The following is a 52,339-nucleotide window of genomic DNA, read 5'->3' on the forward strand; positions in this document are numbered from 1 at the left end:
AGCGCGTCAGTCGGCTGAGCGAACTCGCTCGGCAAAAGCATCTCCCAGTAATCGCCCTGCTCCACCATTGCATCCAACTCGGCCCATGCATCCGGGGCGAGGAAAGACGGAATATGCGCCGGGGGCATGACTTCGACGACCGATTCCGCGACGATCACAAGTTGCGGGTGCTGGCCGGGAATATCGAAGTGATGCACGTGGTTGGCAAGGTGATCGCGATAGCTGAAGACGCGGCAGCGCGGGCTGACCGAGAGATGAAAGGTGAGGCAGCGCTGCGTCTGGTCGCTGCGCGGATGCATCCGCGTCTCCATCATGCTCTCGCTTACCGGATCGCTGTAGAGGAACTTCGTGAGATGTCGAATCGAGTAGTACATTCCGAAAGTCCCTTCTAGCCCGCCAGTGCAGTCTGAACCGAGTAGTCGACGTAAAGCTCGTAGATCATGCGATGAATCTCGCGGCACTGCGCCTGAATATTGCGGAGCGCGGCGACGACGTCCTGGCGCAGGATGTCGTCGATGCTGCTGAAGCTGAGCTGGGCGCTCAGGCGTCCAGAGAGGCGATGCAACGGCTCGGCGCGGCTTTTTCCACTCTCACGCTGGATCGCCTCCAGCGCGCATTGCATGCTGTCGATCGCGAATCGCAGGGAGTGAGGAAACTGCTCGTCCAGCAGCAGGAACTCGAGGATCTGGTTTGGCGTAAGGTCCGCGGTGTAGACCTTGCAGTAGGCCTCGAAGGCGGTGGCAGAGCGCAGCAGTCCCATCCATTCCAGGTACTCGCTGCCCTCCGGAAGCCGTTCGGGGTGAACCCAGAGATCGTCGTGATAGGCCTCTATCAGCATGGCAGTGGCCGTGGCGCGCTCGATGAACCGTCCCACCTGAATAAACTGCCATCCTTCGCCGTGGCTCATCGTGGAATCGGTGATGCCCTGGAACTGATGAATGGAATCCATCACCATCTGCAGGAACTCGGTGGATTCCATCTCAGCTGCGATCTCCGGCTTCGTGACCTGGAGATAGAGCGAGTTGAGCCTGTGCCACTGCTCGGTGGAGATCTGCTCGCGGACGTGCCGCGAATTCTCGCGGGCGGCGACGATGCAACGCACGATCGACGCATGAACGTTCGTATCGAAGGAGAGCATCCGCGTAAGGGTGTCAGGGTCGTCGGTCCATTCCACGTCGCGCGGATTGCCAAGCGCTCGCAGAACCCGCAGCCAGCGATGCTCCGAACTGGTGGAGCTCTCGTCGAGCATCAGGTTCAGGTTCACATCCAGCAGACGAGCCGTGTGCTCGGCGCGCTCGAGGTAACGGCTCATCCAGTACAGGCTATCGGCGACGCGGGACAGCATCGGCATCTCCCTCACTGGCTCAGCACCCATGTGTCTTTGCTTCCGCCTCCCTGCGACGAGTTGACGACCAGCGATCCTCGCTCGAGCGCGACGCGGGTCAGGCCGCCGGGAACGACGGTGACGCGGTCGCCGTAGAGAACGTAGGGGCGAAGGTCGACGTGTCGCGGCTCCAGCGAGTCCTCGATCAGGCAGGGAGCGCGGGAGAACGAGATCGTCGGCTGGGCGATGTAGTTGCGCGGATCGGCTTCGATCCTCGCGGCGAACTCCTCGCGCTGCGCAGCGGTGGACTGCGGCCCGATCAGCATGCCGTAACCGCCGCTCTCACCAACGGCTTTGACGACCAGTTTGTCGAGGTTTGCGATCGTATGCTGCCGCTCACTTGGGCGTGTCATCAGATAGGTCTCGACGTTCTTGAGCACAGGCTCTTCGGCGAGGTAGTAGCGGATGATGTCGGGCACGTAAGCGTAGAGAGCCTTGTCGTCGGCGACTCCAGTTCCGAAGGCGTTGGCAAGCGTGACGTTGCCGGCGCGATAAGCGTTGAAGAGTCCCGCGACGCCGAGCATCGAATCCGGGCGGAAGGCGAGCGGATCGATGAAGTCGTCGTCGACGCGGCGGTAGATGACGTCGACGCGGCGAAGACCGCTGGTCGTCCGCATGTAGACGATGTTGTCGTGAACGACGAGGTCGCGGCCTTCCACCAGCTCGATTCCCATCTGACGGGCGAGATAGGCGTGCTCGAAGTAGGCGGAGTTGAAGACTCCGGGCGAGAGCAGAACGATGTTCGGCTCGGGACGTCCTTCGGGGGCAAGAGAGCGCAGTGTTCCCAGCAGCAGCTGCGTGTACTGCTCGATGGGCCGGACGTTGTAGCTGCGGAAGAGCTGAGGAAAGATGCGCTTCATCACGCGGCGGTTGGTCAGCATGTAGCTGACTCCGCTGGGGACGCGAAGGTTGTCCTCGAGGACGACGAACTCGCCGTTTTCGAAGCGGATAAGGTCGGTTCCGCAGATGGCGATGTAGATGTTGCGCGGCACCTGCAAGCCGATCATCTGGCGGCGATACTGGCGGCAGCTGAAGACGATCTCGCGCGGGACGACGCCGTCGCGCAGGATGCGGCCTTCGTTGTAGATGTCTTTGAGGAAGAGGTTCAGCGCGGTGATACGCTGCGTGAGTCCGGACTCAACCTTCTCCCACTCCGCGGCGGTGATGATGCGCGGTAGAAGATCGTAGGGGAAGATCTTCTCGGTTCCTTCTTGGCGACCGTAGACGGTAAACGTGATGCCCTGGTTGAGGAAGCTGAGGTCTGCGGCCTGCTTTCTGCGTTGCAGCTCGTCGGCTGGAAGCGAGGAGATGTGTCCGAAGAGCAGCTCGTAGTGACGGTGAAGCTCGCCTTCCGCGATGAACATCTCGTCGTAGGCATAGTCCAGCAGATAGCTTTTGAGTGACGTCTGCGCGAACTGCATGGACTGGTTTTGGGCCATGGAAGAACCTTGAGTATAGCGACAGCCCTGCGGCGGGCCAAAACATATTCTGCTGCGGACGGGGCAGCAAATTACTTTTCCAGCCTGTGGCCTTCTTTGCTGAAGTAGCTCAGCTGACGTCGATAGCAGCGCTGGTGCTCGAGGTCGAAGGCAATGCAGGAGTCGAAGGGCTTGGAGTAGACGTGCAGGCTAATGCAGCCGGTCGTTCCAGCGTTTTCGATCTGATGTATGGTTTGGAGCTTGTCGACTGTAACCATGCCGCTTCCTTCGACGCAGCTGAGGGTGCGGACCTTGTCGATCTGAAGCTCGGTGGCTCCGCCGAGGCAGTCAATGTTGACGACGTTCTGGTTTTCAGGAGCGTTGCAGCGGGTGTGATGGTACTCGTGGGTGAGGACTTCTCCCTGCGAGATGGTCATCCAGCCGAGCTGGCCGTTGTGGGTGTGGATGGCAGTCTTCTGGCCGGGCGACCAGCAGATGGTCATCACCTCGAAGAGTTCGTCGCGGTAGATCAGATTGCGGGTGTAGAAGCTGTCGCGCCACCAGACGTAGTCGTGAAGGGCTTCGCGGCGCAACGTGGTTGCAGCCATGTATGCGGCGATCCGTTCCTTGGTGATGAGATCCCGCTCCAGGTCTTTTAGTCCCGCTACGAAGTCCGCTACTCCGGTCCGTAGCGGGTGAGTACAATCGGCAACGCCTGTGGTCGTCATGGTCAAACTCCCTGCGCGAATAGATCTCGACGCGCAGTCTCTATTATCCACCTCCCCGGACGACGAAACTCAAGGAAAATAGTCGCGCCGCCAAGGGGAGGCTCTTAGAGGTACTACATCCGAAATCCGCCTGCCGCGACCACAATCTGTCCTGTGATCCATCCTGAATCGTCGGAGGCGAAGAAGACAGCAGCCTTCGCGATGTCGTCGGGATGGGCGATCCTTCCCAGAGGTGTTCCTGCCTCGACGTACTTGCGTTCCGCGCTCTCGGCGAGCCCGGCAGCGCGGTAGCCTTCGGTATCCACCATGCCCGGATTCAACGAGTTGACTCGGATCTTTTTGGGTCCAAGCTCCTTGGATAGCGAGACAGTGATTGCGTCCACGGCCGCTTTGGTTGCGCTGTAGACGGAGCCCATTGGCGCAGGCATTGGGCCCACAATGGAGCCGATGTTCAGGATGGTTCCTCCTTCAGGCGGGAAGTGCTTCACGGCTTCCTGAGTCGTCAGAAGGAGTCCGAGCACATTCAGGTCGAACTGTTTGTGAAAGTGCTCCGGTGTGATCGCGTCCAGTGGTCCGAACTCGTAGATGCCGGCGTTATTGATCAGGATATCGACCTTGCCGTAAGCGGCCACGGTCTCCTGAAAGAGCCTTTTGATATCTTCCGGCTTTGCGACGTTTCCCTGTACTGCAGTGGCTTTACCGCCGTTGCCTTTGATGTTGTCCACGACGGCGTCGGCGCCTGCTTTGCTGCTGCTGTAGTTGACGACTACGGAAGCGCCATCCGCGGCCAGATGTTCGGCGATTGACGCTCCGATGCCCTTGGAAGCGCCGGTGACGACTGCCACTTTCCCGTTCAGATTGCTCATTGTCTTACCTCCGCGATGTCTGATTGTGATCAACGGGGTACAGCGACGAGATGACGAGAACGAAAAATCAGCAAGAAATGCCAGTGAAATATCTGCTGCGGTTCGCTTTGCCGTGCCGGGAAACCGCTCACTACGTTAGACTAATAGTGACGCCCAAATCCCTATTTTATCCACTCTTAGGCGTGCAGACAGGACATTCAACGCAGTGAGCCAGCAGCCAATCCGCAATATCGCCATCATCGCCCACGTCGACCATGGAAAGACCACGCTTGTCGATGCCATGCTTCGCCAGTCCGGAACGTTCCGCGCCAATGAGGCGGTTGCTGACCGCGTCATGGACTCCAACGACCTTGAAAAGGAGCGCGGCATCACGATTCTGGCCAAGAACACGGCCATCCATTACATGGATTCGAAGATCAACATCGTCGACACGCCTGGTCACGCTGACTTCGGCGGCGAGGTGGAGCGCGCGCTGAAGATGGTCGATGGCGTGGTTCTGCTGGTCGACGCTTCGGAGGGTCCGCTGCCGCAGACGCGCTATGTGCTGTCGAAGGCGCTGGAGGCGAAGCTGACTCCGATCCTTGTGATCAACAAGATCGATCGGCCGGACGCTCGTCCGCAGGAGGTGGTGAACGAGGTGTATGACCTGTTCATCGACCTCGACGCCGATGAGAGCGTGCTCGAATTTCCGATCATCTACACCAATGGCAAGGCCGGAACAGCGACGATGGACCTGGCGACTCCAGGAACCGATCTGAAGCCGCTTTTTGAGCTGATCACCAACACGATTCCGGTCGCGAAAGGCGATCCGAATGGCGCGCTGCAGATCCTGGTGACGAACCTCGATTACTCCGACTATCTGGGCCGTCTTGCCATCGCTCGCGTCTTCAATGGGACGCTGACGACGGGTCAGGAAGTTGCGGTCTCGAAGACCGATGGGTCGCTGCAGAACGTGAAGATCACGAAGCTGTTCAGCTTCGACGGGCTGAAGCGCACGGACATCACGGAGACGACGCTGGGCGACATCGTTGCGATCGCCGGCGTTGCGGGCATCACGATCGGCGAGTCGATTACGAACATCGAGAATCCTGCTCCGCTGCCGCTGATCAAGATCGATGAGCCGACGATTGCGATCCAGTTTTCGGTAAACAACTCGCCGTTTGCGGGTCGCGAAGGTCAGTATGTGACGAGTCGCAACCTGAAGGAACGGCTGGAGAGGGAACTGCTGACGAACGTCTCGATTCGCGTCGAGGATACTGGTTCGCCTGAGACGTTCAAGGTGCTAGGGCGCGGCGAGTTGCAGCTCTCGGTGCTGATCGAGATGATGCGTCGCGAGGGCTTCGAGCTGATGGTCTCGCGTCCGGAGATCGTGACGCGGCGCATCGAGGACAAGTTGATGGAGCCGAACGAGCACCTGACGGTGGACGTTCCGGAGAGCTTTGTGGGAACGGTGATCGAGCGGCTTGGGCCTCGCAAGGGCGAGATGACCAAGATGACGAATCACGGCTCGGGGCGCGTGCGGATGGAGTTCATGATTCCTTCGCGCGGGCTGATCGGCCTGCGCTCGGAGATGCTAACTGAGACGAGGGGCACGATCATCATGAATTCCATTGCTGATGGTTATGTTCCTTACCAGGGCGAGATTCCGCAGCGTCCGACGGGCGCGCTGATCTCGGACCGCAACGGCACGACGACGACGTATGCGCTGAATGGGCTGCAGGACCGCGGCGTGCTGTTTGTCGGCGACGGAACCGAGGTGTATGAGGGCATGGTCGTGGGCGAGCACTCGCGCGATAACGACCTGGACGTGAACGCAGTTCGCGAGAAGAAGCTGACGAATATGCGCGCTTCAGGCTCGGACGACGCGCTGCGTCTGGTTCCTTACAAGCAGCAGACGCTGGAACAGGCGATCGAGTTCATCGCGGACGATGAGCTGGTGGAGGTGACTCCGAAGTCGCTGCGGCTGCGGAAGAAGGTGCTGCAGGCGAATCGGAGGCCGCGGAAGGGGCAGCTGGAGTAGTAGCCCCTCCCCCCTGTTTTTGGCAAAATCTTGGATCTAAAAGGTTTAGCCAAGGGGTTGAGGAGTAAATATTGAAGCTGTTGGACTTAAGTGTCAAAATATTGAAAATAAATGAGTTGATGAAGTGAGGCCCGGAGTGATCCCGGGCCTTTTCTTTTTCCTGACTACTTTTAGTTTAGCGGGTGGAGGGTAAATAATCGGCACTTTTTGGGGCTATTTTTTGGAGATAAGTCTTTTATTTTTATTGGTTTATAGGATTTATGGCGTATTCGGGGGGCTTGACAGCCATTTTCCGGGGAAAGTCTAGGGGGACGGTGCGAAATGGTGGGCGCAAAGGCGAACTACTACGATTCTTCCCCTTCGGCTTCGCTCAGGGCCAGAATGACGGGCCCTAACGAAATGGTGGGTGTTTCTGGTGAACTGCTGGGATTCTTCCCCCTTCGGCTTCGCTCAGGGTCAGAATGACGGCTTTGACGACATGGTGGGTGGTTCGGCGAACTACTGCGATTCTTCCCCTTCGGCTTCGCTCAGGGCAGAATGAGGTCTCTACCTTGAGGCGACAGGCGCTGTAATCCGTTAGTATTCGTGCGTTGGGAGACTGGTCGGGCCGGAGGGTTACGGATGAGGTTGCGGGTGGGGCTGTGGATGGCGGTGGGGTTGATGGGAATTCATGGTGGGTTTGCGCAGGGGCCGCGGCCGGAGGCTCCGGCTAGTCTGCCGCGTGAGGTGGCGGGGATTCCGGTGAACTATGACGAGGGGAAGGTGGGGACGTATACGCTTCCTGATCCTCTGGTGCTGAATGATGGCAAGCCGGTGAAGGATGCGAAGACCTGGACGATGCGGCGGCGGCCGGAGATTGTGCGGATTCTCGAGGCGCAGCAGTTTGGAGTGGAACCCGGACGACCGAAGGGAGAGCGCTTCGAGGTGGTGGAGAAGGGGACCGAGGCGCTGCGTGGGAAGGCGGTGCGGAGGAGGGTGGAGATTCATCTGCTGGCCAATAAGACGGCTCCGGTGATTCACCTGGTGGAGTATCTGCCGGCTGCGGTGAAGAGGCCGGTGCCGATGCTGCTGACGATCAGCTTTACGGCGCCTTCGAGCATGGTCGATGATCCGGGGCTTCCGGAAGGAGAGATTTGGGACGCGAAGACGAAGGCGAAGGTTCCGGCGAAGACGGGGCGGGAGTTTGGAAAGATCGATGTGGCGGCGTTTCTGGACGCGGGGATTGGGGTGGCTACGTTTTATTACGGCGATGTGGAGCCGGACTATGCGGAGGGGTTCTCGCAGGGCGTTCGCAGGTTTTATCTGAAGAAGAGGACGCGTGGGCCAGAGGAGTGGGGCTCGATTGCGGCGTGGGCGTGGGGAATGAGCCGGGTGGAGGACTACTTCGAGACGGACAAGAGCGTGGATGCCAAGCGGGTGGCGATCCATGGGGTCTCGCGGCTGGGCAAGACGGTGATGTGGGCGGGGGCGCAAGACGAGCGGTTTGCGGCGGTGATCGCGAGTTGCTCGGGCGAGGGCGGGGCGGCGCTGAGCCATCGGGATTACGGCGAGACGATTGCGCACCTGACGGCGCCTTCGCGATATCCGTACCAGTTCGCGGAAAATTTCGGCAAGTGGGCGGGGTTTCCGGACAAGGCTCCGATGGATGCGCACATGCTGGTGGCGCTGATTGCGCCTCGGCCGGTGCTGCTGCAGACGGGGACGACGGACTTCTGGTCGGACCCGAAGGGGGAGTTTTTAGCGGCGGTGGCGGCGGAGCCGGTTTATAGGCTGCTGGGCAAGGAAGGGCTGGGTCTTGGGCCGGATGGCTGGCCGGAGGCGAAGACTCCAGTGTTTCATGATATCGGGTATTACATGCATGATGGGGGGCATGGGATGGTTCCGGGGGATTGGCAGGTGTATGTGGAGTTTCTGACGGCGCATCTGCATCCGGAGCGGTGAGGAGCCGGGATGATATTTTTGTAAGCACTTCACTTACAGCGAGATCAGATGGCAATTCGCAATTGGGTTCTTTTGATTTGTACGTTGGCGATTCGCTTTGGGCCTGCGGAACGAATGAAACGATTGCGGTGTCGAGCGACGGTGGGCAAACGTGGGCAGTCCGACATCAGACGCGGGACGGCGACGTTCTTCTAGATATTGCTTTCGTGGATGCGATGACCGGCCACGCCGCAGGCACCGGCGGATTGTTGCTATCCACCACGGACGGCGGCACGACGTGGATTGCGCACAACTCAGGAGGCACAATTCAGCAATTCTCGTTCTCCGATGCCCGAAATGGGATTGCGCAGATCGGCGGAGTAGTGAAGCTACTGGGGATGGCGGAGACCACTGGCAAGAGATTGATGCGATGAAGAACGACGAGCGGGTTCGACCTTTCTCCGAGGTCGAGTCTGTAGCTGCATTGAACTCTTCTCATCTAGCGGTTGCTCTTCACCAGCCCGAAGGCGAGAATATTTTTCTTTCGACTGCGGATGGAGGGAAATCATGGACTCCAACGCATGTGAGCAACACCTTTGCCGGCACCCTGCTTGTGCGCAATGGGGAGTATTGGGCGTTTGGAATCGAGTATCTCGGACGGGAGCACAATCCGGGAGGAGGTTATAGTGCTCCGGTGGCGTTGCATTCGCCTGACGCGAGGAACTGGACGCATGGTGTGCGAGCGACCACCGAATTTCAAGCTTGTACGACGCAGGGGTGCATACTTCCATACGGTGTGATCGAGGTTTTGTACGGCGAGTCGGAGCGAATCTTCTCGCTCCCTCAAAATCTGCCGACAACGTCGAAATGGGCCATGGTGGGTACGAAAGTGTGCATTGTGGATGACGGGCTGGAGTGCGGAAGCGCGATTGCTTCGAATTCGCCGCAGCCAGCACCGGAGGATGCAACGTCGGCGATGTTTCAGGTGGCATACAACGAGCGATATCTGGACGGCTGTCTTGAGTGCCACCTGGGGGTGATGACGCCTGATCCGGCTTTTGCTGGACGTACGTTCTCTTTGCCGGGTGTCGTTGCGGCATTCACACAGAGAAGGGACGGGACTGTCGAAGATGTATCGGTCAACGGTCTTCCTAGCAAGCACCTGGCGGACGAGATATCTGGACAAATCTCAGGGTGGTTGCTGGAGCCCGCACACGATGGGACTGCTACGACCCCAATGCGGCGCGAGGTGAAGTTGCATGTCTCGTGTTTCGCAGGTTTTCCGGGGCATGCTGAGACGGCCAATTGTTCGGTTCGGCCAGCCGAGGGCGGGTCGAATGTTGGGCCTTCCGTCATGGTGATGAAGTGAGCACGTAATAGGAAGGGGCCGCCTGATGGCAGCCCCTTTTGCTTGTGCTGTATGAGGTTTACTTGTAGGATTTCGCGATTTCGAAGCGATTGTTGATCTCTTCCCAGTTGACGGTGTTCCACCAGGCGGCCAGGTAGTCGGGGCGGCGGTTCTGGTACTTGAGGTAGTAGGCGTGCTCCCAGACGTCGTTGCCGAGGATGGGGTAGGAGCCCTGGGAGATGGGGTTGTCCTGGTTGGCGCTGGTGACGATCTGGAGCTTTCCGCCCTTGAAGATGAGCCAGCCCCAGCCGGAGCCGAACTGCTTGGCGGTGGTCTCGTTGAAGAGCTTCTTGAAGGAGTCGAAGTCGCCGAAGTCGGCCTTGATCTGCTGGGCGATGGCACCGATGGGCTCGCCGCCGCCCTTGGGCTTCATGATCTGCCAGAACATGGTGTGGTTGACGTGGCCGCCGCCGTTGTTCTGAACGACCTTGCGGACGTCTTCGGGGATGGCGTTGAGGTCCTTGAGGAGGTCTTCGGGTGACTTGCTGCCGAGGTCGGGGTGCTTGTCGACGGCGCCGTTGAGGTTGGTGACGTAGGCCTGGTGGTGCTTGTCGTGGTGAAGCTTCATGGTCGCTTCGTCGATGTGGGGCTCAAGCGCGGCGTAGTCGTAGGGCAAGGGGGGAAGTTCGTAAGCCACTGTCGTCTCCTGTGTGTGTTCGTGGCCGGCCTGTCCTCAAGGTGCTTTGGGGGCCGGGCGGTTCGATTGTTTGGGCGTTCCGATTGTTTGAGATGCCAGCGACGCGCGGTGCGATGCAATTCGGAGCGCGCTCTGTTTTTTGTTGTGACCCCGGTCATGATAACGCAATCTAAGGATCGACATGCTTTTGCGGACGACATCGACGTCGAACATTTCCTGAGCAGTTCAGCTTACGAGAAATCGAGAACTCGCGAAATTTCACGACTCGCTTTGCTGCTGATCGTTTGGTTACAACGCGATGTGAATGGCATAGATATTGCACTCCCCTCGTCCGGGGAAACGGCAGGGAGGGATTTGCGCTTTAATGACAATCATGAGTGATCTTTCGACGAGTTATCGCTGGTTGGATGATGATGGTGCGGCCTTTGGGGCCCCGGGGCTGGAGCCGCGATGGACGTCGAGCCGGAAGGACGCGGTGGGGACAGCGTACTCGGCCTCGAGCTGCGTGTGGTACACGCTGTCGCATGGGACGCTGAACGAGATTTACTACCCGACGATCGACCGTCCGCAGACGCGGGACATGGAGCTGCTGTTCACCGACGGTGAGACGTTTGTGCATGAAGAGAAGCGGGATCTCGAATGCGCGTTCGAATATGTGGACGGCGATGCGCTGGCGGTGCGGCTGGTGTCTCGAGACCGGGGCGGACGCTACAAGGTGACGAAGGTGATCCTTTCGAACCCGCACTTTCCGACAGTGCTGATGCATGTGAAGGTGGAGGGCGATGAGGAGCTGCTGTCGCGGATGAAGTGTTATGCGCTGCTGGCGCCGCATCTGGATGGCGGTGGGGCAGGGAACTCGGCGCGGAGCGTGGATGTCGCGGGGAAGCGAAGCCTGATGGCGTGGAAGAACCGCACCTATCTGGCGATGGGTGCGGACTGCGGGTTTACGCGGTCGTCGTGTGGGTATGTGGGGGCAAGCGACGGGTACCAGGACCTCTTCGACGACATGCGGATGACATGGCAGTTCGGGAGCGCGCTGGATGGCAATGTCGCGGTGATGGGAGAGATCGACATCAGCCGGAAGCGGGAGTTCACGCTGGCGATCGCGTTTGGCGACGGGCCGCATGCGGCGCTGGCGGGGATGATGCAAAGCCTGGCGACTCCGTTTGTCGATCACCTGAAGCGGTTTCTGCTGCAGTGGAGCAGGGCGGCTTCGCCGGAGCGGCTGGCGGCGGCGGCGACCGATGGCGGGACGCTGATGCGGATCAGCCACAACGTTCTGCTGACGCATGAGGACAAGACGTTCTCGGGAGCGTTTATCGCTTCGGCGTCGATCCCGTGGGGCGCGTCGAAGGGAGACTCGGATTTAGGCGGGTATCACCTGGTGTGGACGCGGGACATGGTGCAGACGGCGTCGGCGCTGCTGGCGTGCGGGAGGACGGATACGGCGCTGCGGGCGTTGGTGTACCTGGCGTGTACGCAGAGGCCGGACGGGAGCTTCGCGCAAAACTTCTGGATTGATGGAACGCCGTACTGGCAGGGGATTCAGCTGGACGAGGTGGCGTTTCCGATCATCCTGGCGTGGCGGCTGTGGAAGCTGAATGGGCTGGGAAGCTTCAATGTGTTTCCGTTTGTGGAGCGGGCGGCGGCGTTTCTGGTGAAGTATGCGCCGATTACGCAGCAGGAGCGGTGGGAGGAGACGGCGGGGTACTCGCCGTCGACGCTGGCGGCGGTGATCGCGGGGCTGATCTGCGCGGCAGATATTGCGCGGGCGCATGGGGCGACGGAGCTGGGCGGGTTTCTGGAGTCGTATGCGGACTGGATCGAGGCGCATCTGGATGACTGGACGACGACGAACGACGGGATTCTGCTGAGTGACGTGAAGCGGCATTATGTGCGGGTGTGGCCGCCGTGCGCGGGAGAGCCGTTTCACGATCCGTCGGTGCCGGAGGCGTCGTTCCGGATTGCGAACCGGGAGCCGGGGGAGAAGTATGAGTTTCAGGCGTGCGAGGTGGTGGATGCGGGGTTTCTGGAGCTGGTGCGGTATGGGATCCGGCGGGCGGACGATCCGCTGATTGTGGACTCGCTGAAGGTGGTGGATCACAGCCTGAAGGTCGAGACGCCGTATGGGCCGTGCTGGCGGCGCTACAACCACGACGGCTACGGACAGAAGAAGGACGGCGGGGCGTATGAAGGATGGGGGCAGGGGCGGGCGTGGCCTCTGCTGGCGGGCGAACGGGCGCACTACGAGCTGGCGGCGGGAGGGGACTACAAATTGCTGATTACGGCGATGGAGCGGTTCAGCTCAAAGGGCGGGATGTTGCCGGAGCAGATATGGGATGCGCCAGATATTCCTTCGGAGAGCCTGCACCTGGGGCGGTCGGCGGGAGCGGCGCAGCCGCTGGTGTGGGCGCACTCGGAGTATCTGAAGCTGTTGCGCTCGGCGTCTGATGGGCGAGTCTTCGACCGGATAGCGATTGTGGAAGAGAGATACGCGGTTCAGAAGGGGGAGCGGCGGTTCAAGAATCATCACGAGATCTATTCGGAGGCCCGTCCGATCACGCGGATCCGGGCGGGATATACGTTGCGCATCGTGGATGCGGGGCATTTTCGCGTGGTGTATTCGACGGACAACTGGGCGACGGTGAACCAGACGATCGCGAACATGGTGGGTCCGGCGGGTTCGTATGTAGATATCGCGACGAGCGCGAAGCAGGCTGGAGTGATTGTGTTTACGCTGGCGTGGCCGGGCGAGGGCGGACCGGACCGCTGGCTGGGAAGAAATGTAGAGGTCACGGTTGTGCCATCCACATGAAAGGACTGGGAATGCAGTAATGCAGCCGGTCCCTGTACACTGAAGCGGATGTCTTGAAACGAGAAAACACCAAGATTGAGCGCGCACTTTTTGCGCGCTCTGAGGAAAAGGAAAAGTAATGAGCACACAGCAGATTGAGATCGACCAGCAGAATGCGATAGACCAGCTTTCTATCAACGCTCTCCGTTTTCTCGCCGTGGATGCGGTGGAAAAGGCCAAGTCGGGGCATCCCGGCGCTCCGCTGGGCTGCGCGCCGATTGCCTACCTGCTGTATCACAAGCTGATGAACCATGATCCTTCGGACCCGAAGTGGATCAACCGCGACAGGTTTGTGCTGTCGAACGGTCATGCTTCGGCGCTGCTGTACAGCGTGCTTCATCTGTCGGGGTATGAGCTGCCGATGTCGCAGCTGGAGCAGTTCCGCCAGTATGGATCGCACACGCCGGGGCATCCGGAGTATGGCGAGGCTGCGGGCGTGGAGGTGACGACCGGCCCGTTGGGACAGGGATTTGCGATGGCGGTGGGTATCGCCACGGCGGAGAAGCACATGGGCGCCGTGTATAACCGCGACGGGCACGCGATCATCGACCACTTCACGTATGTGCTTTGCGGCGACGGCGACCTGATGGAGGGCATCTCGCACGAGTCGGCATCGCTGGCGGGGACGCTGGGGTTGGGCAAGCTGATTGTGCTGTACGACGACAACCTGATCTCGCTGGATGGGCCGACGGAGTTGAGCTTTACCGAGAACGTGAGCGAGCGCTTCCGGGGCTACCACTGGCATGTGCAGATGGTGGACGACGGCAACGACCTGGAGGCCATCGAGGCGGCGATCAAGGCGGCGCAGGCGGAGACGACGAGGCCCTCGCTGATCCGGGTTCGCACGGTGATCGGATACGGCAGCCCGAAGGCGGGGACGAGCAAGGTACACGGCGAGGCGCTGGGCGCAGACGCGGTGAAGGCGACGAAGAAGAATCTCGGCTGGCCTGAGGACAAGACGTTCTACGTGCCCGAGGAGGCCGCGAAACACTGGGCTGAGGCGAAGGCGAAGGGCAAGAAGGTGAAGGCCGAGTGGGAGGCTGGATTCGTCGAGTACAAGATGGCGTATCCGGAGCCGGCGGCGGAGTTTGAGCGCGTGATCAAGGCCGAGCTGCTTCCTGGCTGGGAGAAGAAGATTCCTTCGTTCCCCGCGGACAAGCCGGTGGCGACGCGCAACGCGGGCCAGGTGGTGATGAACGCGATTGCGGGCGTGGTGCCGGAGTTGTTTGGCGGCGCGGCGGATTTGACGGCTTCGACGAAGACGATCTTCAAGGACTCAGGAAACTTCCATGTGGACCCGAAGGGGCGCAATGTGTACTTCGGGGTGCGTGAGTTTGGTATGTGCGCGATGGTGAACGGCATGGCGGCGCATGGCGGGCTGATTCCGTTTGGCTCGACGTTCTTTGTGTTTTCAGACTATGCGCGATCGGCGATCCGGATGTCGGCGCTGATGAACGCCCACTCGCTGTTTGTGTTCACGCATGATTCGGTGGGCCTGGGCGAGGACGGACCGACGCATCAGCCGATCGAACACCTGATGAGCCTGCGGCTGATTCCGCACCTCACGGATTTTCGTCCGGCGGATGCGAACGAGACGGCGGCGTGCTGGCAGCTGGCGCTCGAGCGCAAGAGCCCGAGCTTCATGGCGCTGTCGCGGCAGGACCTTCCGGTGCTGGACGCGGCGAAGTACAAGGTGAACGAGGGTGTGAGGAAGGGCGCGTATGCGCTGGATAACTCGGGCAAGGACATCATCCTGATCGCGACAGGCTCGGAGGTCTCGCTGATCATGAAGGCGGCGGAGGAGTTGAAGGCTGCGGGCATCAACGCGACCGTGGTCTCGATGCCGAGCTTCCGGCTGTTCGATGAGCAGGACGCGGCTTACAAGGCTTCGCTGTTCCCGGAGAACACTCCGAAGCTGGCGGTAGAGGCCGGCGCGACGATGGGCTGGTACAAGTACATCGGCCACAACGGCGGCGTGATCGGCATTGACCGGTTCGGCGCTTCCGCCCCGGGATCGATTGCGCTGGAGAAGCTGGGGATCAGCGTGGCGCATGTGGTCGAAGAGGCGAAGAAGCTGGTGAAGAAGTAAGAAGAGCGGGCGAGGGATATCTTCCTCGCCCGTTGTTTTGCCCTGGGGAGCGCATCAAGCCACTGGGTGCGAGCATCCAAAGCACGTACAGACAAGAGCGCTGGATCAGGCGGGGCGACTGGATAACAGGACGAATGCGCAGTCAGCTTTCTGGAGAGAGCATGGAAGAGAAGAAGAATCCACGGACCTGGTTTATCACGGGAAGCTCGAGCGGGTTTGGCCGCCTGTTGGCGGAAGAGGTCTTGAAGTCCGGCGACAACGTGGTGGCGACGGCGCGCAGGGTGGAACAGGTGGACGATCTGGAACGGAAGTATCCGGGTCATGCGCTGGCGCTTCCACTGGATGTGACGAAGCAGGAGCAGGTGGATTCCGCGGTGGTGAAGACACTGGAGCGCTTTGGTCGCGTGGATGTGCTGGTGAATAACGCTGGATATGGCGTGCTGGGCGCGATCGAAGAGGTCTCCGAGGCTGAATTTTCGCCGATGTACGAGACGAATGTGTTCGGACTGCTGCGCGTGACACGTGCGTTTCTGCCGCAACTTCGCAGGCAGAGGAGCGGGCACATTCTGAATCTGTCGTCGATCGGAGGATTGACGGCGGGGCCGGGATGGGGGCTGTACCAGGGCACGAAGTTTGCGGTGGAGGGATTGTCAGAGGCGCTAGCCCAGGAGGTGGCGCCGCTGGGGATCAAGCTGACGATTGTCGAGCCCGGGCCTTTTCGTACGGACTTTCTGGGGCGGTCGGGTGTTGCGGCTGCGAAGAGGATTGAGGACTACGACGCGACGGCGGGCAACGCACGGCGCTATCTGAAGGACCAGGACGGCAAGCAGCCGGGCGATCCGCTGAAGGCGGTACACGCGATGATGCAGGTGGTGGATGAGGAGAATCCGCCGCTGCGGCTGTTGCTGGGAGCGGGAGCTTTGAAGCGGGTTCGCGAAAAGATTGAGAAGTGGCAGAGGGAGCTTGCCGCCTGGGAGCAGGTGACGGTGGGCGCGGATTTTCCTCCGGGACAGTGAGACTGCGGTTCGTGAGGTATTTGGGCGGCGCAGGCGTTGGTTCTGGTTCGAGTGCGCTGATGGACGCGAAGGATTCTCAACACGGCATCGCCGTCTAGCAAGAAAGGAAGGATGATGGAACTCGGAATCATTGGACTCGGCAAGATGGGCTTCAATATGGCGGAGCGCCTGAAGCTGGCCGGACACAAGGTGGTCGGCTTCGACTTCAACAAGGAGGCCACGGCGAAGCTGACGACGAACGGATCGCTGGGCGTGATTTCATTGGAGGAGCTGGTGGCGAATCTGCAGGCGCCGCGTGCGATCTGGATCATGGTTCCTTCGGGCGATCCGGTGGACCACACGATTCAGAGCCTGGAGGGCCTGCTGTCGCAGGGCGACACGATCATCGATGGCGGCAACTCGAACTATAAGGACACGCAGCGGCGCCATGCGCAGGTGAAGTCAACCGGCCTTGAGTATGTGGACTGCGGGACGTCCGGCGGCGTGTGGGGGCTGAAGGAGGGCTACAGTCTGATGATCGGCGGCGATAAGGCTCCAGTGGAGCGGCTGACGCCGATCTTTCAGGCGCTGGCGCCTTCGCCGACGGAGGGCTGGGGCCATGTGGGGCCTTCGGGTTCGGGGCATTTTGTGAAGATGGTGCACAACGGTATCGAGTACGGCCTGATGCAGGCGTACGCGGAGGGCTTTTCGGTTATGAAGGCGAAGGAGCCGCTGCATCTCGATCTGACGCAGATTGCGCACATCTGGCAGAAGGGTTCGGTGGTGCGGTCGTGGTTGCTGGATTTGACGGCGGATGCGCTGGACAAGAATCCGACGCTGGCGGGGTTGGAGGCGTGGGTTCCGGACTCGGGCGAAGGCCGGTGGACGGTGATGGAGGCGATCGACCTGAATATTTCTGCGCCGGTGATTACGGAGTCGCTGATTCGCCGGCTGCGGTCGCGCGAGGAGAACAACTTTACGGATCGCATGATCTCGATCATGCGCGGCGCCTTTGGCGGTCACGAGGTCAAGAAGGCCTAACTTTCAGGAGTTTTGAAGGGAGTACGATATGGCGACTACACAAGTTCAAGTCTCACCGGATACTGAGTCTGCAGCGAGGAATGCAGAGCGCACGCCGGACCCGTGCATCGTCGTGATCTTCGGAGCGTCGGGCGATCTAACGAAGCGCAAGCTGCTGCCTGCGCTGTATCACCTGCAGCAGGGCGGCCTTCTGCCGCAGGACTTCGCGGTGCTGGGCGTGGCGCGGCGGACGCTCGAGCAGAGCTTCGCTCCGGACATGAAGGAAGGCATCATCGCGGGCGGCGGCGTGGAGGACAACGATCCGAAGCTGGTGCCGTTTGTGGAGCGGATTCAGTACTACGCGATGAACTTCGACGATGCGAAGGGATATGAGGGCTTGACGAAGAAGCTGGCCGAGATGGACGGCAAGTACAAGACGCGCGGGAATCGCCTGTTTTACCTAGCGACGGCGCCGGAGTACTTCTCGGACATTGTGAAGTTCCTGGGCGAGCATGAGATGGCGCAGCCGGAGCCGGACGCGAGCGGCAAGGCTCCGTGGGTGAGGACGATCATCGAGAAGCCGTTCGGGCACGATCTGGATTCGGCGCGTGCGCTGAACGATGAGGTGAACAAAGTCTTCAACGAGGACCAGATCTTCCGCATCGACCACTACCTGGGCAAGGAGACGGTGCAGAACATCCTGGTGTTCCGGTTTGCCAATGGGATCTTCGAGAACGTGTGGAACCGGAACTATATCGACCACGTGGAGATTACGGCGGCAGAGTCGATCGGGATCGAGGGCCGCGGGCCGTTCTACGAGCAGGCGGGCGCCCTGCGCGATGTGGTGCAGAACCATGTGATGGAGCTGTTGAGCTTTGTTGCGATGGAGCCGCCGGTGTCGTTCCAGGCAGACGCGGTTCGCGCGGAGAAGGTGAAGGTGTGGAGGGCGATTACGCCGATTCATCCCGCCGACACGGTGCGTGGACAGTACGGGCCGGGCATTGTGGACGGCAAGCCGGTTCCGGCATATCGCCAGGAGGATCGTGTGCATCCGCGATCGCAGACGGAGACGTACGCTGCGCTGCGGCTTGAGATCGAGAACTGGCGCTGGGCCGGCGTGCCGTTTTACATACGCGCGGGCAAGCGGCTGGCCAAGCGCGTGACGGAGATTACGGTGCAGTTCAAGCAACCGCCGATGCTTCTGTTCAAGGGCGGCGAGTGCCATGACTCAAGCGCGATCAAGCCGAACCTGATCTCGATGCGGATTCAGCCGGATGAGGGCATCTCGCTGCGGTTTGGAGCGAAGCTGCCGGGGCCGAGCATGGACATCGCGCCGGTGCAGATGAACTTCAACTATGCGGATGCGTTTGGCAAGTCGTCAGCCAATGGCTACGAGCGGCTGCTGCTGGATGCGATGCTGGGCGACGGCACGCTGTTTGCGCATCGCGACGGCGTGGAGGCGACCTGGGCGCTGATGACGCCGATTCTGAAGGCGTGGGCGGAGAATCCGGTGAAGGACTTTCCGAACTATCCAGCGGGGACATGGGGACCGTCGGCGGCGGATGCGCTGCTGGAGTCTGAGGGGCGCAAGTGGCGTAAGCTGTGATTCAAACAAGAGGCTCCCGGCGTCTGGCGTCGGGAGCTTTTTCGTGTACTGAAGGAATTTCACTCGAGAGACTCAAGACCATGCCGCGTCCTGTGACTGTTACGTATTGCATCTCTTCGACACCGGCAGAGGTGGCGAAGGCTGCTGCTGAGTTGTTCGCTTCTGCTGCTGCGGCGGCTGCGAGTGTGCGTGGGATTGCGCGGGTGGCGATCTCGGGAGGGACGACGCCGAAGGCGATGTTCGCGCTGCTGGCCGATCCTTCGCAGCCGTTTGTGAAGCAGGTGCCATGGGACAGGCTGGACTTATATTGGGTGGATGAGCGGTGCGTGGGGCCGGATGATCCGGAGTCGAACTATCGGATGACGCGGGAGGCGCTGCTGTCGAAGGTGCCACTGCCGGCGGAGCGAATTCATCGCATGGAAGGTGAACTGGAGCCGGAGGAGGCGGCGGCGCGGTACGAGGCTGCGATCCGCAACGGCTTTCGGCTGGAGGGCGCGGAGACGCCGACCTTCGACCTGGTGCTGCTAGGGATGGGGGACGATGGTCATACGGCCTCGCTGTTTCCGCACACTGAGGCTCTGAACGACATGACCCACATCGTGGTGGCGAACCATGTGCCGCAGAAGGACACGTGGCGCATTACGCTGACCTGGCCGGTGATCAACCAGGGCAGGGAGGTGGCGTTTTTGATCGAGGGCGAGAAGAAGGCGCAGGTGTTGCACGATGTTCTGCTGGGGCCGTATCAGCCGGAGACGTATCCCTCGCAGATCATTCGTCCGGCGAGCGGAAAGCTGACGCTCTTGCTGGATGCGGCGGCAGCATCTAAGCTTCCTGCACCGGCAGATGGCGGTTCGACCGGAATTCTGGAGCTTAAGTAAGATGATTTTGGCTGGCGACGTCGGGGGAACGAAGGTTCACCTGGCACTCTATGATTTCTCCGGCGGGCGGCTGCATCCGATCCGCGATCAGAAGTTTCCTGCGCACGAATTTGCGGCGCTGGATGCGGTGGTGAACGCATTTCTGGCTGGCGATGACAAGAGCCCCGCGACGAAGCGGGAGGAGATTCTGGCGGCATGTTTTGGCGTGCCGGGGCCAGTGCGGAACGGACGGCTGAAGCTGACGAACCTGCCATGGACGCTGGATGTTCGCGATCTGTCGCGGTTGCTTTCCATTCAACACGTCTTTCTGATCAACGATCTTGAGGCGAATGGCTACGGGATTCCGGAGCTGGCGCCGGAGATGGTCTACACGCTGCACAAGGGCGATGAGAATGCCGTGGGGCACAGGGGCCTGGTCTCGGCGGGAACAGGGCTGGGCGAGGCGCTGCTGATATGGGACGGCAAGACGCATCAACCGATCCCTTCGGAGGGCGGTCACTGCGACTTTGCAGCGCGGACGCAGAGAGAGGTGGCTCTGCTGGAGTATCTACACGGCAGGCTGAATGGACGCGTGAGCTTTGAGCGCGTGGTCTCGGGGCTGGGGATCAAGAACGTCTACGAGTTTCTGTGCGATGTGGAGAAGATGGATGAGCCGAAGTGGCTGTGTAATCGCATGGCCGGCGAAGACCCGAATGTGGTGATCGGCGAGTGTGCGGAGGATGGGTCGAGTTCGATCTGCTTTGAGACGATGAAGATCTTTGCCTCGGCGTATGGGGCGGAAGCGGGCAATCTTGCCCTGAAGGTGCTGGCTACGGGTGGGATCTACCTGGGCGGGGGGATCGCTCCGAAGCGGCTGAAGACGATGCAGAATGGATTTTTCATGCAGGCGTTTATGGACAAGGGGCGGATGTCGCCGCTGCTGCAGTCGATTCCTGTGCGGGTGATCCTGGATGACACGTGCGCCCTGCTGGGTGCGGCGGCGTATGCGGAGGCGCGTGCGGCGGAGTTGTGCGGGCGCTCGGAGAGGGCGGAGTCAGTACAGCTTTCCTGAAATCGAAATCGAAAGAGGACGTATGAAGGCAATTCGTTTTTTCGCAAGGCGTTCACTGCTTGCTGTAGTTTCATTCGCGATCATACTTGCGCCGAGGCTTGCCTTGGCACATGCGGTTTTGGTGGTATCGACACCATCGGCCCATGCGACGGTGAAAGGGCCGGAGATGACGGTCCATCTCAAGTTCAATTCGCGCATTGATGGCACTCGCTCGCGTTTGTATCTGGTGGAACCGAGTGGACAGGTTCGGATGCTGACGCTTGCGCCGCAGGACGCGGCCGATTCGCTTGCCGCAGAGAGTGTGAAATTGAGCGCGGGCGAGTACACGATTCGCTGGCAGGTGCTTGCAGCCGATGGGCACATCACGCGCGGTGAGATTCCGTTTGTGGTTCAATAGCCTCTTTCTTGATCCTGGTACTTTCTTGTGATCTGGCTACTCAAAGACTTCGACCTGCTCTCCGTGCTGTTGCGAGCTGCATCGCTGGCGCTGGAGGCGTTGACTGTCGGCGGCGTGGCGTTTCTCCTGCTCGTGGCGCTGCCGGGGGGAATTGCTTCCGATACAGTGCGGAGGCTTCGCACCGTAGTGGGTCGGTTCGCGCTGGCGCTTGCCAGTGTAGAGGTCCTTGCGATCGCTACCAGCTCAGCTATTCTCATCGGCGGTTCCGGCTTCACCTTTGGCGAGGTGGCCACCGCTGATTTCTTTTACTGGGGAATTCTGCTGTCGGTGAGCGCGCTGGCGCTCTTTCTCTTGATGCGCTCCGAGTCGCGCTGGAGGTTATTTGCGTGTGCGCCGTTCGCGTTGCTGGTGTTGCTGGCGTCGGTCGCGATGAGCCATGCCGCGGCGCGGCTTGATCATCGCGGGATTCTGCTGGCCCTCACGATGTTGCATCACGTGGGCGCCGCGGCGTGGATCGGTGCCATGCCGTTTCTGCTGATCGCTCTGCGCCGTGAGGAAGGCCATGGGGCTGCCGGACGGTATGTTCGCCGCTTTTCGACCATGGCGATTGCCTCTGTCTCTGTGCTCGTGCTCGGCGGAGTTGGAATGGCTGTTTTCTATATCGGCTCTTGGCAGGGGGTGTATGGAACAACCTACGGTGTCATGCTCCTGGCCAAGACGTATCTGCTGCTCCTGATTCTTGGAATGGGCGCGGGCAATTTCTTTCTGGTGCGGCAGATTGAGCGCGCACCTGCTCCTTTGCTGGTGCGTTTGCGGCGCTTCAGCGAAGCAGAGATCGGCCTGGGCTTTACGGCGATTCTTGCGGCGGCGTCGCTCACGTCGCAGCCGCCTGCTGTTGACCTGACTCGGGACCGTTTGACAGGCCACGAGATCCTAGAGCGCATGCGCTGGGTGCAGCCACGCTTGACGAGTCCGCCTTTTGCGGCCTTGGCGCCGGCTTCTTCGATGCAGGTTGCAATTCAGAAGTCTGTTTTCAGTTCTGGATCGGAGCAGGATGCGAATGATCGTGCATGGAGCGAATACAACCACCACTGGGCCGGATTGATCGTGCTGGCTGCCGGATTGCTGGCGCTGATGGCACGTTCAAAGCGGTTCAAGTGGGCGCAGCACTGGCCTCTGTTATTTATCGGGCTGGCGGTGTTCATCGTGCTGCGCGCGGATTCGGAGAACTGGCCGCTCGGTCCTCGATCCTTCTGGGCCAGCTTTTCCTCTCCGGATGTATTGCAGCATCGCATGTATGCGCTGCTGATTACGGCATTCGCGATCTTTGAGTGGGCGGTGGAGACAGGGCGGTTCAGGTCGCGTGCGGTTTCCTATGTGTTTCCGCTGCTATGTGCTGCCGGAGGCGCCTTGTTGCTGACTCATTCGCACGCGCTGGGAAACATCAAGGAAGAGATGCTGACGGAACTGAGCCATACTCCTGTTGCCCTGCTGGGCGCGATGGCTGGCTGGAGCCGCTGGCTGGAACTACGGCTGCCCGGAAAACGTGACGCAAGGATCGCCTCGTATGTGTGGCCAGTGTGTCTTGTGCTTGTGGGAGTGGTTCTGCTCGACTATCGGGAGACATGAGGGTGAATGATCGCAAGATCGAGCACGTCTAGTGGCCTCTGTCCGTCACAAAATACGCAGTCGTGTTGACGGTTTTCGTGGGTGGATCCCGGGATGCAAGGGCGTTTGCGTATGCTAGAAGAGTATGACTTTGAAAGCGGTTGTTCGTTCCTCAGTCCTGGCCTTTGCCTTCGTCTTCACCACAATCACTGCTGTTCAGGCTCAACGCCTTCCCGGCGGAGTTCACCCGGAGCATTACTCTCTTGTCCTGACGCCTGATCTGAAGGCGGCGACCTTTGCTGGCGAGGAGACAATCGATCTTGTGCTGGGTCGTCCGACGACGGCGATCACGCTGAATGCGGCGGAGATCAAGTTTCTTTCGGTAAAGGCAGGTGCGCAGACGGCGCAGGTCTCGCTGGATGAGGAGAAAGAGCAGGCGACGTTCACATTTGCGCAGTCGCTGCCCGCCGGCAACGTGACGCTCAGCGTCAGCTACACGGGCATTCTGAACGACAAGCTGCGCGGGTTTTATCTTTCGAAGACGAAGGCGCGGAACTATGCGGTGACGCAGTTTGAGCCTACGGATGCGCGGAGGGCTTATCCGAGCTTTGACGAGCCGGCGCTCAAGGCGACCTATGACATCGCGCTGGTGATCGATGCGGGCGACAATGCGATTGCGAATACGCAGGTGGTTTCGGATACTCCGGGGCCGGTTGCGGGCAAGCACACGGTGAAGTTTGCGACGACTCCGAAGATGTCGACGTACCTGGTGGCGTTTCTGGTGGGCGACTTCAAGTGTACGACGGGCAAGGCGGATGGCGTGCCGATTCGTGCGTGCTCGACTCCAGACAAGGTGGAGATGACGAAGTTTGCGCTGGAGAGCGCGGAGTACATCCTGCCGTACTACGACAAGTATTTCGGGATTAAGTATCCGATGCCGAAGCTGGACATGGTTGCGCTGCCGGACTTTGAGGCGGGCGCGATGGAGAACTTCGGCTGCATTACGTATCGCGAGACGGACCTGCTGGTGGATGAGAAGACGGGTGCGATTCCGGCGAAGAAGCGCGTTGCGATTGTGGTGGCGCACGAGATGGCACACCAGTGGTTCGGCGACATGGTGACGATGCAGTGGTGGGACAACCTGTGGCTGAACGAGGGCTTTGCGACGTGGATGGAGTCGAAGCCGGTGGCGAAGTGGAAGCCGGAGTGGAACTTTCCGCAGGACGATGCGCGCGACCTGGACGAGACATTGAACCTCGATTCGCAGAAGACGACGCGGACGATTCGCGCGAAGGCGGAGACGCCGGGCGAGATCAACGAGATGTTTGACGGCATTGCGTACGGCAAGGCCGGCGCGGTGCTGGGGATGGTGGAACACTACCTGGGCGAGGAGGTCTTCCGGCAGGGCGTGCACAACTATCTTGCGGCGCATCTGTATGCGAATGCGACGGCGGAGGACTTCTGGAACGCGCAGACGGCGAACTCGCATCAGCCGGTGGACAAGATCATGCAAAGCTTCGTGACGCAGCCGGGGGTGCCTCTGCTGACGTTCTCGCAGCAGGTCGCGGGCGGGGCTCCTGTCGCGCAGAGCCGCTTCTTTCTTTCGGCAACGGCAGGAGGAGATAAGCAGCAGCGTTGGACGCTGCCGGTCTGCCTGAAGACGGAAGGAAAGCCTGTCTGCCGGGTTGTGAATTCTGGGGATGCGGCGGTCCCGGTTCCTGCGGATGTGAAGATTCCGTTCTTCTATGCGAATGCGGGGGCGAAGGGTTATTACCGCACGGCGTATACGAGGGATCAGTTGGAGGCGATTACGGCGAAGGCTGAGATGTCGCTGACTCCGCCGGAGCGGATTGGGCTGCTTGGAGATCGTTGGGCGCTGGTTCGCTCGGGCCAGGGAACGGTGGGGGACTATCTGAAGCTTGTGCTGGCGCTGAAGAGCGATCCGAACGGGTTTGTGATGGAGACGGCGCTCGACAAGGTGAAGTCGATCGACGCGCGCATTGCTACGGATGAGGACCGGAAGCAGCTTGCTGCCGTGCTGCGGCGCGAATTTGGGCCGGTGTATGCGGAGCTGGGGCATCCGGTCCACGGGGAATCGTACGACCGGCAGGAGCTTCGTGCGGAGCTGATGGAGGTTCTTGGCGCGGCCGAGGATCCTGCTGTGCTGGCCGAGGCAAAGGAGCTGACCGATCGCTCGTTTGCTGACGGGGCGCGGAGGGACAAAGGGCTCGATCCGATCCTGACCGACTCGGCTCTTGCCGTGACAGCGGCACATGGGGATGCAGCGCTGTACGAAAAAGTACTGGCGGCGAGCAAAGACCCGAGCGATCCGGGCTTGCAGTCGGAGGCGCTGCGGACACTGGCGTACTTCCGGAGTCCGGAGCTGGTGACGAGAACGCTGGACTATGCGGTGTCAGGCCAGGTGAGGAACCAGGACAGCTGGATTCCGATCGCGATTCTGCTGGGCGGACGAGATACACGCGACCAGGCCTGGAGCTATGTCCAGCAGAACTGGGATAAGGTCCATGCGCAGATGACGACGGCCTCCGGGGCGCGCATTGTGGCTGCGGCGGGGTCGTTCTGCTCGGTGGAGAAGCGGGACGAGGTGGTGAGCTTCTTTGGGACGCATAAAGTGGATGCGGCGCAGCGCACGCTGGCCAAGGCGATCGACAACATTAACGACTGTGTGCAGCTTCGCAAGGCGCAGGAGCCGGGGCTGCATCAGTGGCTTGAGAGCAATACGAGGCCGTGACGGTTTCGGTACCGTTAAGCGTTAAACGCCGGAGTGCGCTGAATCAGTGGGCTCCGGCGTTTTCTTTGCCTGTCGTGCCGCCGCAGGAAGCGGAGCGGTGAATTTCAGTCCGTTCATGCTGGCAAACGCAAGATGCGTTGAGGTCTGTGAGGTCAGGCATGCGATTGCGGGGCGATATACCCCACAAAAGTGTTAGGAAACAAGCACTAATGTGCGTTGACTTTGAATTGGTGCACCGATAGTTTCCCAGAAGAGGACACCATGAAGAAATCACTCCTGATTCTCGGCCTTACTCTCTTCCTTTCGGCAGCCCTCCCGCTCCATGCACAAGGTGGAACGATCATCACGGACGGCGACTGCACGGACTCGCCGGAGAACCCAACTGTCATTCTCGCTGTGGTGGGCTCCGCGGGCGCGTTTCTGGCCTCGGCGCGCGGGCGGATCAAGATTCGGCGCGACTCCTCGAAATAACTCGCGGGGCAATCTCTCCGCTCTTACACGTTGTTCTACGGATCGGCATGTCAACTATTCCGGCGACTGACCTTCGCCCTCAACTCTCGTCGTGGGCTACCAGGCTCTCGCCGCCGCAGGCTGCGGGACTGGCGGCTGGTCTTGCGGTGCTCGGCCTGTCGAGCATCCGATCGACCGCACTCTTCCTATGGGGCATGTGGACGACGGACGCGTTGAAGTCGATCGGGATGATGATCCCGCTGGTCAGCTTCATCCTGATCCTTCGCGCATGGCGGTCGCTGGGCTGGGAGATGAATGGAAGCTGGTGGGGGATGGCCATCCTCGCCGTTACGATCGCCGCTGTGCATCTTCGCGATCAGGCGATTCTGATCTTTGTTCTCTCGCCACAGTGGAACATCTACCTCCCTCCGCATTCGCTGGTCGCGTTTGCGTATGTGTCGGGTGTGGTCCTGCTGTTTGGGGGGACGAAGCTGTATCGCGCAGCGCTGTTTCCGATCATCCTGATGTGGTTCGTCAATCCGGTTCCGCACATCTTCAACGTCTTTGTCGACCTGCCGCTGCAGCGGGTCTCGGCGCACGTCGCGCGAGCGTTTGCGATGGCGCTGGGCCAGCCTCTGACGCCGGACCAGATGCGGCTGATGTTCACGCCAAACTTCGGGATGTTCATCGCTCCGGGCTGCAATGGCATTCGCGGAGCAGTGACGATGGGCTTTATCTCCCTGGTGGCGGGATACGTCTACCGGTTCCGGTGGTACGTGCATGCCTCGATTGTTGCCGGCGCGGTTCTGCTGGGGTATGTCTTCAACTTTGCGCGACTCTGCCTGCTGGTGATCTATTACATCATCGCGCTGCGGTTCACGTGGCTTCAGAACAAGGCGAAGCTGGCCGACTACATTATTGGTGGGTGTCTCTTTCTGGGAGCGACCTTTCTTCTCTTCCACGTCGTTCGGAGGTTTGGAGACTCCACGCGGCGTGCGGCACCCGAAACGCAGGAGATGGAGGAGCCCTCTCAGGGATCGAGGCTGTTCGTGCGGATTCGGTTTGCAGTGATGGCCATGATAGCCGTGTTTGGCTGCTACGGGACCGCTCGCGCAGTGATGCACGATATTGGCGGCGATGCTGCGCAGACGAGGACCAGCCCAACCTCTCCTGGTGCGTTTCCCGAGCGCATTGGCGGCTATTCGCTGGTTCGCACATGGAATGAGACCCTCGTTACTGGTCCGCTGTTGTTCCACTGGGCCGAGTATGCGCCCGCCGATGGCGGTACGCACATCTCGCTGGGCGTCTCGCCGGTGCTTGGTTCGCACGACACACTGATCTGTCATTCGGCGCGCGGAGAAGATCCGCTCTGGCGCGATCAGCTGACGGTCGAGATGGCGAACCATGTCTCCGTCGGCTTCAGCGCGGCGTTGTATAACAACGGCGCAGTGCAATATCTTGAGGCGACGACGATCTGTAGCGGATCGAAGTGCGGCGAGTATTCGAACGATCGAAGACACTTCGGCTTTGTGTACAGCAAGCCCGATCCTCATGCTCTGTTCTCACAGGATCCGCAGCGTCCTATTCCCATTCTGCTGAAGGCAGAGACGCTGGATACGACGATGCTGCCGGAGGTGGCGCGAGTGAAGTTGTCTGCGGATATGACCGAGTTCCTGTCTGCGGCCGATCTCGATGCTCTCTTGCAGCCATACAGGCGGAGGTAGCGAGCCGCAATGGCGACAGGCTACCGAATGACGCTCCGACCTTGCGCTGCTGCACTGGCTCTTGCTGTGACGCTTGCCGGTGTTGTGCCGTTGACCGGCTGCAGTACTGGGACGACGGCTGTTGACCCTCCCACGACGACACCTCCGACCACGACGCCGCCGACCACAACACCGCCAACGCCACCCGCAGCGCCATCGCTGCTGGTTTCGGGTAAAGTGCTCGCCGGCACACAGCCGATCTCTGGAGCAAGCGTTCAGGTATACGCGGCGGGGACGACGGGCAATGGCTCGGCGGCGACGGCGTTGCTCGCCTCTCCGGTGACGACGGATGCGAGTGGGGCGTTCACCATCACTTCGGGGCTGAACTGCGCCTCTACCTCGTCGATGCTGTACCTGATTGCCCGTGGGGGACAGGTGGGTTCGGCGCCGGCCAATGCGGGGATTGCGTTGGCCACGGCGATGGGCGCGTGCAGCCAGTTGTCGACGAGTACGACGGCACAGTTCACGGTGAACGAGGTCACTACGGTTGCGACAGTTTGGGCGCTGTCGCAGTTCTTCGGCTCCGGAGGCAGCATTGGAGCGACAGCGACCAACGCCAAGGGACTGGCCAACGCGTTTGCGACGGCTGCCAATCTGGCAGATCCGGCGGCCGGGAAGTCGCCAGGAACAGGGTTTCCATCGACCGGAAAGTCTCCTGCGCCGAAGGTCAACGCGCTGGCGAGGCTGCTGAATACGTGTGTTTCGTATACCGCGGCTCCGGGTTCGGCGAATCCCTGCGACAAGCTCTTTCAGAATGTGACAGTAACGGGTTCGCCGTCGCCGTCGAATACGCTCGATGCGGCTCTTAGCCTTGCGCGCAACGCTGGCAACAATGTCGCCGGTCTTTATACGCAGTCGACCGCGAGCACTGCATTCTCACCTGCGCTCTCCAGCGTTCCGTCCGACTGGACGATCTCGATCAACTTTACGGGCGGCGGAATGAACGGCCCCACTGGCGTCGGCGTCGACGGCCAGGGGAACATCTGGGTTGCAAGCTACTTTGGAGGAGTCGCCTCACAGTTTACGCCGACGGGCTCGCCGGTCTTTGCCCCAGGCATTACGGGCTCTGGTTTGTACCACTCTTACGGTCTCGCGATCGACAGCCAGAACAACGTCTGGATTCCGAATGAAGACAGCCCATCGAGCGTGAACAAGACACTTGGATCGGTCACTGTGCTGAATTCGGCCGGACAGGCTATATCGGGAGCGGATGGCTTCACCGCCGGCGGGATTTACAATCCTGTTGCCATCGCCATCGATACCAATGGCACGGCTTGGGTGGTGGACTTTGGCAACGCGCACGTGACATTGCTCTCGAGCACAGGAGCGCCATTGTCAGGAACATCCGGTTACACGGCCCCGACTCTTGCCTTTTCGGCCTCGGTTGCCATCGATGCGAATCACAACGGCTGGATTGGCAACCAGAACGATGAAGTGGTGACGCGCATCTCCGCCGATGGAGCCCAGACCAGTGGTATCTCTTGCTGCAATGGGGCACAGGGGATTGCCGTCGATCAACACGGCTATGTATGGGTGTCGAACTTCTACGGGGACAGCATCAGCCTGCTCTCGTCGACGGGCTCGATCATTTCAGCAGGTTATTCGGCGAGCAGCGTGTTGAAGCCGCAGGGAATTGCGATCGATGGCGCAGGCGTAGTCTGGGTGGCCAGCGTCCGCAATGTGACCGGAGCCGCCAGTGCGACGCTGACCCAGATGGCCGGATCTGCCAGTGCTTCGCCTGGACAGATTCTTTCGCCGGCTGGGGGCTGGCTGGCCGATGCCGGTATGCTCGTTCCCTACGGAGTTGCTGTGGACGCAAGCGGCAACCTTTGGATCACCAACTTCGGCAGTAACATACTTACGGAGGTCGTCGGACTGGCGTCGCCAGTACGGGCACCGTTGAATGGGCCTCCTCAGGCTCCCTGACGCGAGCACCCATTTCGCTGATACCGGCCAACTTCTCGCGTGATGCGCAGCTGTCAGCGCAGGCGTTCTGACGAACCTCAAATCCGAATCGAGGCCGTCCTGCGAAGAGCGGGGCGGCTCTTTGTTTGTGACCTGGTTGCGCAGAATACATCAAATGGGGAGCGGGGATACTGATTGGGCGGGCAGCGACGCACGCGCGGTCCAGAAGACGCCGCATCGCACCGGGCACCGCACGAATCAGTCAGGACGGACAGGAGTCTCATCATGGGACGCAGCTTCGCTCGCGTTGCCTTTACGCCACTCGTCAAGAAGCAGCAGGCCCTGCGGGGCAGCCGGCAGCAGTATGAGCGCGCCGAGCAGTTCGGCAAGGCGGGCGATGTTCTCACGGAGGCGGAGCGCGAATTCATTCTGTCTCGCGACTCCCTTTACATGGCGACGGTCAGCGAGACAGGGTGGCCGTATATCCAGCACCGCGGCGGCCAACCCGGTTTTCTTCACGTTCTCGACGATCGCAGGATTGCCTTTGCCGACTACCGCGGCAACCGGCAGTACATCAGCCTCGGCAACATCGAGCACGATGATCGTGTCGCTCTATTCCTGATGGATTACCCGACGTGCAGTCGGCTGAAGATTCTGGGACATGCCGAGGTTCGCGAGGGAGCCGATGCCCAGACGCTCATTGGCGAACTCAGCGGCCCTGGCGTGCGCCCGCTGGCCGAACGCGCCATCGTCGTCCGCATTGAGGCCTTCGACTGGAACTGCCAGCAGTACATTACTCCGCGCTATACGGAAGAGCAGGTTGTTCAAGTGATGGCTCCGGTTCGCCAGCGACTCGCTGAGTTAGAAGAGGAGAACAAACGGTTGCGCGCAGAGCTGGATCGGGTGGCTCTCAAGGGATGAGCGCCTACGATGTTGGGAGACGCTTCTCGTAGCAGAAGAAGCGCAGCCCCGGTCGCAGCCTGAGTGTAATCTCGCCGGCGAAGCGATAGCCCAGACCTGGGAAGAGCCGCTGTGTGGCCTGATTCTCGACGTTGGTATCCACGCGAATGACGGGAAGCGCCTGTGTTGCGGCCACCTTCTCGGCCTGCTGCATCAACGCCCGCGCAACGCCGGCTCCGCGGGATTGGGGATCGACGGCAAGACGATGCACCACGAGGGCGGGCTCGGTATCGTCCCAATCTGCCTGCACGTAGTCTGGCTCGGGATCGCTGGATAAAGCGACCACTCCAGCGATGGCTCCGCTGATCTCGGCCACCCACAGCTGTCCGCGCTGAACGTCGCGCGCGAAGACCTCTGGGTTGGGATAGTTCTCGTCCCACTGCAGATTTCCGGTCGCGCGCATCAACGGCACAACACGCTGGACCAGCAATGCCAGCGACGGTATGTCCTCCAGTGTCGCGAGACGGATGCGCATAGCTTCAGCCTATCGCATGTCAGAAGTTGAAACTCCTTGAGCTCCGTGCGCTAGACTAGACTGTTTGCCACCGGAGGAACTCTATGTTTTGGCGAACTTGTTTTGCTGCTTTCTCCATGGTTGCGCTTGCCGCAATGGGCCAGGAGCCTGCGCAAACGTCCCTTCAGAATCTGCCCAAGCCAGTGTACGGCTCCGTCTCCGGACGGATCACATGCGAGAACAACCTGCCGGCGCGGCTTGCCGTTGTGACCTTGCTGCCGATCGGAGACGCCTCTGAACCGCCAACGTCCTCTCGGGCGGTCAGCCGCCCTGTGCTTACGCCGGTGGATACGCAACTCGACGGCAGTTTCACCATTCCGCACGTGGCACCCGGATACTACTACGTTGTCGTACAGTACCCTGGTTATGTCTCTCCTATTGCGCAACTGAACCGCGAGGATCTCATCCGTCCTTCGCTCGAGATGCAAAAGTTCATCGCGAGTGTGCTGCCGGCGGTCGCGGTCGATCCTAACCGGGTGAGCAACGTCGATGTGCGGTTAAGGCGCGGCGCCTCCATCAATGGCTATATTCGCTATGACGATGGGAGCCCTGCTCCCGGACTTCAGATTCGCGTTCTGCGCAAGGATGGTAAAGGGAAATGGATTGGCGTGCCTATCCGGGATGGCGGCGGTTCCGATGATCTGGGCCGTTATCGCATCGTTGGCCTCCCCGCAGGGGAATACATGCTGGAGGCCAGCCTTCAGGTCTTTGAACGATACACGGACTACCTCTTCGACGGTGGCGGCTCAAGCTCCAGCGGGACGAAGTTCGGAATCAAGATCTACTCCGGGAGCGAGACTCGCAGGCGCGACGCCAAGCTGATCAAGCTCAACGATGGTGAAGATGACTCGAGCGAGGACATGGTCATTCCGCTCTCAAAGCTTCACAGTGTAACCGGCAGCATCGTTCAGGCGCGTACCGGGCACGTCGTCAGCGCCGGCACTGTGGTTCTTCTTTATCCGGATGACAACTCGGAGGCGTTTTCCACCAAGGTCGATAAGGATGATTCGATGTTCCATTTCGACTTTGTTCCCGAGGGTAGCTATATCCTGAAAGTCGCCAACGCGCGGGACGTCTCGCGGGAGGAGATCTCCAATGGCAAGAACAGCATGCCGCCGACTCACACGAAGGAGACGACTCTTAAGAGCTACGGCCCGCAGCAGCAACCTCTGCTGATTGAGGGAGATCTCTCTGGGCTGCTGCTCCCCGTTCCTGAAGCCGCTGCCCCAGCGAAGGGCGCGCAGTAACAACTACATGATGCGGAAGCGCTCGCGCATCAGGCGCTGGAAGCGCGGTCTCCAGATCAGGTCGTAGGCCAACTCCTTGCCAGGAAACATGGCCAGCGCGGCTTTGCGTGAGTCGGCGATCATCTGCGACGCCTCATCGACGGTGAGCGTCGCGTCCTGCGCGATCACCTGCATCACCATGTTCATCATCATCTGCATCCGCCGGATCAGCTTCTGTTCTTCCGCCAGCTCTTCCGGGGTTGCCGCAACGATTTGCCTGTCTGCACGCTCCGAGTCCTGCTTCAGTTCCATGTGGCCAAGCCTCCGCTGGTCTCACGTTACTCCTAACCGAGGCGGTCGTGAATAAAAAATGGAGATGCGAGAGCGTTACCGTTCTGGATGTCAGCCGCAATACGTCAGACGCGCAGGCGACGGCGAACAAAGGACATTGCCGCAGCCGCTCCGGTTCCCAGCAGGAGCAATGTTGCCGGCTCCGGAGTTGCAATGATCTGGTCGCGAATCTCTCCACCTGGGAACACGGCATTGTGGATATTCGTGTAAGCGCTTCCGTTGTTCATACCGGCGATAAGGGCAGCCTCTGTTCCCCCGTCGCTGAAGGCAAAAGTTGAGAGATCGATCGTGTTGGTGTACGTTCCCGAGGTTGCGTTCGGAAATCCGTCGAATGGTACCCAGACCGGTGCATTCGTACCGGGGGATGCGCAGCAGTGGATATGCGCCGCCGATGCCGGTCCACCGATCAGGCCGGAGAAGGTGATATCGATGGTTAGCATGTCGCCGGTAAGCGTGTACAGGGCAGTTCCGGTCGCGGGCGAGGCGTTCGGAGGAACCTCGCCGCCGCCACTCATCAATGATATGTAGGTGATCGTATCTGCAAAGCAGCGGGCCGGAAGACTCACTGCAGCGGCCACAGCACAGGTCATCAAAAGTCGCTTGAACATGATCACTCGGTCCTTTCGAAGTGGAGTCAGGGCCCGGGCGTACGAGGTCAAACATACTGTACGAGGTCAAACATACTTATGCGATGCATGATTTGAGGACGGTGAGTTGTAAAAAATAAGTCACGGAGGAGCCGCTAAGAAAGCAAAGCGCTTAGACCTCGGCCTGCGGCTCACTCGAACGGAAAGCTTTCTCCCCAAGGATCTCGTGGATCGCGCCATCGCGGTTGAGGAGAAAGGTCGTCAGTCCGAACTCATCGGTTCGGTAGAGCCGTGTCCCGCCGGCAGTGATTCGTGAGATCACCTCGAAACGGGGATGCCCAAAGGTATTGCCTTTGCCGACGGAGACGACCGCGTCCTTCGGGGTCAGCGCACGAAAGAACTCCTGGGTCGTCGAGGTCCGGCTGCCGTGGTGTCCCGCTTTCAGCAACGTGACCGGAGCCAGGCCACGTGCCACCATTGCCTGCTCGCTGGGGGCCTCCGCGTCACCTTCCAGTAGCGCCGATGCCTTGCCGTACTCGACACGCAGCACGAGGGAGTCGTTGTTCACCGGCTCCCCGGCGTTAGTGTAGCTGGCCTCGGGCGCCAGCACCTTCACCTTCGTTCCACCCAATGCGACGTTATCGCCTGCGCGCATGTGCCGCACCGTCGTGCCGAGTTCCGCAGCCTCGGAGATGAGAGCGCGGTAGGCGTCAGAGTTTGGATCGACCGCAACCCACAGCTCGCGCGGCCGGAAGTTTCGTAGGACTGCCGGCATTCCTCCCATATGGTCGCTATGCGCGTGGCTCAGCGCGACGACATCCAGTCGGCGGATGCGTCGCGACCACAGGTACGGCGATACAACTTCTTCGCCTACATCGAAGGCGCTGGCGACTGAAGCGGTTTCGGTTACGCTGCCGACTGGGCCGCCGGCGTCTATCAGCATTGTGCGGCCGTCCGGGCCTACCATCAGCACCGAGTCGCCCTGTCCCACATCGATCGCGGTGATCTCAAGCGCGCCAGATGAAATGAGGGCGGGCTCGGGCCACAAAATCATCACGGTCACCAGCGGGAGCGTGATTGCAGCCACGAGCGCGCACGTACCGGAACGCCGTACCGCCCACGTGCAGAATCCCCAGGCCGCGACTGCCAGCGCAGCGACCCACCAGACCGGAGCAGGGATCCGCAGGTCTGCTGCCTGCACATGACTCACGCGCCCGATCGCCCAGGCGATGCCGTGCAGCAGCAACGCGGTCACGGCGGCTGGCAGCGTGGCTGCCCAGGGGGCGATCAGCGAAGCGCAGAACATGATGACCGCAGTCGGCGCCAGCAGGCCAACCACCGGCACGGTGAACATGTTCGCGGGAAGCGCGAAGATGGTTGCGCGGTGAAAGTACATCGCCATCGGAAGCGCCATGACCATCTCGGCGACGATTCCGATCAGCACAAGCTCTGCCGACCACAGCAGGAGGCGGAGAGTAAGCGCGGGCAAACGATAGGCCCATCGGCCGAGGACGCCGGCAAGAGCATCGCCCCACATTCGGAGCATCACGCGAAACTGTGCCAGTCGAGGAGCCAGAACAGGGTCGAGCCATAGCTCGTCCAGGCGGTGCAAAGCGCGTGCGTAGGGCATGAAGGTGCGATCGCCCAGAGGTACTGCGATTCCCGCGATGGCGACGATCGCGAGGAACGTCATCTGGAAGCTTGCATCAAAGAGATTGGCGGGCGACCACACCAGCTCCGCCAGGGCAGCCGCTCCCAGCGCATTCAAAACGCTGCGCTCGCGTAAGAGCAGCCGCGCCACGAGGAAGACGGCTGTCATGAACAGTGCCCGCTGCACGGGCGCTCCAAAGCCTGTTAGCAGGGCATAGGCTGTCATCAACGCGAGGGTCGCGAAGGTCGCCAGCCATTCGCTGCACCCGCAGCCTTCTCAGCATCCAGACGAGAATTCCGGCCAACAGAGCGACGTGCATTCCTGAAACAACGAACAGGTGAAACGAGCCAGTGCGCTCAAACCCCAGCCGGAGCGCGTGGTTCAGGCGTGTGCGGTCGCCGAAGAGCATTGCATTCAGCATCCCCGCGTCGTCTTCGGTCAATTGCATGGTCAGGGGCATCCGGCGGTTCGCTTTCGAGTGAACATAACTGAGCATTCGACCGGAGGCCCAGCTTTGCGCCGCATAGACTCTGCACGAAAGGCGTGCAACACTGCTTGCAATAACCCGAACCTTTGTTGCGCGCACGTTTGCGTGCATGCTGATGCCCTGCGCCAGCAGGTAGTCTGCGTATTGCCATGCAGCGGGGTCGTGGTAGCGCTCCGGCACCTTCAATCGCAGCGGTATCTCGACTACATCGCCGCAGTGGAGCTTCGGCGGCGCTGTATCCTGCGCCATGATTGTCGTTCGTACGCCTCCTGTGACTGGCACCATACGCGAGACATCGGGCGTTACCTCTTCGATCGCTTCTACTGCGATATCGACCGATTGAGCATGCGCAGCATCGGGCTCCTTCTCGATCCACCAGGTTGGATCGTCGCGATCAGCCGGCTTGTGTTGTGGCGGGAGGTCGCGTACGCGGATCACTCGGCCCCTCACTGCGCGGCTCAGTCCATCGGCGTACTGGGTCAGCGCGTGTTGCGCGGAAGGAACGGGCCGCAACTGCCAGCACCAGAATCCTGCCGTGATCCAAAGAGCCGCCACCGGAAGCACGGCGATGCGCGGCGACCGACGGAGTGCAAGGATCGTGAGTGCCGTGGATAGAAAGGCTGCAATCGCCAGCACAGGCGCCGGTTGCCAGGATCGAGCGATGGTGATGCCGATTGCGAACCAGCACGCAGCCGCAAGCAACGGCGCTCTTCGAAGCCGAAGCCGTTCCGTGTATTCACCGGCCCAAAGCTGCTCTGCGTGGCCCGTCAGATATTGCTCCCGTTGCTGTACAGCGCGTTGTCGATTACAGACTGAGCACCGCTACCGTCTCCTGATGGAAGGTCTGAGGAAACATATCTACCATATGGAGCTCGCGCAGCCTGTAGCCGGAGTCTACCATTGCCTTCAAATCTCGACCCAGCGTTGTGGGATCGCACGAGACGTACACGATCTCGGGAGGCTTTATGCGCGCCAGTAGGGTGCATGCCTCGATGCCCACGCCAGCGCGGGGAGGATCGACGACGATCAACTCCGGCCGCTCGCGCTCCAGCGCCGCCTGCCGCAGGAAGTCGGCGGTCGTCGCCACGATGGTGCGCCGGCCCTCGCCGCGGAGGTTCTGTGCGAGATCGCCGGCGGATGCCTCGACCGCGACGACTTCGGAGAACGTCTTCGCCAGCACGCGCGAGAACAGTCCAACACCGGCATAGAGATCCCATGCGAGACGCCCGCGACGGCCCCGGGTGACCAGGTCGACCAGCGTCTCTACGACATAGCGGTTTACCTGGAAGAACCCGCCACGGCTTACCCAGTAGCTTTCAGCGGCCACGGAGTAGCTGAGCCCGTCAGCGCCCCATGTATCGCCTTTTCGAAATCGCTGAGTCTTTCGACCTTGACCTGCGTGTTGCATAATCAAGACTCCGGCTCCTTCCAGCTCCGGTAGTCGTTCCCGGAGGGCCTCGCAGAATTGCGCAAAGCCTTTCGCGGGCTGATGTCGGACGAAGAGAGTCATCTGCAGCCTGGCCACGTCGGCTGTGGAGAAGAACTCCACCTCCTCAGCTGCGTGTGCCCACTGCGCAGCATTGCCGCCAAGAGTGAGCAGCGCCTCGGCGGCTCGCCACAGCAGCGGGGCGGCGATAGGGCACATCCCTATCGGAAGGAAATCCGTCGAGCCACGCCGCAGATATCCGGCTCTAAGCTGGCCGCCTATCTCAGCGACCCGCAGGCGAATGCGGTTTCGATACTTCCATGGTTCCGCCGCGTGCGGCTCGATCCGAGGGAGAGAATTCAGACCAGCGCGTTCCAGTGTCTCCCGCAGAATTTCCTGCTTCAGCCGGAGTTGCGCGTCGTAAGACGCGTGCTGATACTGGCATCCACCGCATTCGCCGAAGTGCGCACATCTCGGAGTTACACGATCCGCCGAGGCCACGGCGATGCTCTCAAGCTCGGCTGCGCTGAAGGCGCTGTGTTGTTTGGTGATGCGGGCCTCGACGACTTCTCTCGGCAGCGTGAAGGGTACAAAGATGGCTCGTCCAGGGCCTGCCTCGTTCGCAGAGTGTGCCAGACCATTGCCGCCATAGATCATCTTCTCGATGTGTAGCTTCATCGGTTGATCATCCTCCCCTGTCAGCCCAGACTCATGTAGAAGAGGCTCAGGCGGGGAAGCCCGCGCGCTTCAAGCAGCTTCTTTTGCAGGAACTGCTGCTGCACTTGCTTGATCTGCACGGCCTGCATCTTTCCCCGATAGGGGGCAAGCTCGCGCCCCGCCTGCTCGCGCAGGGATGTCAGCTCGCATTCGTCGGCGGCGGTCAGCAGCGCGGCAAAGATCTTCTCCTCCAGAACCGTAAGGGTTCGATCCAGCTCTTCCAGCGAGACCGCGGAATCGACCTGCAACCCTGCGGCGAGAGCCTTCAGGCGCTGTGCGACCTCCGCCGTTATCGCGTCCGCGGGAGCGGGGAGCTTCGCGTCTTCCAGAGTCCGCGCGTTTTCTTCGAGGTAGCGTGCGACACGGGCGGGTTCGAAGCCGCTCTCGGCTTCCGCGCTATCGGCGGGGGCTGTGCCGATGGAGGCCTCCATTGCCTGCTCGGTCGCTTCTATGACGCTCTGCGCGCACCACGCCAGGCCATTCACCTTGCGCATGCGTCCGGCGGCGCGTCGCGTGCGCTCGTCGTACTTGTCGAATGCGCTGTCGATACCGCGAAGGACTGCCTCGAGCGGAACTCCGGCCTCGCGCCATGTCTCAATCAGCGCCCAATCCAGCGTCGACAGCATCAGCAGCGACCCGCGCCGCCGCTGAAAGCGCTCCTCGATCTCGGTAAAGTAGTTGAAGTAATTGCGCATTCCGAAAGCCTCGCGGCGGGGGCGAACTACGCGCCGCGCTTCCTGCTCTTCTCCTGGCTTCGTTCGAGGCTCCGCTCGTAGATGATTCTCAGCCCATTCAGCGTCAGCATCTCGTCCACCGCGGCGATGTACTTTGATCCGCCCGCGATCAGCTTTGCCAGGCCGCCAGTCGCGACCGTCTTCGTCTCCGGCCCAAGCTCGGCGATCATTCTCTCGAGGATTCCATCCACGAGACCGATGTAGCCGTAGTACAGGCCTATCTGCAGGTTGTCTACCGTGCTTGTGCCTACCACTTTGGCCGGACGCTTGATGTCGATACGTGGCAGTCGCGCTGCCCGCGCAAAGAGAGCACTGGCCGAGATGCCGAGTCCCGGCGCGATGGCCCCGCCGAGAAACTCGCCCTTCTTCGATACCACGTCGAACGTCGTCGCCGTGCCCATGTCGACTACGATCGTTGGTCCGCCGTACTCGTCGTACGCGGCAACACAGTTCACGATGCGGTCGGCACCGACTTCGCTTGGATTATCCGTCAGTATGGGGAGGCCAGTCTTTACGCCCGGCTCGATGACCAGCGGCTTCAGGCCGAAGTAATTTTCACAGGCCTTTCGCATCATCGAATCGAGCGGCGGTACGACCGATGAAATCGCAATTCCGGTTACGCAGTCCATCTTCAGGCCGCGCAGCGTGAACAGTTCCCGCAGCAAAATCCCGAACTCGTCCACGGTCTGTTCGGTTGGCGTTGTGATCCGCCAGTTCGTGACAACTTCAGCCTTGCCGCCTATCGCGCTTAGTTTGTACAAGCCAATGACGGCATTTGTATTTCCAACATCGAGTGCCAGTAGCATCGTCGCTCTCCCGCCTCGTTCGTGCCTGTTACCTGTCGCGCACTCCGCCTGAGAGTACGGTACGCCTTGTGCCGTCGTCGCTGTCCACCAGCAGAAATCCGCTGGCATCCAACCCGGCCGTCAAGCCAGTATATCCACCGTGCTCATCCACTCGCACGTGCTTGCCCCGCACCCAGCTGGAGGCTTCTGTGAAACGCTTCAGGAGCTCGCGGATGTTGTCCTTTCCGACGTTCGCGTCATTCAGCAGCCGCAGTTCATCATGGAGGGCGCGCAACAAGGCAACCAGAATCGCCTCGCGAGAAACCGTGCGTCCGGCTTCGATCCGCAGAGAAGTAGCGACCGATGCAATCTCGTCGGGAAAGCGCTCATGGTTCAGGTTGATCCCGACACCGATGACGGCATAGCGCAGCAGTGCTTCGGCTTCTGGCCGCGTGGGGGGAGCGACTGCGGTCTCCACCAGGATGCCTCCACACTTCTTCTTGTTCAGTAACAGATCGTTGGGCCAGCGAATGTCCGCGTCAAGTCCTGCAGCCTCGGCGATCGCACGCTTTGCGGCGAGCCCTGTGGCCAGCGAGATCAGCAGCGCTGATGTCATCGGCAGTGCAGGCGCAATCAGCATGCTCGCGTAGAGCCCGTCGCCTGCGGCCGAGTGCCACCCGTGCCCGCCTCGTCCTCGTCCAGCTGTCTGCTCATCCGCCACCCATACGCCGCTTCGCGCTCCAGCCTGTGCTGCGTCAAGAGCAAGCGTGTTCGTCGAGCCGACGGAAGGGAAGTGCATTACCCGTCCGGCGAACTCGGTACCGGCGATTCCCGACTCAACCGCGCTTAGGTCAAACGTCATCGGGAGCTCTAGTAAACGTCCGCGGTAATGCGCATGCTCAGGTCGACGGCGGTTGCCGAATGCGTCAGCGCGCCTACGGAGACGAAGTCCACTCCTGCCAGCGCATACCTCCGCACCGTCTTCAGGTTCATGTTGCCTGAGGCTTCAATCGGAACGCCCGGAAGCGCAGCGCGGATCTGCTTCACGGCCTTCTTCGCCTGCGCGGATGTCATGTTGTCCAGCAGGATCGACTCAGCGCCGCCGGCGATCGCCTGTTCCAGCTCCGTTTGATTACGCACCTCGACCTGCACCACCTGCCCCGCTTTGCGCCCCTTCAGTGCCTTTTCGAGCACTGTGGGGAGGCCGCCGCCGAGCGAGATATGGTTGTTCTTGATCAGGATTCCGTCCTGCAGGTCCAGCCTGTGATTCGTGCCGCCACCGCAGGACACGGCGTACTTGTCCAGCGCGCGCAATCCGGGAATCGTCTTGCGCGTGTCCAGCACCTTCGTCTTCGTCTTGGCCAGAGTTGTTACGTACGCGTTGGTCAGGGTTGCGATGCCGCACATCCGCTGCATCAGGTTCAGAATGACGCGTTCGGTCGAGAGCAACGCGGCTGCATTGTGCCGGATCACCGCCAGCGGCTGGCCTGCCCTTACTTTCACGCCGTCGAAGATCTCGGGATGGCTGACAACCTCAAACCGTCCCAGCGGTGAGCTGCTCATCTTCGCGAAGATATCCAGAAAGACAGGGATGCACCCCAGCCCTGAGACGACGCACGCCTGCTTGGCCAGAATGGTGCCTGAGGCCCGCATCTTCGGGTCGATCGTCAGCGCCGTTGTGATGTCGTTGCCCGCTTTGTCTTCGGCAAGTGCGGCTTCAAGGATGGTTCGTATCCGTTTGCTCTTCCAGTCCATTCACTCATCCTAAACCGGACCGGCGCCGTCCGCCGGTATCTTGCTGCTGGCGCTGAGCAAAGGGAGGCCGGTTAAAAATCTTCACCGTGGAGGTCTATAATCCCCGATTCATAAGGGGGTATGACATGCCTACTGACACCAAACAGCCCACAGACAACAAGCAGATCGCGCACAGGTTTATGGACGAGTGCTGGAACCAGGGAAAGATGGATTCGGTCCGTGAACTTGTCTCAGACGACTGTCGTATCCATGATCCTGCATTCCCAACACTCACCTCTGGAGCTGAGAACCTCATGCGTCACATTGGCATGTGCCGCACAGGTTTCCCCGACCTGACGTTTTCCATCGACGACACCATCGCCGAGCGCGACGAGGTTGTACTCCACTGGACCGCCCAGGGCACTCACAAGGCCCCATTCCTCGGCATGCAGCCGACCAACCGCAACGCCACCGTCTCTGGCACGTCCATCTTCCGCATCGAGAACTCCAGGATCGTCGAGCAATGGGCCGACTGGAACCTGATGTCGCTGATGGAGCAGCTCGGAGTCGCCACCATTCCCAAAGAAGCAGCCGGAGCACGCACCTGATCAACGGCGTACCCTCCCCTGACAAAAGAGGCTACTGAGGATATCCTCGACGCTGCCCTTAGCCACATCACGCTAAGGGCAGCGCCTCCAGCGCGGCCCGCGCCTTCTCGTGCAGCATCTTCGTCTCAGCCGCCTGTTTCCTCAAACCGTCCACGATATGAGCTGGCGCCTTTGCCATGAAGGCCTCGTTGCCTAACTGCTTCTCCGCCGAGGCCAGGCCTTTCTCGAGCTTGCCAAGCTCCTTCGTCAACCTCTCGCGCTCAGCAGCCACGTCGATCTGGCGCTCGTACACTACGGCTACATCGAAGCTAGCGTTTGCACGGGCGTTGCCGCCGGAGAGCTGTTCTCTCGAAAACTCCAGCTCTGACACCCGCGCCATCTTCGCGAGCATGTCGCGATTTGCGTCCGCTAGTGCCAGAACGCGATTTTCGGCATGCAGGCGGATCGGAGTCGCTTCTTTCTCCGGCACGCCGAGTTCCTTGCGCAACGCCCGAACGGTGGTGATCAGCTCCTGCAATGTCGCCATCGCTGCTACGGAGGCGTCGTCCGCTGCGAAGTCCGCAACCTGCGGGTACCTGGTAAGCGCGATCGACTTTGCCGGAGTGTTGCCCTCGTAGAGGGCATGCCACAACTCTTCGGTGAGGAACGGCATGAAGGGACTGAGCAGGCGTAGTGCGGCGTCGAAGACTGCGACCAGTGAGGCCAGCGTCAGTGCGGCCGTCGGATTCTTCTCCGCACCTTCACCGAACTCGAGCCGGAGCTTCACAAGTTCCAGGTACCAGTCGCAGAACTCGCCCCAGAAGAACTGGTAGACGGCTGCTGCCGCCTCGTCGAAGCGATAGTCCGCAAGCGCCTTGTCGACCTCGGCGCAGACTGCGTTCAGCCTTCCAAAGATCCATCGCGTCTCGAGCGGTGTGTCTGCCGGTAGCTCCGGAACTGTGCCGCTGGCGAGCATCGAGACCTCGTAGCCGGCCTCCTTCGCGCGATCGATCTGCATGAAGAGGAAGCGCGCTGCGTTCCAGATCTTATTAGCAAACGCGCGATATCCTTCGGTGCGCGACTCGCTGAAGGCGATGTCCGTGCCCGGAGAAGCCATGCTTGCGAGTGTGAAGCGCACGGCGTCGGTTCCGTACTTCGTGACGACTTCGATGGGATCGATCACGTTGCCTTTGGTCTTGGACATCTTCTGCCGCTCGGCGTCGCGGACGAGCGCGTGGATGTACACCTCACGAAACGGCACTGCGTCCTTCAGGGTGCGCTTCGATCCGTCGGGCATCGGCACATCCAGCATGAAGTGGCACCCGAGCATGATCATCCTGGCGACCCAGAAGAAGAGGATGTCGAAGCCGGTGACCAGCAGATCTGTTGGATAGAAGGCCGCGAGATCGGCAGTCAGTCCATCGTCGGCACCGGGCCAGCCGAACACCGTGAACGGCAGCAGGCCGCTCGAGAACCAGGTATCGAGCACGTCGGTCTCCTGCGTCAGCTCGGTCGAATGGCACTTGCTGCAAGCCTGCGGAGTCTCGCGGGCTACCGTAATCTCATTGCACCTTGCGCAGTGCCACGCAGGAATCCTGTGGCCCCACCAAAGCTGCCGCGAGATGCACCAGTCGTGGATGTTCTTCATCCACTCGTCGTAGGTCTTGCGGTACTGCTCCGGCGTAAAGCGTATGTAACCCTTGTCGACTGCCTCGATTGCCTTATCGGCCAGCGGCTGAATTTTTATGAACCACTGCTGCGAGAGCCGCGGCTCGATCACCACGCCGGTTCGCTGGCTCAGCCCGATGGCAAGCGTATGGTCCTTCACGTCGACGAGCAGTCCTTGCTCGCGCAGGTCTTCGACGATCTTCTCGCGCGCGGCGTAGCGGTCCATCTCGTGGTACGGCGAGCCCGGCAGCAGCACGTGCGCTGTCTCGTCGAGGATGGAAAGGTTCGGAAGGCCATGCCGCTGGCCGATGGCAAAGTCATTCGGGTCATGCGCTGGCGTCACCTTTACGGCTCCGGTGCCAAACTCCGGCTTGGCCCAGTCGTCGGCCAGGATCGGGATCTCGCGATCCGGTCCGCCATTCACACCGCTCAAGGGCAGCTTCACCATCTTGCCGATGAGAGCCTTGTAGCGCTCATCCTCGGGGTTCACTGCGACGGCAACGTCGCCCAGCATCGTCTCCGGCCGCGTCGTTGCGACGATGATCGAGCCTGTGCCGTCGGCCAGGGGATAGCGCACATGGTAGATCTTTCCAACGCGCTCCTCATGCTCAACTTCGAGATCGCTGACCGCGGTCTGGATCGCGGGGTCCCAGTTCACGATGTAGGCTCCGCGATAGATCAGCCCCTGTTCCCACAGGCGAACGAAGCACTCCTTGACGGCGGTGCTCAACCGCTCGTCCATAGTGAAGTACTCGCGGCTCCAGTCCACGCTTGCGCCGAGCCGCTTCATCTGCTCCAGGATGGCTCCGCCGTAGACAGCCTTCCACTCCCAGACGCGGTCAACGAACGCCTCACGGCCCAGCGCCTGCCGGCAGGTGCCTTCGCTCTTCAACTGGCGCTCGACCATCATCTGCGTTGCGATGCCGGCGTGATCGGTTCCTGGAATCCAGACGGCCGTCTCGCCGCGCATCCTGTGCCACCGCGTCAGGATGTCCATCTCGGTCTGGTTCAGCATGTGGCCCATGTGCAGGCGGCCCGTGACGTTCGGCGGCGGCAGCAGCATAGTGAACTTCTTCTTGCTCTCGTCCGTACCCTTCGGTGTGGCGACGTCGAACAGGTGCTCGCGGACCCAGTACTCGGCCCAGCGTTCCTCAATCACGGACGGATCATATGCTTTCGGTAGTTCGTGGCTCATGTCCTTTAAGCGTAGCATTCGCTCGCCGGCGGACTCTGGCAGCCAAAGGCCTTCGCTGACGGAATGTTGCTCCTCGCCGCGCTTCCAGCTTTCGACGTACACTACCCCACGAGGTTCCCGCATGCGCAGACTGCCCGGCAGCCATCTTCTTTCAGCCGTACTGCTTCTTCTTCTTGTCACCAGCGGCTTCTTCAAAGGCTCGCATGGCGGGAACGATCGCGCCAGTTTCGGCTCCGACATCAATGTCCCTGAGGGGGAGACGGTGGGTGACGTGGCCTGCGCCTTCTGTTCGGTTCATCTGCGCGGCGAGGCAACCGGCGACGTAGCCGTCGCCTTCGGCTCGGTCACCATCGAACCGGGTCACTCCATCGCGGGCGATACCGCCATTCTCGAGGGCGACCTCAACCTCGGCGAAGGCTCGACCGTCAACGGCGACCTCGCCATTTTGGCGGGCAGCGCCAATCTCGCCGAGGGGGCGGCGATCCACGGCTCGCGCGCGGTCGTTCCGCAGCCTATCGGCACCCTGATTCTGCTTGCACCCTTCCTCGTGCTGGGTGGGCTTATCTGGCTTATCGTCTATCTTGTGCGGCGCAATCGCTATACCTTCCCTGTCTATCCGCAGGGCCGCGGCATCCATCCCCCTCCGCCGTCACGCTGAAAAGATATTCTGCTACTGAATCCCTACGGAACCTGTCGCCCGTGGTCTGCGTATCTGTTCTCGTTCACGAACTTCGGCGCCGGTGAGTCAGCCGGCGGGCAAGACCAGTTCCCGACAGGAGACGAACCTGTGGTGACCAAAGCGATCCGATCCCTGGGCCTCATCGTGCTTCTTGTCGGGTTTTCTGGCACGGCTGCCCGCGCACAGGCTCCCGGTTCACGCACGTACTTCAACCAGGACATCTTCGTCGCCCAAGGCCAACAGATCCACAATGCCACGTGCATCTTTTGCTCCGTGCAGGTGGAGGGCGACCTGACCGGCCGGGTCTTGGTGCTCTTCGGCAATCTCAACGTAACCGGCCGTGTTGAGCGCGAAGCGACCGTCATCGGCGGCAACGCCGTCATCGACTCACAGGCCCGGATCGGTGGCAATGCGCTCGTCGTCGGCGGGAACGCCGTCTACGAGACGGACGAGTCGATCTCCGGCAACGCTTGGGTCATCGGAGGGCACCTCTCGCCGGTTGGAGGACGCTCCAGCCGTATCCACTCCACCCATCGCCTGTCTTTCAGCCCTGTTTTCTTCACGGTCGTTGCCATCGGAGCGTTCCTTCTGCTCTCGATTCTGTTTCTTCCCCGCCGCCGCACCGACGCTGCCTGATGCGCCTACTGTCAAACAGTAAAGCCCCGGCGAACCGGGGCTTTACTACTTTCCTGAGATGGTTAGAAAGGATTGATCTTCGCCAGTCCCTTCTTCTTCTTGTGCTTGCTCGACGACTCCTCGTCCTTGTCGTAAGCCGGCTTCGGTGTCTTCTTTCCGCTGGATGCAGTGGTCGGCTGTCCCGGAGCCTGCGCGCCAGGGGTCACATCGTTCACAGCATCGGGAGCGGCCGCGGGCTTCTCGACTGGCGGCGGTGTAGTCGTATTGGTCGGTCCCACTGTCTTCAATCCGCCGTTCGGATCGACCGCAGGCTGGGTGTTTGCTCCAGGGGTCAACACCTCAACTCCCATGGAGTTTGTCCCGCCGGTTGAAGCCGCCGCGCCAGCTGAGCTCGTTGCTCCGGGAACGTTCGTCATCACAGCACCGCTTCCGCCTGCTCCGGACTCTGCGGCGGGAATATCCTGAAGTGCCAGAGGAGCTGCCGGTGCCGCGGGAGTTGCAGCCGTGTTCCCTGCAGGCGCCGCGTCGCTAGCGTCAGACGCAGCCTCTGCGCCGGCCGGCTGCGGCGTTGTCGGCGTGGCGGCAGCCGCGGAGGTTGGATCCATCGCTGTCTTGTAGTCTTGGAGGATCTGCTTGGTGACCGCCGGCGCCAGCGTTGGCTTGGGATCGGCCAGGGGCGGCTCGCCGTCGTGCGCTGCCATCACCACGTCCGGGCGTCGCAGGATCATCAGCTTGGCGCGGTCCTGCAGGCGGTACTGTCCGCGGCTGTTCTCGAGCGCTTCGCTTGTCGCCGCCTGCTCCGGCGTTGGAGTGGGGATCGGCAGATTCATCGCGGCCAGACGATCACGTGCGTCCTCAACGTGCGGCGAGGCTGAGTGCTCGGTCGCCACCTTGCGGTAGGCATCGGCTGCGCGGTCGTCGTAGATCCTCTCCAGACGACTCTTGGCATCCTCCGGCAGCTGCTTCTGCGCGCGCACGAGGCGTGCCTCAGCTTCATAGGCATCGCCCAGGCCGACCAGCACGTCATCCATGTGGCTGTATTGCGGATAGGTGTCGGCGACGGTCTGGTAGCGTGCAATGGTCGCCGGCCAGTTTTCGCGTGTCGCGTAATATCCGGCGATCTCGGCCTCGCGCGTCGCCAGAACCTCCTGGACCTCACGCAGCCGTTGCTTGGCCTGCGGCACCAGCGTCGAGTCCGGAAACTGCTGCAGCATCAGGCGGTACTCCTCCTGCGCGTGCAGAGCCTTGGAGTAATCGCGGTCCGGCTTGTCCATCTGGCGGAAGTAGATGTCTCCCACGCGCATCTGCGCCTCGGCGGCCTCGGGAGCGTTTGGGAAAAAGGTGATGAAGTCCTTGTACTCCTGCTCAGCCTGCGTCAGCGCAGCGGTTCCGCCCTCGCGATACCAGCTGTCGGCGATTGCCAGCTTGGCCTTCATCTGGTACTGCGAATCGGGGTAGGTGTTCAGCAGCGTCTGCAGGTCCAGCCGAGCGACATCGAAGTGGCCTTTCTTGGTCGCAGCCAGCGCCTTGTCGTAGAGGATGCGATCAGGCAACTTGGCATCGGCGGCAGTAACAGCATCTGCTTTCTTGGTCTCCTGCATGCGCTTCTTGGTGTCCTTGGACTGGACGACCTTGTCTTCCTTCTGCTTCTTCTCCTTCTTCGACGGAGAGGCCGACATCGTCACCGTCTGCTGAGGCTGTCCATTTGCATCGGTGGTCGTCTGCGTTGATCCTGCGACCTGCGCGCTCGCGGCGAAGGTGCCTGCCATTAACGCAGCCACTGCGACTCCGGCCATCACGCCAGACCTGATGCTTGGAAAGAAACAAACACTCGGGAAGAAAGAAGGACGATTCATCATCAGCCGTGGACCTCACATCCGCCTCGCGCCGCAGCGCCTGAAGCTTCGCTCTATTTTAGTCTTTCCTGGCAACCTTGTCCGGGGTGGCCGCCCGCGCCAATTTCAACAATCTTTTGGCGTTCTGTTCGGTCTTGCCCTTGCTGAAGACGGCCGAGCCCGCGACCAGCATCTCCGCTCCTGCTTCGACGACCGAAGCGACGGTGTCGTGAGCGACGCCGCCGTCGACCTCGATGCGGAAGTTAAGCCCCATCTCCTTGCGCAGGGCCGCCAGATAGGCGATCTTCTCCACCGCCAGTGGAAGGAACCTCTGCCCGCCGAAGCCCGGATTGACGCTCATAACGAGCACATAATGCACCATCGGCAGGACCTCGATCAGGGTGTCGACCGGGGTGGCGGGATTGATCACCACGCCGGGAAGCATCCCATGGTCGGAGATCAGCTGCAGGGTGCGGTGCAGGTGACGGCAGACCTCCTGGTGGACGCTCAGCAGATCGGCTCCGGCCTCGGCGAAGGCGGGGATGTACTCGTCGGGATTCTCGATCATCAGGTGGCAGTCCAGTGGAAGGTCGGTCACTGGGCGCAGCGCCTGCACCATCGGCGGGCCGAAGGTGATGTTGGGGACGAAGTGTCCGTCCATCACGTCGACGTGGACGATGCTTCCGCCGCCGCGCTCGGCCGCCTTCACCTCGTCGGCGAGGTGGGCGAAGTCGGAAGCCAGGATTGAGAAGGCCAGTTCTATCAAGGGTCGCGCTCCTGTCTGTGAGTCTATCAGCGTGGGTGGGCGATTATTCGGAATCGGAGTCGCGCTGTGGAATGACCGGAACGACGCGCTCGACCTCGGGACGGCCTTCGTGCAGGATGCGCGTCTTGACGTCCTTTGCGGCCTTCTTCGCCGCCTCGCGCTGGACGTCGGGAAGTGACTTTGGCTCGCCAAGAACCTGCCGTGCCGCTCCGCGAAGGATTCGGCGAATGGGCCAGCTTCCATCAGGATTGGGAAGGAAGAGCTCGCCTAAACGCTGCTTCTCCGGCCTGTAATACCAGCGGCGGAAGAGTGAGAGGTGGTCGCTCAGCGTCGCAAGGTCGTTGTTGAGCGTAGCGTGGGACTCGAGGGCTTCGAGTGCGGTTCGGGCGCGATCTTCCGGCGAGTTGGCTGCGTTTGTGGGTTCGGCCTCACCCTCGCCTTCGAGCGGCACAGCCTGCAGCATCAGGGGCTGCGCGAAGAGTGAGCTGCCGACGCTGGTCTGCTCCTTGACGGCGCGAACGCCGAGCGTGGAGAGGCGCTCCGGGCCGACGATGCAGCCGGCGGCAAGCAGGAAGAGAGCGGCTTCGTCCTCGCGCTCGTCGGTCGCGGCGGCCTTCTGGACGATGATGGTTCGCAGCTCTGGGACAGGCTGAACGATCTCGTCGGCGAGTGAGGCGGCAGCCTTCACCTTCTGGTGCTGCTCGTGAAGCTGGGCGGCGCGCTCGAACTCCATCTCCTCGGAGGCGCGGTCGCGGTCGGCGGCGATCTGCGAGAGCATCGACTCGCCGTGCGTGTCGAAGAAGGCTTTCACTCCTGCTGCTTCGGCGGCGTATTGTTCTGCGGTGCAGGCCTGCTTACAGGGCTCAATGCACTTCTTCATCTCACCGTAGACGCAGCCGGGATGCTCGGGATACGGCTGAAGGTCTTCGTGGCAGCGGCGCAGCTTGAAGAGATCGAGAACAGCGTCGCAGTAGCGCTCGGCCGCGGCGCGCGAGGGAAGCGGACCGTACATCTGCGCGAGTCCGCGCTTCGAGAGTCGGTTGGTCGCGTAGACACGAGGGAACTCGTTCTCGGCGGTGAAGCGCAGGAAGGTTGGTGTGTGCAGCCGCAGTCTTCGCCGTGCCTCGGCGTGGCCGAAGATTGTTGCGGCTGCGTGGTAGAGCGTGAGGGTCGACTCGAACTCCGAGCCGGTGACGGTGTACTCGATGCGTGCGACGCGGTCGCGCAGGTTGAGGCGCTTGGACTGCGACTCGGGCGGCGCGAGCAGACGCTTCATGCGGCGGCGAAGGTCGGCGGCTCGCGTCAGGTAGGGTTCGGAGTTGGGCTGTTCGCCGTAGAGAGCGAAGACCCCGGGAAGAGCCGGAATGGAGCGAAGAATCTCGTCGGCCTGCTCGGGGGAGAAGACGACTGTTTTTTCGAAGTGGAAGTTCGTCGACACAGCTAAATCTTATCTATGTTCTGACGGGAAGAAAGGGTAAGCTGCCTCCACGACGGAATATCAATGATCAAGCGTCTTCTTCTGCTCGTCTCTATGTTTTTGGCACAAAGCCAGATTTTCGGTGCGTTAGCGCAATCTACGCTAGCCCAAGAGCAGTCCGAGTTTTCGACGGAAGGGGAAGTGACTCACAATATTCCGCTCCCTCTGTCCGTTCGTGAACTACTCGAACGAGACTCGTTTGTTCAAGAGACATTGAAGGCTGAATCTCCGCCTCGAAACTCTCTTCCTGAGGATTGGACATTATGTTCGATCGTGCATCTCGCGAACGAGCGAGAGCGCGACTACGTTGTAATCGGACAGCGCTTACTGACAGGTGCGCACGCCACGCACTTCTGGGTTTACCGCGAAACGCCTCAAGGGGTGAGGCTGGTTTTGACTGCTTTCGCCGATTCACTCAGCATCGGGAAACGAAAGACAAACGGCTTACGAAATATCGCTGCAATGTACTACACAGCGGTAACGGACGGAACGATGAGCTACACCTTTGATGGAACTGCATATAAAACAAAACGTCCGCCACAATATCGCTAAGAGCCCGCGATGGTCATGCCTTCGATGCGGATCGTTGGGGCTGCGGCGGAGCTGCGGAACTCGAGGTCGTTGGCGATCGCTGCGATGTTTTGGTACATGTCTTTGAGGTTGCCGGCGATGGTGATCTCTTCGACCGGGTAGGCGAGCTCGCCGTTCTCGATCCAGAGGCCGGCTGCGCCTTGGGAGTAATCGCCGGTGACGAGGTTGACGCCGAAGCCCATCGTTTCGGTGACGTAGAGGCCGTTTTTTACGTCGGCGATGAGCGCTTCGGGAGTGCATTCGCCGGGTTCGAGGTAGAAGTTGTGGGAGCCGATTCCGGGGTTTCCGGCGAGGCCTCGTGAGGCGCTGCCCGTGGAGCGCATGTTGAGCTTGCGGGCGGTGTAGGTGTTGTTGACGTAGGTTTTGAGGACGCCTTTTTCGACAAGGACGGTTCGGCGTGTGGGCAGGCCTTCGCCGTCGAACGGTGCGGTTCCGAAGCCTCCGATGCCGTCGAGCATCATGGTTCCGTCGTCGATGACGGTGATGTTCTCGCCGGCGATCTGCTTGCCGAGCATGTCGTCGAGGAAGGTGGCGTGGCGATAGATGGCGTCGCCGTTGGCGGCGTCGAAGATGTTGCCGATGATGCCGCGCGCGATCTCGGGCGAGAAGACTACCGAGGCTTTTTGCGTTGGGACGCGGCGGGCTCCGAGACGGCGCAGCGTGCGCTGGGCGGCGATGCGGCCGATCTCTTCGGGGGACTCGAGCTTGGAGGTGGTGCGAGAGCTCGAGTACCAGTAGTTGCGCTGCATTCCGCCCTTTTCGTCGATGGCGATGGGGGCGACGGAGAAGCCGCAGTAGGAGCGGCGGTACTCGCCGGTGAAGCCGCGTGAGTTGGTGAGGATCTTGTGTGCGGTTCCGGTGTCGAAGTCGGCGCCGCCGGAGTTCTGGATGCGGGTGTCGTAGGCCATTGCGGCGGCTTCGGCGCGGCGGGCGATCTCGATGCGCTCGGCGGGAGGCAATTCGTTTACATCGTCGAAGTAGAGCTTGAGGTCGCCTTCGAGCTGGCCGAACTCTTGGGTTTCGGGCAGGCCGGCGAAGGGGTCTTCGCTGGTGATTTTGGCGAGCGTGATGGCTCCTTTGACGAGACGTTCGATCGAATCTTCCGAGAAGTCGGAGCTCGATGTGTTCGCGGTCTTCTGGCCGAGAAAGACGCGGAGGCCGAGGGCTCGGGAGCCGGACTCCTTGAGGGTCTCGACCTGGCCGAGGCGGACGCGTGCGGAGAACTCGTCGCCTTCGTAGACGACGGCCTCGGCGTCGGTGGCTCCGGCGCGCATGGCGCGGGCGAGGACGTCGGAGGCTAACTGGCGGAGGTCGGTTCTGGTCTTGGTTGGCATGTCATTACAAGGATACCTGCTGGCCCCTCCCCTCCCCCTGAATGTGTGCAAAGTATTCTATACAGATACTTTAGCCTGGTACTTCGGTCGTGCCGTACCGTGTTTTGGGTGCTTTCGAGCGCAAAGTATTCAAAACATTTGGTTTATTTCGGAAGATCCGCCCCTCCTTCCGAAATCTCCGCTGTCTTGTCCCACCTACTTCTATTGTAACGACTGGAGGGGAATGAATCGGCACTTTGGCGGGTGGCGTAAGTTGAATATTTAAAATGGCTTATGGGTGTTTTGGCGATTGCTGGGGCTTGACAATCTCTAACGACGTTGGCGGTGTCAAGGGCGAAGTAAGGCGCGGTCGTGGGGAGCGGGGTCAAGGGCGCCGTTTTTTGGCGTTCATCTTGACCCTTGACGCCGCTCCCCACGCGCATAAGCTCGGGCCGGGAACGAAGCTCAGGTGTTCTTTCTGAGCTTCGTTCCTTGACAGCGAGGTTCTTCGGTTTGGGCCAGGGCTGCATGGGGTTGTTGGTTCAACTGCATCGTCGTTTGAATCGTCGGGGGAACTCGCGTCCCCATCCATCTATCTCCGGCCACTTCACTGCGGCCAGGATGACGGAGTCGAACTCCCGCTTGCGCGGGAGGCAGGCTGCTCATTCAAG

The 52,339-nt window shown here is 60.9% G+C and carries 43 protein-coding genes and 1 pseudogene (1 of these 44 running past the window's edge); 23 read left to right on the plus strand and 21 right to left on the minus strand.

The annotated features are described in order from the left end of the window. From Q363_RS10925 to Q363_RS10945, 5 genes are all read right to left on the minus strand, one after another. A protein-coding gene (locus Q363_RS10925) for a transglutaminase family protein (protein ID WP_035350035.1) crosses the window boundary here: on the minus strand, positions 1–374 show its beginning. It extends 646 nt beyond the left edge of the window; only the first 374 of its 1,020 coding nucleotides appear in the window; it begins with the start codon at positions 372–374; its stop codon lies off the left edge, out of view. Between the two features lie 14 nt (positions 375–388). Further along, positions 389–1,345 carry an alpha-E domain-containing protein gene (locus Q363_RS10930; RefSeq protein ID WP_035350037.1) on the minus strand — a complete coding sequence of 319 codons (957 nt, stop codon included), beginning with the start codon at positions 1,343–1,345 and terminating at the stop codon, positions 389–391. An 11-nt stretch (positions 1,346–1,356) separates the two neighbouring features. Beyond that, on the minus strand, positions 1,357–2,823 hold the full coding sequence (locus Q363_RS10935; RefSeq protein ID WP_035350040.1) for a circularly permuted type 2 ATP-grasp protein: 1,467 nt from the start codon (positions 2,821–2,823) through the stop codon (positions 1,357–1,359). 71 nt (positions 2,824–2,894) lie between these two features. Further along, complete coding sequence (locus tag Q363_RS10940) at positions 2,895–3,530, minus strand: cysteine dioxygenase (protein ID WP_035350043.1); 636 nt, start codon at positions 3,528–3,530, stop codon at positions 2,895–2,897. Positions 3,531–3,643: 113 nt separating this feature from the next. After that, complete coding sequence (locus Q363_RS10945; protein ID WP_035350046.1) at positions 3,644–4,396, minus strand: SDR family NAD(P)-dependent oxidoreductase; 753 nt, start codon at positions 4,394–4,396, stop codon at positions 3,644–3,646. Between the two features lie 205 nt (positions 4,397–4,601). Here Q363_RS10945 and typA point away from each other — a divergent pair, with 205 nt between their 5' ends. The 4 genes from typA to Q363_RS10965 all read left to right on the plus strand — a co-directional run bounded on the left by typA (position 4,602) and on the right by Q363_RS10965 (position 9,705). Then, a complete protein-coding gene (gene typA / locus Q363_RS10950; protein ID WP_035350048.1) occupies positions 4,602–6,416 on the plus strand; it encodes a translational GTPase TypA in 1,815 nt (604 codons plus the stop codon). A 621-nt stretch (positions 6,417–7,037) separates the two neighbouring features. Next, a complete protein-coding gene (locus tag Q363_RS10955) occupies positions 7,038–8,357 on the plus strand; it encodes a glucuronyl esterase domain-containing protein (protein WP_035350050.1) in 1,320 nt (439 codons plus the stop codon). Positions 8,358–8,434: 77 nt separating this feature from the next. Next, on the plus strand, positions 8,435–8,770 hold the full coding sequence (locus Q363_RS10960) for a WD40/YVTN/BNR-like repeat-containing protein (RefSeq protein WP_035350052.1): 336 nt from the start codon (positions 8,435–8,437) through the stop codon (positions 8,768–8,770). Further along, on the plus strand, positions 8,767–9,705 hold the full coding sequence (locus tag Q363_RS10965; protein WP_035350055.1) for a hypothetical protein: 939 nt from the start codon (positions 8,767–8,769) through the stop codon (positions 9,703–9,705). The genes Q363_RS10960 and Q363_RS10965 overlap by 4 nt, the downstream gene beginning before the upstream one ends. Before the next feature lie 58 nt (positions 9,706–9,763). On the opposite strand, the gene Q363_RS10970 is transcribed toward Q363_RS10965, so the two are convergent. Continuing rightward, the gene (locus Q363_RS10970) at positions 9,764–10,381 is read right to left on the minus strand and encodes a superoxide dismutase (RefSeq protein WP_035350057.1); all 618 of its coding nucleotides are present in this window, start codon (positions 10,379–10,381) and stop codon (positions 9,764–9,766) included. A 373-nt stretch (positions 10,382–10,754) separates the two neighbouring features. Between Q363_RS10970 and Q363_RS10975 the strand changes: the two genes are divergently transcribed. The 14 genes from Q363_RS10975 (at position 10,755) to Q363_RS11040 (ending at position 30,670) form a co-directional block, all read left to right on the plus strand. Next, entirely contained in the window at positions 10,755–13,196 is a 2,442-nt protein-coding gene (locus Q363_RS10975; protein WP_035350122.1) for a glycoside hydrolase family 15 protein, read from the plus strand. A gap of 118 nt (positions 13,197–13,314) precedes the next feature. Further along, entirely contained in the window at positions 13,315–15,324 is a 2,010-nt protein-coding gene (gene tkt, locus Q363_RS10980; RefSeq protein WP_035350059.1) for a transketolase, read from the plus strand. A gap of 161 nt (positions 15,325–15,485) precedes the next feature. Then, complete coding sequence (locus Q363_RS10985) at positions 15,486–16,340, plus strand: oxidoreductase (protein WP_035350061.1); 855 nt, start codon at positions 15,486–15,488, stop codon at positions 16,338–16,340. Between the two features lie 72 nt (positions 16,341–16,412). Beyond that, on the plus strand, positions 16,413–17,360 hold the full coding sequence (gene gnd, locus Q363_RS10990; RefSeq protein WP_483782889.1) for a phosphogluconate dehydrogenase (NAD(+)-dependent, decarboxylating): 948 nt from the start codon (positions 16,413–16,415) through the stop codon (positions 17,358–17,360). A gap of 28 nt (positions 17,361–17,388) precedes the next feature. Next, complete coding sequence (gene zwf / locus Q363_RS10995) at positions 17,389–18,945, plus strand: glucose-6-phosphate dehydrogenase (protein ID WP_035350065.1); 1,557 nt, start codon at positions 17,389–17,391, stop codon at positions 18,943–18,945. An 80-nt stretch (positions 18,946–19,025) separates the two neighbouring features. Then, positions 19,026–19,823, plus strand: a complete 798-nt coding sequence (gene pgl, locus Q363_RS11000; protein WP_035350067.1) for a 6-phosphogluconolactonase — start codon at positions 19,026–19,028, stop codon at positions 19,821–19,823. Position 19,824: 1 nt separating this feature from the next. Next, entirely contained in the window at positions 19,825–20,874 is a 1,050-nt protein-coding gene (gene glk, locus Q363_RS11005; RefSeq protein ID WP_035350069.1) for a glucokinase, read from the plus strand. A gap of 103 nt (positions 20,875–20,977) precedes the next feature. After that, a complete protein-coding gene (locus tag Q363_RS42010; protein ID WP_169746964.1) occupies positions 20,978–21,271 on the plus strand; it encodes a copper resistance CopC family protein in 294 nt (97 codons plus the stop codon). A 27-nt stretch (positions 21,272–21,298) separates the two neighbouring features. Then, complete coding sequence (locus Q363_RS11015) at positions 21,299–22,900, plus strand: copper resistance D family protein (RefSeq protein WP_051978648.1); 1,602 nt, start codon at positions 21,299–21,301, stop codon at positions 22,898–22,900. 124 nt (positions 22,901–23,024) lie between these two features. Further along, positions 23,025–25,631 carry a M1 family metallopeptidase gene (locus Q363_RS11020; RefSeq protein ID WP_035350073.1) on the plus strand — a complete coding sequence of 869 codons (2,607 nt, stop codon included), beginning with the start codon at positions 23,025–23,027 and terminating at the stop codon, positions 25,629–25,631. Positions 25,632–25,892: 261 nt separating this feature from the next. Further along, positions 25,893–26,102 carry a PExPT-CTERM protein gene (locus Q363_RS11025; RefSeq protein ID WP_035350076.1) on the plus strand — a complete coding sequence of 70 codons (210 nt, stop codon included), beginning with the start codon at positions 25,893–25,895 and terminating at the stop codon, positions 26,100–26,102. 47 nt (positions 26,103–26,149) lie between these two features. Continuing rightward, entirely contained in the window at positions 26,150–27,805 is a 1,656-nt protein-coding gene (gene xrtJ, locus Q363_RS11030; RefSeq protein WP_245632160.1) for an exosortase J, read from the plus strand. Positions 27,806–27,814: 9 nt separating this feature from the next. Further along, entirely contained in the window at positions 27,815–29,770 is a 1,956-nt protein-coding gene (locus Q363_RS11035; protein WP_035350077.1) for an NHL repeat-containing protein, read from the plus strand. A 264-nt stretch (positions 29,771–30,034) separates the two neighbouring features. Further along, positions 30,035–30,670: a pyridoxamine 5'-phosphate oxidase family protein gene (locus tag Q363_RS11040; protein ID WP_035350080.1), complete on the plus strand. Its 636-nt coding sequence runs from the start codon at positions 30,035–30,037 to the stop codon at positions 30,668–30,670. 4 nt (positions 30,671–30,674) lie between these two features. On the opposite strand, the gene Q363_RS11045 is transcribed toward Q363_RS11040, so the two are convergent. After that, the gene (locus Q363_RS11045) at positions 30,675–31,184 is read right to left on the minus strand and encodes a GNAT family N-acetyltransferase (protein WP_035350082.1); all 510 of its coding nucleotides are present in this window, start codon (positions 31,182–31,184) and stop codon (positions 30,675–30,677) included. Positions 31,185–31,267: 83 nt separating this feature from the next. Here Q363_RS11045 and Q363_RS11050 point away from each other — a divergent pair, with 83 nt between their 5' ends. Continuing rightward, positions 31,268–32,470 (plus strand): carboxypeptidase-like regulatory domain-containing protein, encoded by a 1,203-nt coding sequence (locus Q363_RS11050; RefSeq protein ID WP_035350084.1) that lies wholly within the window; start codon positions 31,268–31,270, stop codon positions 32,468–32,470. Positions 32,471–32,473: 3 nt separating this feature from the next. On the opposite strand, the gene Q363_RS11055 is transcribed toward Q363_RS11050, so the two are convergent. From Q363_RS11055 to nadC, 9 genes and pseudogenes are all read right to left on the minus strand, one after another. Next, positions 32,474–32,761 carry a hypothetical protein gene (locus Q363_RS11055; protein ID WP_035350086.1) on the minus strand — a complete coding sequence of 96 codons (288 nt, stop codon included), beginning with the start codon at positions 32,759–32,761 and terminating at the stop codon, positions 32,474–32,476. 104 nt (positions 32,762–32,865) lie between these two features. Further along, complete coding sequence (locus Q363_RS11060; RefSeq protein WP_051978649.1) at positions 32,866–33,408, minus strand: CHRD domain-containing protein; 543 nt, start codon at positions 33,406–33,408, stop codon at positions 32,866–32,868. A gap of 151 nt (positions 33,409–33,559) precedes the next feature. Continuing rightward, a complete protein-coding gene (locus tag Q363_RS45390) occupies positions 33,560–35,263 on the minus strand; it encodes a ComEC/Rec2 family competence protein (RefSeq protein ID WP_281175980.1) in 1,704 nt (567 codons plus the stop codon). 100 nt (positions 35,264–35,363) lie between these two features. Next, a pseudogene (locus Q363_RS45395) lies at positions 35,364–36,161 on the minus strand (DUF4131 domain-containing protein); the annotation flags it as partial. Positions 36,162–36,330: 169 nt separating this feature from the next. Beyond that, entirely contained in the window at positions 36,331–37,629 is a 1,299-nt protein-coding gene (gene rlmD, locus Q363_RS11075; protein ID WP_035350090.1) for a 23S rRNA (uracil(1939)-C(5))-methyltransferase RlmD, read from the minus strand. A gap of 20 nt (positions 37,630–37,649) precedes the next feature. Next, entirely contained in the window at positions 37,650–38,363 is a 714-nt protein-coding gene (locus Q363_RS11080) for a hypothetical protein (RefSeq protein WP_035350092.1), read from the minus strand. A gap of 26 nt (positions 38,364–38,389) precedes the next feature. Further along, positions 38,390–39,208 carry a type III pantothenate kinase gene (locus Q363_RS11085; protein WP_035350094.1) on the minus strand — a complete coding sequence of 273 codons (819 nt, stop codon included), beginning with the start codon at positions 39,206–39,208 and terminating at the stop codon, positions 38,390–38,392. A gap of 28 nt (positions 39,209–39,236) precedes the next feature. Next, entirely contained in the window at positions 39,237–40,049 is an 813-nt protein-coding gene (locus Q363_RS11090; protein ID WP_035350095.1) for a biotin--[acetyl-CoA-carboxylase] ligase, read from the minus strand. 8 nt (positions 40,050–40,057) lie between these two features. Beyond that, positions 40,058–40,942, minus strand: coding sequence for a carboxylating nicotinate-nucleotide diphosphorylase (nadC, locus tag Q363_RS11095; protein ID WP_035350096.1), 885 nt, complete (start codon positions 40,940–40,942; stop codon positions 40,058–40,060). 125 nt (positions 40,943–41,067) lie between these two features. Here nadC and Q363_RS11100 point away from each other — a divergent pair, with 125 nt between their 5' ends. Continuing rightward, positions 41,068–41,529: an ester cyclase gene (locus Q363_RS11100; protein WP_035350097.1), complete on the plus strand. Its 462-nt coding sequence runs from the start codon at positions 41,068–41,070 to the stop codon at positions 41,527–41,529. A gap of 67 nt (positions 41,530–41,596) precedes the next feature. On the opposite strand, the gene Q363_RS11105 is transcribed toward Q363_RS11100, so the two are convergent. Then, a complete protein-coding gene (locus tag Q363_RS11105) occupies positions 41,597–44,371 on the minus strand; it encodes a valine--tRNA ligase (RefSeq protein ID WP_035350130.1) in 2,775 nt (924 codons plus the stop codon). A gap of 121 nt (positions 44,372–44,492) precedes the next feature. Between Q363_RS11105 and Q363_RS11110 the strand changes: the two genes are divergently transcribed. Together Q363_RS11110 and Q363_RS11115 are read left to right on the plus strand one after the other, a co-directional pair. After that, positions 44,493–45,029, plus strand: coding sequence for a hypothetical protein (locus Q363_RS11110; protein ID WP_035350099.1), 537 nt, complete (start codon positions 44,493–44,495; stop codon positions 45,027–45,029). Between the two features lie 132 nt (positions 45,030–45,161). Then, positions 45,162–45,686 carry a hypothetical protein gene (locus Q363_RS11115; protein WP_157466740.1) on the plus strand — a complete coding sequence of 175 codons (525 nt, stop codon included), beginning with the start codon at positions 45,162–45,164 and terminating at the stop codon, positions 45,684–45,686. Positions 45,687–45,748: 62 nt separating this feature from the next. On the opposite strand, the gene Q363_RS11120 is transcribed toward Q363_RS11115, so the two are convergent. From Q363_RS11120 to Q363_RS11130, 3 genes are all read right to left on the minus strand, one after another. Further along, complete coding sequence (locus tag Q363_RS11120) at positions 45,749–47,467, minus strand: outer membrane protein assembly factor BamD (protein ID WP_245632161.1); 1,719 nt, start codon at positions 47,465–47,467, stop codon at positions 45,749–45,751. A 133-nt stretch (positions 47,468–47,600) separates the two neighbouring features. Next, positions 47,601–48,287, minus strand: a complete 687-nt coding sequence (gene rpe, locus Q363_RS11125; RefSeq protein ID WP_035350102.1) for a ribulose-phosphate 3-epimerase — start codon at positions 48,285–48,287, stop codon at positions 47,601–47,603. A 43-nt stretch (positions 48,288–48,330) separates the two neighbouring features. Continuing rightward, positions 48,331–49,725 (minus strand): excinuclease ABC subunit UvrC, encoded by a 1,395-nt coding sequence (locus Q363_RS11130; RefSeq protein ID WP_035350104.1) that lies wholly within the window; start codon positions 49,723–49,725, stop codon positions 48,331–48,333. A 63-nt stretch (positions 49,726–49,788) separates the two neighbouring features. Here Q363_RS11130 and Q363_RS11135 point away from each other — a divergent pair, with 63 nt between their 5' ends. Then, positions 49,789–50,316 (plus strand): hypothetical protein, encoded by a 528-nt coding sequence (locus tag Q363_RS11135; RefSeq protein WP_035350105.1) that lies wholly within the window; start codon positions 49,789–49,791, stop codon positions 50,314–50,316. Here Q363_RS11135 and Q363_RS11140 read toward each other — a convergent pair. After that, a complete protein-coding gene (locus Q363_RS11140) occupies positions 50,313–51,689 on the minus strand; it encodes a TldD/PmbA family protein (protein WP_035350106.1) in 1,377 nt (458 codons plus the stop codon). The genes Q363_RS11135 and Q363_RS11140 overlap by 4 nt on opposite strands. Positions 51,690–52,339 lie beyond the last annotated feature (650 nt).

It is taken from the genome of Edaphobacter aggregans DSM 19364, from assembly GCF_000745965.1.
GTDB lineage: Bacteria > Acidobacteriota > Terriglobia > Terriglobales > Acidobacteriaceae > Edaphobacter > Edaphobacter aggregans.

Bases quoted from the DNA above. Each gene is read 5' to 3' on its own strand.
- Q363_RS10930 (WP_035350037.1), bottom strand. From the start codon at position 1,345: ATGCTGTCCCGCGTCGCCGATAGCCTGTACTGGATGAGCCGTTACCTC.
- Q363_RS10935 (WP_035350040.1), bottom strand. From the start codon at position 2,823: ATGGCCCAAAACCAGTCCATGCAGTTCGCGCAGACGTCACTCAAAAGC.
- Q363_RS10940 (WP_035350043.1), bottom strand. From the start codon at position 3,530: ATGACGACCACAGGCGTTGCCGATTGTACTCACCCGCTACGGACCGGA.
- Q363_RS10945 (WP_035350046.1), bottom strand. From the start codon at position 4,396: ATGAGCAATCTGAACGGGAAAGTGGCAGTCGTCACCGGCGCTTCCAAG.
- Q363_RS10955 (WP_035350050.1), top strand. From the start codon at position 7,038: ATGAGGTTGCGGGTGGGGCTGTGGATGGCGGTGGGGTTGATGGGAATT.
- Q363_RS10965 (WP_035350055.1), top strand. From the start codon at position 8,767: ATGAAGAACGACGAGCGGGTTCGACCTTTCTCCGAGGTCGAGTCTGTA.
- Q363_RS10975 (WP_035350122.1), top strand. From the start codon at position 10,755: ATGAGTGATCTTTCGACGAGTTATCGCTGGTTGGATGATGATGGTGCG.
- tkt (WP_035350059.1), top strand. From the start codon at position 13,315: ATGAGCACACAGCAGATTGAGATCGACCAGCAGAATGCGATAGACCAG.
- Q363_RS10985 (WP_035350061.1), top strand. From the start codon at position 15,486: ATGGAAGAGAAGAAGAATCCACGGACCTGGTTTATCACGGGAAGCTCG.
- zwf (WP_035350065.1), top strand. From the start codon at position 17,389: ATGGCGACTACACAAGTTCAAGTCTCACCGGATACTGAGTCTGCAGCG.
- pgl (WP_035350067.1), top strand. From the start codon at position 19,026: ATGCCGCGTCCTGTGACTGTTACGTATTGCATCTCTTCGACACCGGCA.
- glk (WP_035350069.1), top strand. From the start codon at position 19,825: ATGATTTTGGCTGGCGACGTCGGGGGAACGAAGGTTCACCTGGCACTC.
- Q363_RS11020 (WP_035350073.1), top strand. From the start codon at position 23,025: ATGACTTTGAAAGCGGTTGTTCGTTCCTCAGTCCTGGCCTTTGCCTTC.
- Q363_RS11025 (WP_035350076.1), top strand. From the start codon at position 25,893: ATGAAGAAATCACTCCTGATTCTCGGCCTTACTCTCTTCCTTTCGGCA.
- xrtJ (WP_245632160.1), top strand. From the start codon at position 26,150: ATGTCAACTATTCCGGCGACTGACCTTCGCCCTCAACTCTCGTCGTGG.
- Q363_RS11035 (WP_035350077.1), top strand. From the start codon at position 27,815: ATGGCGACAGGCTACCGAATGACGCTCCGACCTTGCGCTGCTGCACTG.
- Q363_RS11040 (WP_035350080.1), top strand. From the start codon at position 30,035: ATGGGACGCAGCTTCGCTCGCGTTGCCTTTACGCCACTCGTCAAGAAG.
- Q363_RS11045 (WP_035350082.1), bottom strand. From the start codon at position 31,184: ATGCGCATCCGTCTCGCGACACTGGAGGACATACCGTCGCTGGCATTG.
- Q363_RS11050 (WP_035350084.1), top strand. From the start codon at position 31,268: ATGTTTTGGCGAACTTGTTTTGCTGCTTTCTCCATGGTTGCGCTTGCC.
- Q363_RS11055 (WP_035350086.1), bottom strand. From the start codon at position 32,761: ATGGAACTGAAGCAGGACTCGGAGCGTGCAGACAGGCAAATCGTTGCG.
- Q363_RS11060 (WP_051978649.1), bottom strand. From the start codon at position 33,408: ATGTTCAAGCGACTTTTGATGACCTGTGCTGTGGCCGCTGCAGTGAGT.
- Q363_RS45390 (WP_281175980.1), bottom strand. From the start codon at position 35,263: ATGACAGCCTATGCCCTGCTAACAGGCTTTGGAGCGCCCGTGCAGCGG.
- rlmD (WP_035350090.1), bottom strand. From the start codon at position 37,629: ATGAAGCTACACATCGAGAAGATGATCTATGGCGGCAATGGTCTGGCA.
- Q363_RS11080 (WP_035350092.1), bottom strand. From the start codon at position 38,363: ATGCGCAATTACTTCAACTACTTTACCGAGATCGAGGAGCGCTTTCAG.
- Q363_RS11085 (WP_035350094.1), bottom strand. From the start codon at position 39,208: ATGCTACTGGCACTCGATGTTGGAAATACAAATGCCGTCATTGGCTTG.
- Q363_RS11090 (WP_035350095.1), bottom strand. From the start codon at position 40,049: ATGACGTTTGACCTAAGCGCGGTTGAGTCGGGAATCGCCGGTACCGAG.
- nadC (WP_035350096.1), bottom strand. From the start codon at position 40,942: ATGGACTGGAAGAGCAAACGGATACGAACCATCCTTGAAGCCGCACTT.
- Q363_RS11100 (WP_035350097.1), top strand. From the start codon at position 41,068: ATGCCTACTGACACCAAACAGCCCACAGACAACAAGCAGATCGCGCAC.
- Q363_RS11105 (WP_035350130.1), bottom strand. From the start codon at position 44,371: ATGAGCCACGAACTACCGAAAGCATATGATCCGTCCGTGATTGAGGAA.
- Q363_RS11110 (WP_035350099.1), top strand. From the start codon at position 44,493: ATGCGCAGACTGCCCGGCAGCCATCTTCTTTCAGCCGTACTGCTTCTT.
- Q363_RS11135 (WP_035350105.1), top strand. From the start codon at position 49,789: ATGATCAAGCGTCTTCTTCTGCTCGTCTCTATGTTTTTGGCACAAAGC.
- Q363_RS11140 (WP_035350106.1), bottom strand. From the start codon at position 51,689: ATGCCAACCAAGACCAGAACCGACCTCCGCCAGTTAGCCTCCGACGTC.